The following is a 56002-nucleotide window of genomic DNA, read 5'->3' as shown; positions in this document are numbered from 1 at the left end:
TATGGCAGCCATGCACCGTAAACATCACCAAACCTGTTCGCTGTTAAGCGCTTTTTGAGCCTTCAAAAGGCGATTAACTGCGACCTACTTGGGTGCGTACGACGGCGGCACACTGCCCGCGCGGCTGGCTCACCCCGCGTGGCGGCTCACCTTCCTTGGCGGGAAACCCAGCGGACGGACAGTGTTGTGCAGACGCAAAAAGCCAGCACCGAACCAAGGATCACCAGCAAGGGAACAGTCCAGCCGCCGGAAGCGTCATGCACGTAGCCCACAATGGTCGGAGCCAGTGCCGCAAAGCAATACCCCACACCCTGCACCACGGCCGACATCTTCCCGGCAGCCGCCTGCGAGTGCGCGAACTTGATGACGGCGATGAAGATGACCGTGATGCCACCCCCCTGGGCAATGCCGCCCAGCGAGGACCACAGCCACCACCAGCCCGGGGCCAACAACAGGCCAACGGGAACCGTCAGCCATAACGCACTCAAAGTGACCGCGACCGTCGTCGTGCTGGAAAAGCGGGCCAGCAGCGGCACGCCCAGACCACCCACAATCGCGAAGATCTGGAACAGCGACGATCCCGCTCCGGCCTCGGCGGTTCCCATGGCGAGTTCGTCGGACAGGAAGCTCGGCAGCCACGCGGTGACCCCGTAGTAGGAGAACGCCTGGCCCGCGAACCCGATGGTCAATCCCGCCACCAGCCAGGCCACGCCGCGGGTCTTTCCGGGAGCCGCAGGCGCCGGAGGTGGAACGGGTGCCGGGACAAGCGCCCGGCGCGCTCCCACGGTGGGTATCCAGAACACGATTGCAGCCAGTGCCAGCAACGCGCTTGCAGCCAGAGACAACCGCCACCCCACCAGTTCGGCCAAGGGCGCCGTGGCTACCGATGTGAGGAAGGAACCGATGTTGAGCGCAGCCGTGTAGACACCCATGGCCGTGGCCTGCCGGCGCGGCGCAAAGTCGCGCCGGATGATCAGCGGGACGGCGATGTTGCCGATCGTGATGGCTACCCCGATCAGGACGGTGCCCACCATCACGGGAACACCACCGCCGCTGGACCGGATAACGACGCCGGCCAGCACACCCAGCAGCGTCAGCATCACGGCGAACTCGGCCCCGAAACGACGCCCGGCCAAGGATGCCAGCGGCGAGGCCAGCGAGAAGCACAGCACCGGGATGCCGGTCAGCAATCCCAGTTCCACGGGCGAAAAGCCAAGATCCCGCCGCAGGGACTCCACCACGGGCGCCACCGCCACGAACGGTCCGCGCATGTTGAGGGCAATAAGGCCGATGCAGGCAAGGATCAACCAGCTCCGCGGGACTTTGGCAAGGAATTGACTCATCGGGGAGGCAGGACTGGAGCAGGAAGCGTTTTCATCACCTTCATTGCTATCACGCCTGCGCACCTGGGAAGCGCCGGAGCCCGGTCTTATCCGGCGGCCTGCAGCGTGGCTTCGATCACGGCCGGTGACAACACATGCTGCGTGACCATCTGGCTCGCACCGAGGATCGCGGAACGATCGCCCGCCATGGAGATGCCGATCCGCAGGTGCGTGGTGGCCAGCGGCAGTGAACGCCGGTAGACCACCTCGCGGATCCCTGCCACCAGGTGTTCGCCGGCCTCCCCCACGCTGCCGCCGATGATGATCATGGAGGGATTCAGCAGGTTCACCACCGTGGCCAGGACATCGCCGACGTCCCGCCCCGCCTGGCGCAAAGCCTGGATGGCTTGCAGGTTTCCTTCGTCGACGAGCCGCAGGACGTCGGTGCCCGTGGCGGCTTCCAGCCCTTGTGCCTTGAGTTGACCGGCGACGGCGGGACCTGAGGCGAGCGCTTCAAGGCACCCGTAGTTGCCGCAGCGGCAGAGGACGTCGTCGCCGCGCGGGACACGGACGTGGCCGAGGTCGCCCGCGGTTCCATTGGCTCCGCGCTGCAGTTCGCCGTTGCTGATGATGCCCGCACCAATGCCCGTGGCCACTTTGACGAAGAGGAAGTTGCGGTGGTCCGGCCAGTAGGCGGTACGTTCACCAAGCGCCATGATGTTGACGTCGTTGTCCACCAGCACCGGAACGGGCAGTGAGCGCTGGACGTAAGGGACGACGTCGAACCCGTCCCACCCCGGCATGATGGGCGGCTTCACCGGACGCCCGGTGTCATGTTCCACCGGTCCGGGAAGTCCGATGCCGATCCCGGCGAGGTCGCCCGGGTGGCGGCCGGCCTCGGCCAGCAGTTCCTTGCCCGCAGAGATGACGCGGCCCAGGACTGCTTCCGGACCGTCTGAGACGTCCTGCTTCAGGCGGCGCTCAGCGAGGATGCTGCCGCCGAGGTCCGTCACAGCGACGATCACGTGGGTGGCCCCGACGTCGACGGCCAGGACCACGCGGGCTGCCGGGTTGAAGGCAAAGCGCGACGGCGGCCTGCCGCCGCTGGAGCTCGCCTCACCTGCGGGTCCCACCAGTCCGGAGCTGATGAGGGCATCAATGCGGGAGGCGACGGTGGAGCGGGCGAGGCCGGTGGTCAGCGCGAGTTCGGCGCGGGTGCGGGCCTGGCCGTCCCGAAGAAGTTGGAAGAGATCCCCGGCACGCGAGAGATTCGCGGCTTCCGGCGCGGCCGCATCTTTTCCGGCCTGGGTACCCGGGGCTGAGGTCATGGACTTAGTGAAGCACGATTGCTTATGAGTGTCATGCACCAAAAGTATGTCGATTAATTTTCACCTTTTGCTTGACGCTCGACAAAAGTCCCCATAGGTTGTGAGCAGCACCACATCACGCGCATCAATGCCGCGCATCACCCCTATGAATCACCCTCATTCCACAACGACGAGGAGAGACAGTGTCATATTCGATCCAGCTCTACACGGTCCGAAAGGCCCTTGAAGAGGATCTCGCTGGAACCATCCGCCGGCTGGCGGACATCGGCTTCACCATGGTTGAGCCCTACCGCTTTGTCGCCAAGGCCGCCGAGCTCAAGCAGGCGCTGGCGGCAAACAACCTCACCGCCCCGTCCGGCCATGCCCCTCTGCTCAGCGACGACCAGGACGCCATCTTCGCCGCTGCGCAGGATCTGGGAATCGGCACCGTCATCGATCCGCACGTGCCGATCGAGCGCTGGAACACGATCGAGGACATCAAGGAAACGGCCCGGCAGTTGAACGAAGCAGCCAGGAAGGGTGCCGGTTACGGCGTCCGGGTGGGCTACCACAACCACTGGTGGGAAGTTGAGTCGGTCATCGATGACAAAACCGCCCTGGAACACCTGGCGGACCACCTGGATCCGGACGTCATCCTGGAGCTCGACACTTACTGGGCCGCAGTCGGAGGGCAGGACCCTGCACAACTCCTGGCGCGGCTCGGAGGCAGGGTCAAGTTCATCCATATCAAGGACGGGCCCCTCACTCCGGACCCCTCCGCCCAACTCGCGGTAGGCGACGGAAAGATGGCCATCCAGGACGTCCTGGCCGCAGCCACCTCCCTGGAAGCAGGCGTTGTGGAACTGGACGACTTCCAGGGCGACATGTTCCAGGCCGTCCAGGACAGCTACAACTACCTCTCCGCCGGGAAGGTGTCCGCATGAGCCACGCAGCAGGTGCGGCATTGGAAGCCCAGGGAACGGGTCCCGTTGGCGTTGGCATCATCGGGGCAGGCGTCATCAGCAAGCAGTACCTCGACAACCTCACCAGCTTTCCCGATGTCAGGGTGGTGGCAATCGCCGACCTCTTCGAAGAGGCGGCGGCAAGCCGGGCTGCCGAGTACGGCATCCCCCACCACGGCGGCATTGAAGCGGTACTGGGGAACCCCGACGTCGAGATCGTCATCAACCTGACCATCCCGGCTGCCCACGTGGAGGTAGCCACCCAGGCCGTGAACGCCGGCAAGCACGTCTGGAGCGAAAAGCCCTTCTCCCTGGACCGCGAAAGCGGAATCGGCCTGCTGAAAGCGGCCGACGCCGCGGGCGTCCGGCTGGGCTGCGCGCCGGACACTTTCCTGGGAGCCGGCCTGCAGACAGCCCGCCGGATGATCGAACGCGGCGACATCGGCACCCCGCTGACCGCCCTGACCCTCATGCAGTCCCCGGGTCCCGAGTCCTGGCACCCGAACCCGGCCTTCCTGTTCCAGGACGGCGCGGGTCCGCTGTTCGACATTGGCCCCTACTACCTGACCACCCTGGTGCAGACGTTCGGCAGCATCCGCCGGGTAGCCGCTTTCGGTTCGAAGTCGCGCGAAACCCGCGTCATCGGCTCCGGCCCCAAGGCGGGGGAAGTCTTTGACGTCACCGTACCCACGCACGTCAGCTCCATCCTGCAGTTTGAGAACGGCGAATCGGCGCAGAGCATTTTCAGCTTCGACTCCCCCCTCAAGCGCGCCGGCTTCGTGGAAATCACCGGATCAGAGGCCACTATCGCCTTCCCGGACCCGAACAACTTCGACGGCGATGTCCGCATCTGCGCTTTGGGATCGGACGACTGGACGGTGGTCCCCTCGGTCGGATCCACGGCAAGCCGCGGTGCCGGTGTGCTGGAGATGGCCCGGGCCATCCGTGAAGGCCGCGAACACCGGGCCCAGGGAGAGCTGGCCTACCACATCCTCGACACCATGGCGTCCATCTCGGAGTCGATCGACAACCGCGCGTTCGTGGATGTGGAGAGTTCTGCATCCAAGGTCCCTGCCCTGCCCGAGGACTGGGACCCCTCCGCTTCAACACTGTCCTGACCCACCATCTGTGCCAGCTCGACGACGAGAAAACCGGAGCACCATGAAAAATCCCATGAAAGTACTCTCTGCCCTGGCTGCGACAACCGCCATGGCCCTCACGCTCAGTGCCTGTGGCGGCGGCAGCAGCCCGCAGGCAAGCAGCGACACCATCACCTACTGGGCATCGGACCAGGGCAACAGCCTTGACGACACCGCCGCCAAGTTGAAGCCGTCGCTGGACCGCTTCACCGAGAAGACCGGCGTCAAGGTCCAGCTGGAAGTGATCAGCTGGACGGACCTCTACAACCGCATCCTCACCGCGGTGACCAGCGGCGATGGCCCGGACGTCCTCAACATCGGCAACACCTGGGCCGTGACGCTGCAGGAGACCGGAGCCTTTGAGCCGGTGGAAGGGGAACTGCTGGAAGCCGTGGGAGGCAAGGACCGCTTCCTGAAGACCAGCTGGTCCACCGGTGGCGCCGAGGGCAAGACCCCCACGTCGGTCCCGCTCTACGGCCTGGCCTACAACATGTACTACAACACGAAGATGTTCAAGGAAGCCGGCATCGAGAAGGCCCCCGCCACCTGGGACGAATTCGTCGAGACTGCCAAGAAGCTGACCAAGGACACCAACGGCGATGGCAAGCCGGACCAGTGGGGCTTCACCGCGGCGGGCGCTTCGGTGTCCGCCAACTCGCACCAGGCCTTCGTCCGTGGCCTGCAGAACGGCGGCACCCTGTTCGATTCCGAAGGCAAGCCGACCTTTGACAGCGACCCCCAGGTTGAAGGCGTCAAGCAGTTCGTGGACCTGATGGCCACGCACAAGGTGATGTCGCCGTCGGACGCTGAACTTAGCCAGGGCAGCCAAAAGGTGGACAACCTCATCAACGGCAAGGCCGCCATGATGTTCGACCAAAGCCCGTTGAAGAACTTCGCTGCACGCGATTTCAAGGACTGGGGCGTAGCTCCGGTCCCGATGATGACCGCCGACGCCACCGGCGACCGGGCCACGCAGAGCCACGTAGCCGGAATCAACCTCAGCGTCTTCAAGAACAGCGACAACACGGCGAACGCCATCAAGCTGGCCGGCTTCCTTACCAGCGACGAAGAGCAGGTAGCCCTCAACAAGGCCTACTCCTCCCTCCCGGTGGTGACGGCTGCGTCCACAGACGCCGCTTTCCAGACCGACGAAGTCAAGGCCAAGAACGACGCGCTGGCCAACCACTCCCTGCCCATGCCCCTCATTGCCAAAGAGGGACAGATGGAAACCCTGACCGGCACGGCCATCAAGAACCTCTTTGCCAAGGCCGCTACCGGAACTGTTTCCGAGGACGACATCCGGGCGGCCCTCAAGGACGCCAACAACCAGATGGCCGCGGCCCAGTAACCAGGCCCAGCGTGCGGGGGTGCCACCGGAACACGGCACCCCCGCTCCGGCCAAGGAGTTTCCATGTCACATTCAGCATTGGACAGCGGACCAGCCGCTGCAGGCAGCCCGGCTGCGCACGATCCTGAGCCCGGCCCGTCCAAGGCGGCCGGCACACCGGTGGTCCGCAAGCGCCGCCGTTCCTTCCTCCCCTACGGCCTGATCGTCCCCGCGGCGGTCCTCGAACTTCTGATCCACATCGGACCGATGCTCCTGGGCATCTGGATCGCCTTCATTTCCCTGACCCAGCTCAACCTGACCAACTGGCTCAACGCCCCCTTCGTAGGGCTGCAGAACTTCATCAACGGACTGAATCCGGACAGCACCATCGGCCAGGCATTCTTCGGCACGGTAGGCCGCACGCTGGGCTACACCGTGCTGGTGGTCGGCTGCTCGTGGGTGCTCGGCATGGCCGGCGCGGTCTTCCTTTCCTCCAACTTCAAGGGCCGCGGACTGCTGCGGACCTTCTTCCTGGTCCCGTACGCACTTCCGGCCTATGTGGGAACCATTGCCTGGGCCTTCATGTTCAACCAGCGCGACGGCGCAGTGAACCAGATCCTGGTGGACACCTTCCGCCTGTTCGGCGACGAACGCCCGTTCTGGCTGCTGGGCGAGAACTCCTTCGGCGCCATGGTGGTGGTGAACGTGTGGCAGCTCTGGCCCTTCGCGTTCCTGATGCTGATGGCTGCCCTGCAAAACGTCCCCAACGACGTCTACGAGGCCGCGGCGATCGACGGCGCCAGCCTGTGGCAGCAGTTCAAGAGCATCACCTTGCCCATGGTCCGCCCGGCCAACGGCGTGCTGCTCATGGTGATGTCCCTGTGGACGTTCAACCAGTTCAACATCCCCTTTGTCCTGTTCGGCGCATCATCACCCAAGGAAGCCACGCTGATCTCGCCGCTGATCTACCAGAACTCCTTTGGAAGCTGGAACTTCGGCCTGGGCGGCGCCATGAGCGTCCTGCTGCTGATTGCCCTGTTCATCGCATCCGCCTTCTACATCCGCATGGTCCTGCCCAAGGGAGCCGACAATGATTGAGACCCGCAAATTCCGGATCCTGCGCAATATCGTCCTGACCATCCTCTCCCTCTGGGTGGCAATCCCCCTCTATGTAGTGGTGTCCACCTCGATCAAGCCGCTCAAGGACGTCGCCGGGCTCTTCCAGTGGATTCCGCGCGAGATCACCCTGGCCCCGTATCTGGATATCTGGACCACGGTTCCCCTGGCGAAGTACTTCCAGAACAGCCTCATCATCACGATCTGCGCCACCGCCTGTTCCGTGACCGTCGCCGTCCTGGCCGCCTACGCGATCGCCCGCCTGCCGTTCAAGGGCAAGCGTGTCTTCAGCTTGACGGTCCTCTCCACGCAGATGTTCCCCGGTATCCTGTTCCTCCTGCCGCTGTACCTGATTTTCACGCAGATCCGGAACATGACCGGCCTCCAGCTGCAGGGCTCCTACCTGGGGCTCATCATCACCTACATGACGTTCACGCTGCCTTTCGCGATCTGGATGCTGAGCGGATATTTCGCCTCCATTCCCAAGGAACTGGAAGAGGCGTCGATGATTGACGGCACCGGCCGGATGGGTGCACTGTTCCGGGTCATCCTGCCGGTAGCCAAACCCGGCATCATCGCCGTGGCCGTGTACTCGTTCATCTCGGCGTGGGGCGAAGTGCTGTTCGCCTCGGTCCTGACGAACGAAGCCACCAAGACACTGTCCTTGGGGCTCAAGGCCTATGCCAGCGAGTCGGACGTTTTCTGGAACCAGCTCATGGCTGCCTCCGTGGTGGTCAGCCTTCCCGTGCTGATTGGTTTCATCCTGGTCCAAAAACATTTGGTGGCAGGCCTGTCCTCCGGGGCAGTGAAGTAGGTTGACTGTTAAGTGACGAACCACAGCAACCTGACCAGTCCAGCATCACTGTCAACGATGCGCTACGTGGAAGGAATCCCATGTCCTACTCACTCCAGCTCTACACCCTGAGGGATGCGATTGCCGAAGACCTGCCCGGCACCATCCGGCGGGTCGCAGACATCGGTTATACCCAGGTTGAGCCGTACAACTTCGTGGCCCTCGCGCCGGAGCTGGGTGCGGCCCTGAAGGAGAACGGCATCACCGCCCCTTCCGGCCACGCGCCGCTGCTCAGCCAGGACCAGGATGAGATCTTCGCGGCCGCCAAGGAGCTGGGCATCACCACGGTGATCGATCCCTTCCTTCCGGCAGAGCACTGGCAGGACGCCGAAGACATCCAGTCCACCGCGGCCACGCTCAACGCCGCCGCAAAGAAGGGCGCCGAATGCGGCATCCGCGTGGGGTACCACAACCACGCCTGGGAGCTGGAGTCAACCATCGAGGGACAAACCGCCCTGGAGTACTTCGAAACCCTCCTGGACCCCGAAGTGGTCCTGGAAGTGGATACCTATTGGGTAGCCGTCGGCGGGCAGGACCCCGTTGAACTGTTGACCCGCCTGGGTGACCGGGTGCGGCTCATCCATATCAAGGACGGACCCGCCACCACGGATACCAAGGCCCAGCAGCCGGCCGGAAAGGGAACCATCCCCGTGCTGGATGTGATCGCTGCGGCCACCTCCCTGGAAGTGGGAGTTGTTGAGTTCGACGACTACTCGGGGGATGTCTTTGAAGGCATCGCCGAGAGCCTCAGGTTCCTGACGGCCGCAGCCAGCGTACAGGCCGCGGAAGGAACCGCTTCCGGGGAGGCACGGGCATGACCACCACACCATCCACACGCAGGGGCCCGGTGGGCGTTGCCGTCATCGGCGCGGGCAATATCTCCAAGCAGTACCTGGACAACCTCACCACGTTCCCGGACCTGACGGTCCATGTCATCGCCGACCTGTTCGTTGAGGCCGCCGAGGCGCGGGCCAAGGAATACGGCATCGCGGAGTTCGGCGCCCCGGAGCTGGCGCTGAACCATCCCGATGTCGAAATCATCGTCAACCTGACCATCCCGGCGGCGCACGTGGAGGTCGCGACGGCCGCAGTCAAAGCCGGCAAGCATGTCTGGACGGAGAAGCCGATCTCCCTGGACCGCGAATCCGGCCTGGGGCTGCTCAAGGCCGCGGACGCCGCAGGTATCCGCCTGGGTACGGCGCCGGATACGTTCCTGGGCGCGGGCTTGCAGACCGCACGCCGGATCATCGAACGTGGTGACATCGGCGCGCCGCTGACCGGGATGACCACGTTCCAGACCCCCGGGCCGGAAAGCTGGCATCCGAATCCGGCGTTCCTGTTCCAGCACGGCGCGGGTCCGTTGTTCGACATGGGGCCGTACTATTTGACCGCCCTGGTGCAGACCTTCGGATCGGTGCGGAAGGTGGCCGCGGTCGGGTCAGCGGCCAAGGCCACCCGCGTCATCGGTTCCGGGCCCAAGGCAGGTGAGGAGTTCGCCGTCGAGGTGCCCACGCATGTGTCCGCGATGGCGCAGTTCGAAGGCGGGCAGTCCAGCCACAGCGTCTTCTCCTTCGAGTCCCCGCGCCAGCGGATGGGATTCGTGGAAATCACCGGTTCGGAGGCGACCCTTTCCCTGCCGGATCCGAACTACTTCGACGGCGACCTCAAGCTCTGGCGCCCCGGAGCAGAAGAACCGGAAATCATCCCGGCCACCGGCCCGGCCAACGGCCGCGGCATGGGTGTGCTGGACATGGCCCGTTCCCTCCGCTCCGGAGAACCTCACCGTGCCACCGGTGAGCTCGCATACCACGTGCTGGACACCATGGTCTCGATTGCCGAGTCCGTGGAGTCGGGCACCTTTGTGGAAGTCGCCAGCAACGCCCCCTCCTCGGCAACACTTCCCGAGGACTGGAACCCCACAACAGCCACGCTTTAACGACCCCTGAAGAATCAGCGAGGACCCAGACCATGACCACCCCCACCCACTCGTCCCGACAGCCGGCCGCCCCTTTGCGGGTGGCAGCGATCGGCTACGCCTTCATGGGGAAGGCCCACTCGAATGCGTGGCGGAACGTGGCCAGTTTCTTCGACGTCCCGGCGGTGGAACAGGCAGTGCTCGTGGGCCGCGACCCCGTCCAGGTGGCCGAAGCGGCCGCCAAGTACGGCTGGGCCGAGTCCGCCACGGACTGGCGCGATGTCATCGACCGGGAAGACATCGACATCATCGATATCTGCGCACCGGGCTGGATGCACGCAGAAATCGCCATCGCAGCGCTGGAAGCCGGCAAGCACGTGCTGGTGGAGAAACCACTGGCCAACACCCTCGCCGAGGCCGAAGCCATGACTGCTGCCGCAGCCAAGGCACGCAAGCGCGGCGTCCAGTCCATGATCGGTTTCAACTACCGCCGCGTCCCCGCGCTCGCCCTCGCCAAGGAGCTCATCGCCGAGGGCCGGCTCGGCACCGTCCGCCACGTCCGGGCCGCGTACCTGCAGGACTGGCTCTCAGACGCCCGGTCCCCCATGACCTGGCGGCTCCGGAAGGAAACCGCCGGCTCCGGTGCCCTCGGCGACATCGCCTCCCACGCCATCGACCAGGTCCTCTTCCTCCTGGGCGAGGACGTCACCGAGGTCACCGGCCGCCTGCACACCTTCGTGGACCACCGCCCCGGGGCGGACGGCCCGGAACAAGTAACGGTCGACGACGCCGCCTGGGCCACGTTGACCCTCACCTCCGGAGCAATCGCCTCGGTGGAAGTCTCCCGCGTAGCCACGGGGCAGAAGAACTCCCTCAAGCTCGAAATCTACGGCGACAAGGGCACGATCCTGTTCGACCTGGAAGCGCTGAACGAGCTCGGCTTCCTGGACGCCACCGTCCCGGTCCGGGAACAGGGTTTCCGCAGGATCCTGGTCAACGAACCCGAGCACCCGTACCTTGAAGCGTGGTGGCCGCAGGGTCACATCATCGGCTGGGAACACACCTTCACCCACCAGATCCGGGACTTCCTGCAGGCCATCAGCGAGGGCAGCGAGCCATCGCCATCCTTCGAGGAAGGCCTCAACGTCCAGCACATCCTGGCCGCCATCGAAGAGTCCGCGGCCGCCAAAAGCTCACTGATTCAACTGTCCAACACCAACGAATCCGCACACGCAACCGAAGGAGCCTGACATGCCCCGCCCGTACACCCTGTTCACCGGCCAGTGGGCCGACCTCCCCCTCGAGGAAGTCGCCAAGCTCGCCTCGGGCTGGGGCTACGACGGCCTGGAAATCGCCGTCTCCGGAGACCACCTCGACGCCTGGCGTTGGGACGAACCCGGCTACGTCGAGTCCAAACTCGAACTCCTGGACAAGTACAACCTCAAAGTCTGGGCCATCTCCAACCACCTCAAAGGCCAGGCCGTCTGCGATGACCCCATCGACTTCCGCCACGAAGCCATCGTCGGCTCCAAAGTGTGGGGCGACGGGGAACCCGAAGGCGTCCGCCAACGCGCCGCCGAAGAAATGAAACACACCGCCCGCCTCGCCAAAGCCCTCGGCGTGGACACCGTGGTCGGCTTCACCGGCTCCTCCATCTGGCAATACGTCGCCATGTTCCCACCCGTCCCCGAGAAGGTCATCGACGCCGGCTACCAGGACTTCGCCGACCGGTGGAACCCCATCCTGGACGTCTTCGACGAAAACGGCATCCGCTTCGCCCACGAAGTCCACCCCTCCGAGATCGCCTACGACTACTGGACCACCGTCCGCACGCTGAAGGCGATCGGCCACCGCGAAGCGTTCGGCCTGAACTGGGACCCCTCCCACATGATGTGGCAAGGAATCGACCCCGTCTCCTTCATCTGGGACTTCAAGGACCGGATCTATCATGTGGACTGCAAGGACACCAAGGTCCGCCAAACCGGCCGCAACACCGTCCTCGGCTCCCACCTTGCCTGGGGCGACCCGCGCCGCGGCTGGGACTTCGTCTCCGCCGGACGCGGTGACGTGCCCTGGGAAGCCTCATTCCGCGCCCTGTCCGCGATCGGCTACAACGGACCCATCTCCGTCGAATGGGAAGACGCCGGCATGGACCGCCTCCACGGCGCCCCCGAAGCCCTCGCAGCCCTCAAGAAGTTCGACTTCCCCGCCTCCCAAACCAGCTTCGACGCCGCCTTCAGCAGCAAAGACTAGGAGCCGTCCGACGTGATCCGCACCCTGCAATCCGGTCAACAGTGCCAGGTGCGGATCGCGTCAGTGACCGGCGAATCCACGCTGCTTTACAGCACCCACCGCATCCTCCTGGAAGCCCCCAACTGGACCCTGGATGGCCGGTCCCTGATCCTCAACGGGGACGGGAAACTTTGGCGGTTGGACATAACTTCCGGCACCCTGATCGAAATCCCCCTCGGCGGTATCCCTGACCTGAACAACGATCACGTCCTCGCGCCCGACGGCGAAAGCATCTTCCTCTCCGCCAACGACGGCCACATCTACAGGGCTCCGCTCACCGGCGGCCATGCCCAGCGCATCACCCCGGATGACGGTTCCTTCCATTTCCTCCACGGTGTCAGCCCGGACGGGGCGGAGTTGGCGTACGTGGGAATCGGGGGCGGGGACTTCAGGCAGCCGGGCCGCCTCATGACCATAGCGTCCGACGGCGGTGCTCCCGCCCGCGTCAACGTTGGAGAGGGCCACTGCGACGGGCCGGAATACTCGCCCGACGGGAAGTGGCTGTACCTGAACACGGAATCCTTCAGCACCGAGCCCGGCCATGCCCAACTCGCCCGCATCCGGGTGGACGGGACCGGCTTCGAGCAACTCCTCGAATCCAAAACGGTGGACTGGTTCCCCCATCTTTCCCCGGACGGGCAGTATGCCTCCTACATCCGGTTCCCCAGCGGAACGCAGGGCCACCCCGCAGACCTGCCTGTCGCCGTCGTACTCGTCTCCACAGGTGACTGGAAAACTCCGCTGCACACATGGCCGCTGTTCGGCGGCCAAGGTACGCTCAACGTCAACAGTTGGTCGCCGGACTCGGAGCATTTCGCGTACGTGGCGTACCCGCCGGCTACCCAAACGGAGGACTGAACACGTGTCACTTTCTGATGGAACCATTCGCTGGGGAATCCTTGGAACGGGGTTCATTGCGGACCTGCAGACCCGGGACCTCCGTGAGAACGGGTTTACCGTCCAGGCCGTCGGCTCACGGTCGCTGGACTCGTCCAAGGCCTTCGCTGAACACCACGGCATCGCGACCGCCCACGGCAGCTACGAGGACCTCGCGGCTGATCCCGATGTGGACGTCATCTACATCGCCACCCCGCACCCCATGCACCACGCAAATGCTCTCCTGGCTTTGAATGCGGGCAAGCACGTGCTGGTGGAGAAGTCGTTCACCATGAACGCCAGGGAGGCGCGGGAGGTGACCGAGGCGGCCGCTGGCAAGGGGCTCGTGGCGCTGGAAGCCATGTGGACGCGGTTCCTGCCCCACATGGTCCGCATCCGCGAAATCATCGCGGCCGGGACCATCGGCGAGGTCCGCAAAGTCATTGCCAGCCACAATCAAAGCCTGCCCAAGGACCCCGCGCACCGGCTCAACGACCCCGCCCTCGGTGGCGGCGCACTGCTGGACCTTGGCATCTACCCCATCTCCTTCGCGTTCGACATCCTCGGTGCTCCTTCGTCCATCCGGGCGAGCGCGTCGATGACGGCCACCGGCGTGGACCGGCAGACTGCCGCTATTTTCGACTACGACGACGGCGCCCAGGCCGTGGTGGATTGCGAACTGGATGCGGCGAGCGCCAACCGGGCCCTGGTGATCGGCAGCGAGGGGTGGATCGATATCGAACATACCTGGTACAATCCCGTCCCGTTCACTGTGTTTGCCACGGATGGCACGGTCCTGGAGCGTTTCGATGAACCCGTCGGCAGCCGGGGCATGCAGTTCCAGGCCGCCGAGGTGGAGCGCCTGGTGAAGTCCGGCGAAACCATGGGAACCATCCTTCCGCCGTCCGAGAGCGTTGCCATCATGGCCGCCATGGATGAGATCCGCCGGCAGATCGGGCTGGGCTACGGGGCTGATCGAGCATGAGCGATTCACCACCCCTGCAGGAGTTGCGGCAGCAGGAGGAAGAACTGGTTTTCGCTTCGTTCGATCACCGTGACGCCTGGCGGCTGGGGTCGTTGATCGCCAACCACGCGATCGCCGAGGGCTTTGGGGTGGCAGTAGACATCCGCCGCCACAACATCGTCCTCTTCCGCTGCGTGCTTCCCGGCGCCACGTCCGATCAGGAGGAATGGATCCGGCGAAAGTCCAACTCGGTACTCAGGTTTGAGCACAGCACCGCGTTCCTGTCCGAGCAGTTCTCCGCTCTCGGCCACAATCCGCTCGGCGGTGGCTGGCTCAACCATGACGACTACACGCTCGCCGGGGGCTCTTTCCCTCTCCGGGTCCGGGGCGCCGGGGTGGTCGGCGCGATCACCGCTTCCGGCCTGGCCTCCGACGAGGACCACCGGTTGGTAGTGGACGGCATCAGGAACTACCTGAAGACGGTTGGAGCGTAACCCCCCACAAGAACGGGTCCTAGGCCATCATCCACGCCGCCCCCAGGCCAAGGGCCGCGATCAACGCCCAAGCACACAAGGCCATCACGAGCGACCGTGGTCCGGCGTGCAGGAGTTCACGTACCCGGACCGCGGAGCCCAGGCCGAACAAGGCTGCACCCAGGGCGATCTCCTGCGCCAAGCCGCCAAGGTCCAGGACAGGGGGCGGAGCCCAACCCAGGGTGCGGAGCACGATCATGGCCAGGAAACCCACCACGAACAAGGGAACAATGGGCGGGAACGTCCCCGGACCCCCTGATCCGCGGACGCGCTGAAACCGTTGCCACAGCCCTGCCGAGGCAACGATCGGCGCCAGGAGGACCACCCGAGTGAGCTTGATGACCACGGCAGCGCCGAGGGCCACGGTTCCGGCAGTCTGGGCTGCGGCCACCACTTGCCCCACATCATGGACCGATGCTCCCACCCATCGCCCGAACGTCACCGTGTCCAGGCCCAGCGGATGCATGAGCAGGGGCAAGGTGCCGATGGCCAAGGTTCCGCAGAGCGTTACGAGGGCAACCGGCAGGACGGTGTCCTGGTGCTTTGTTCCCCGGACAGCCGCCATGGCCCCGATGGCCGAGGCACCACAAATCGAAAACCCCGTGGCGATGAGCAGCGGAGCATCGCCCGGGAGCTTGAACAGCTTGCCCAAGGCATACGTGCCGGCGAAAGCGAGCAGCACTACCGCCACGATGAGCCCCAAGGCCTGCCAGCCCAAGGCGGCGATGTCCCCCAGGCTTAGCTTGAGCCCCAGCAGGACGATGCCGGCCCGCATCAGGTGCTTACCGGCAAAGCGGAGACCCGGCTGCCAGGCACCGCCAACCCAAGCTGCAGTTCCGGGCACGTTGGCGGCGGCAATCCCCAGGACCACGGCAAGGGTCATGGCCGGAAGCGACGGCAACAGGGCGTGAATGCCGAAAGCCGACGCCACCGCCACCGCACAGGCGGCTAGCCCGGGTGCCAGGGCGCGGAGGCGGTCACGACGCCGGATGGCAGCAGACAGCCCCGGTTCGGCTTGGGCGGTTGCCCTGGTTGTGGTCATACTTCCACGATCCCCCGAATCCGCGGCCCCCGGTAGCCGTCGTTTCAGCCTGAACCCATGCCTAATTGACATGAGCTGTCACGGAGGCATATCGTCCACGCATGAGCAGCCGACCAGACCTCACCGCCTTGGAAATCCTGGTCCTGGTGGCAGAAACGGGGTCGGTCGGCGCTGCCGCCCGCCGTGTGGGCATGGCACAACCCAACGCCAGCCGCGCATTGGCACGGCTTGAGCGGCAACTGGGCCTGACCCTGGTGGTCCGTACTCCTGCCGGTTCCCGTGTCACCAATGAGGGCGAGGTTGTCACGGCGTGGGCCCGCGAGGCACTCGGCGCAATGGACCGGATGATCCTGGGAGCCCGCTCGCTTGCCGAGGAACGGGCGGCCCACCTGACGGTTGCGGCCAGCCTGACCATTGCGGAATACCTGGCCCCACGTTGGCTGGCCCGTTTCCGCCGGACACACACGGACCTGCATGTCAGCCTCGCGGTGGGAAACTCCGGCGAGGTCCTGGAGCAGGTGGCCGCCGGGAAAGTTCCCCTGGGCTTCGTCGAGACTCCGGCGTTGCCGCGGACTGTTGCTTCAACCACCGTGGCCCGCGACGAACTGGTTGTGGTGGTGGGGACAACGCACCCTTGGGCACGGCGGCGGGTCCCCGTCCAGCCGGACGAATTGATCGCCTCCGACCTTGCCCTTCGGGAAGTCGGCTCGGGAACCCGCGACACCTTGGTCAGGGCCCTTGAGCGTTCGGGCGCCCCGCTGCATGAGGCACGGATGGAACTGGCCAGCACCGTTGCCGTCAAAGCGGCCGCCATTGAAGGTGCTGCCGTGGCGGTGCTGAGCGAGCTTGCCGTGACCGCAGAACTGGCCACCGGCCAACTCATCGCCGTACCCGTCCAGGGCCTGGACCTCACGAGGTCGCTTCGCGCCGTCTGGCTCCCCGCGTGGAGGCCTGAAGGAAGCGCCGCCGAATTGATCCGGATCGCCAAGGCGGGCGAGCGGCTTCACCGCGGCTTGAGCACATAGCGCCTTTCAGGACGCCCGACGCCGTACTTCAACTTCACGTCCACGGCACCTTCGTCGTGGAGGTACTCAAGGTATCGGCGGGCACTCACCCGTGACGTGCCCAGATGTTCGGCGACTTCCGCGGCCGAGAGGTCGCCGCTGGCGGAACGGAGCGTTGCCTGGACCCGCTCGAGGGTCTCCACGCTGCAGCCCTTGGGCAGGGAACGCCCGGTGCTGCCCAGCCCGAACACCCGATTCACATCCGTTTGCTCAGCTACGTCCTTGGAAGCGTCCAGGCCCTGATAGGCGCTGAGATAGTGGTTCAGCCGTTCCTGGAGGTCTGCCTGGGAGAACGGCTTGATCAGGTAGTGCACGATCCCGCCGCGCAGGGCCTTGCGGACTGTCTCCACCTCCCGCGCGGCGCTGATCACCAGGACATCCAGTTCCGGTGCCACCTCCCGCAAGCGGTGCATCAGGTCAAGCCCGTTAATGTCCGGCAGGTGGATGTCCAGCAGCACCAGGTCCGGCTGCAGGCGCCGGGTCTCTTCCAGCGCCTGCGCTCCCGTGTGGGCCACCCCCACAACGCCGAACCCTTCCGTGCGCTGAATGAAACCGGCGTGCACTTTGGCCACCATGAAGTCGTCATCGACAATCAGGACCTTGATCACGGTTTATCTGCCCCTTTGCTGAACGTCGCTGTAAATACTGCCCCCTGGTCATTGGCCACCGTGAGGTCGCCTCCGGAGCGCCGGCAAATGACGCGGGACAGGGCCAGGCCGAAACCACGGGCATCCCCTGGTGCGCGCTCCTTGGTGGAGAACCCCTGCCGGAAAATCTCCTCGACGTCGGTGTCCGGGACCCCCGGTCCGTTGTCCCGGACACTGACGGTTACCTCGTTGTCTCCATCAGCCACCACCACGCTGACCGTTGCCCCCGGAAGGCCGGTGACGGCGTCGAACGCGTTGTCCACGAGGTTCCCCACCACGGTGGTGAGGTCGCGGGAAAGTTCCTCCTGAACGCGCGGCAGCGCAGCAATCGGATCCAGCTGCAGCTCAACGCCGCGTTCGGCGGCGAGGCTGGCTTTGGCGATGAGGAGGGCGGCGAGCGCCGGGTCTTCGATACGCCTGGTGACGTCGTCGTTGAGGCGCGTACGGTCCACCGTGACGCCGTTGACGAACTGGACCACGGAATCATAATCCTCAAGCTGGATCAGGCCGGAAATCACGTGCAACTGGTTGGCGAACTCGTGGGCCTGGGCTCGGAGGGTGTCCGTGACGGTGCGGGTGGCGCCGAGTTCACGTTCCAGGGATGAGAGCTCGGTGCGGTCCCTCAGCGTGGTGACGGAGCCAATGTCACGGTCATGGGAGCGGAGCGCCACCCGGTTCATGACCACCAGCCGGTCCCCCACCAGCACCAACTGGTCCGGGGTGTCCTGGTCGCGGGTGAGTACGGTCTTAAGCGCCGGGTCTACGTGCAGGGACCGGATCTTCCGCCCCACGCAATCCTCCGGAAGGCCCAACAACTGCCGGGCGCTGTGGTTGGCTACGGTGATGCGTTCGTGGGGATCCAAGGCAACCACGCCTTCCTTCAGCCCCTGCAGCATGGCTTCGCGGTTCTCCACCAAACCGGTGATTTCGTGCGGTTCCATGCCCAGTGTTTGGCGCTTTACCCGGCGGGACAGCAGGAATGCCCCTGCAACTCCCAGAACGCTTGCCACCCCCAGATAGGTCAGGAGGTTGGGAACAGCGTCACCCAGGCGTTCGATGGTGGATGGGTAGTTCCGGCTGATGGCGGCGATGCCGATCATGGTCCCGGAGTCGTCCAGCACGGGCACGTGGGCTGAGAGCACAGCGGCTCCGCCACTGCCGACGACTCCCGTCCAGGCCCGCCCCTCGCCCACGCGGCTGTCGCCAAGGGGCAGGGGCTTGCCCAGAATTCCGGGATCAGAGGCGGCGACCACGGTGCCGTCCAGCTTGGCGAGCGCAACATGCGACGACCCGGAGACGGTCCTGACCGATTCAGCCACGGCAGGGAGGGCTGAACCGGCGCGGGGCTCGGCGGCGGGCAGGAGCGCGCGCACTGTGGGGTTGCTGGCCAGGGCTTCGGCGGCGGACAAGGCCCTGCGGCCTTCGGTCCGCTCGAACGTTGCCGCTGACTGCGCCAGCGAGATGGCGACGACTGCCACAAGAACGGCCAGGACGATCAGCAACTGCAGGACAAGGTACTGCCCCGCCAGGGACATCCCTCTTCGTCGAGTCACGGCATGGATCCTTTTTGGGTGGCTCCCGGGCCTGGACAGGGGCTGGGTGTTGTCCGGCAGGAGTACCGGAACTATACCCCAGGCGTCACCATTCGCTGCCTGCTGGTGAACGCAATGAACTTAACGATCACTGCGAACACAAGAGTGATCCCTGTCACCTGCGGACCTAGCATCGATTCACGGGGCACACCGATGTCCGCCCTGCACCTAATTTTCATCGTTGAGAAGAGGAACACCATGCGCCAGATCCGCGCATTGCGCCTTGCCGCCGTCGCCGCCGGCATCGCCCTGATGGCCACCGGCTGCGGTGCCACCGGCAAGAACTCCACCGGTTCCGAAAGCACCGGCGCAGCCGGCCCGGTCACCGGCCTCCAGATCATGGTCCCCAACACGCCCGGTGGCGGGTACGACACCACGGCGCGTGCCGCGGCCAAGGTCCTCGATGACGAGAAGATCTCCACCAACACCGAGGTCTTCAACCTTGCCGGAGCCGGCGGCACTGTTGGACTGGCGCGCGTTGTCAATGAAAAGGGCAACGGCGACCTCACCATGCTAATGGGCCTTGGCGTGGTGGGGGCCAGCTACACCAACAAGTCCGAATCCAAGCTGACCGAGACCACCCCGCTGGCACGGCTCATCGAAGAACCCGGCGCCATCATGGTCAGCAAGGACTCCCCCTACAAGACCATCGATGACCTGGTGAAGGCGTGGAAGGCCGACCCCGCGTCCATCTCCGTGGGCGGCGGTTCCTCCCCGGGCGGCCCGGACCACCTCCTGCCCATGCAGCTTGCAGGTGCCGTGGGCATCGATGCCACCAAAGTGAACTTCGTTTCCTACGACGGCGGTGGGGACCTGCTCCCGGCCATCCTCGGCAACAAACTCGGCTTCGCAGCTTCGGGCGCCGGTGAATACCTGCAGCAGATCAAGTCCGGTGAAGTCCGTGTGCTGGCCACCAGCGGCGAGAACCGGCTGGAAGGCGTGGATGCCCCCACGCTGAAGGAATCCAACATCGACCTCGTGTTCACCAACTGGCGCGGAATCGTGGCCCCTCCGGGAATCAGCGACGAGGACAAGAAGTCCCTGATCGCGGCCCTGGAGAAGATGCACGAATCCGCCGGTTGGAAGGAAGCCCTGAAGACCCACAGCTGGACCGATGCCTTCATCACCGGTGACGAATTCCAGACCTTCCTGACCGAGCAGGACAAGCGGGTGGCGGACGTGCTCACCAAGCTTGGGTTGGCGTGAGCACTGCAGCAACAGGCCTGAAAGGCCGCGCCGAGCTGGGGGTTTCCCTCCTGCTCGGCGCGGCCGGCGTCCTTGTCTTCCTTGACGCCAACGGCCTGGTTACCCCGTATTCGAAGTCGGACCCTGTAGGTCCAAAGACCGTTCCCTTCATCGTTGCCGGCCTCTTGATCGTGTGCGCAGTCCTGCTGGCCATCAACGTCCTCCGCGGCGGCAAGGGGGAAGCCGAAGGCGGCGAGGACGTGGACCTGGCACACCCCGCGGACTGGAAGACCGTCCTGCCCCTGGCCGGCGCGTTCATCCTCAACATCCTGCTGATCGATTGGGCCGGGTGGGTCATTTCCGGAACGGTCCTGTTCTGGGGCAGCGTGCTCGCCCTGGGCAGCCGCCGCTACATCCGTGACGGGCTCATCTCGATTGCCCTCTCCTTGCTGACCTTCTACGGCTTCTACCTCGGCCTGGGCATCGCCCTGCCGGCCGGGCTCCTGGAAGGAATCCTCTAATGGACGTCTGGTCCTCACTGATGGACGGGTTCGCCACCGCCCTCACCCCCATGAACCTCATGTTCGCCGTCATTGGCGTGCTCCTTGGCACAGCCGTGGGCGTTCTGCCCGGACTGGGCCCGGCCATGACCGTGGCCCTGCTGCTGCCGGTCACCTACGCCCTGGAGCCCACCAGTGCGTTCATCATGTTCGCCGGCATCTACTACGGCGGCATGTTCGGCGGTTCCACCACGTCGATTCTGCTCAACACACCCGGTGAATCGTCGTCAGTGGTGACGGCGATCGAAGGCAACAAGATGGCCAAGGCCGGGCGTGCAGCCCAGGCGCTCGCGACGGCGGCCATCGGTTCGTTCGTAGCCGGCACCATAGGCACTGCCCTCCTGGCTGTTTTCGCGCCCGTGGTGGTGGAGTTCGCCGTCAGCCTGGGCGCGCCCAGCTACTTCGCGATCATGGTCCTTGCCTTGCTCGCTGTCACGGCCGTACTTGGCTCCTCGCGCCTGCGTGGCTTCGCCTCCTTGGCGCTCGGCCTGGCCATCGGACTGGTGGGCATCGACTCCGTCACCGGGCAACGCCGGCTGACTTTCGGGCAACCGCTCCTGGCAGACGGCCTGGACATTGTGGTGGTCGCCGTGGCGATCTTCGCCGTGGGTGAAGCACTCTGGGTCGCGGCGCATCTTCGCCGGACCCCGCTCCACGTCATCCCCGTCGGCCGCCCCTGGATGGGCCGCAAGGACTGGGGGCGCTCGTGGAAGCCATGGCTCCGCGGCACAGCCTTCGGGTTCCCGTTCGGTGCCCTTCCCGCCGGCGGGGCCGAGATTCCCACGTTCCTCTCCTACGTCACGGAGAAGCGTCTCTCCAAGCACCCGGAGGAGTTCGGCAAGGGGGCCATCGAGGGTGTCGCCGGGCCGGAAGCTGCCAACAACGCCGCAGCGGCGGGGACCCTGACCCCCATGCTGGCCCTCGGCCTGCCCACCAACGCAACGGCCGCCGTCATGCTCGCAGCGTTCACCACCTACGGCATCCAGCCCGGACCGCAGCTGTTCTCCAGCGAGGGCCCCCTGGTATGGGCACTGATCGCAAGCCTGTTCATCGGCAACCTGCTGCTGCTCCTGATCAACCTGCCGCTGGCTCCCGTATGGGCCAAGCTGCTCCAGCTCCCCAGGCCCTACCTTTATGCGGGCATCCTCTTCTTTGCCACCCTGGGCGCCTACTCGGTCAACCTGCAGGCCTTCGACCTGGTGATCCTCCTGGTTCTGGGCGCACTGGGCTTCATGATGCGGCGGTTCGGCCTTCCCGTCCTGCCACTCATCCTCGGCGTGATCCTCGGCCCGCGCATCGAGGGCCAACTCCGGAAGACCCTGCAGCTGAGCGCGGGCGACCCCGCCGGGCTCTTCAGCGAGCCGATCGCCGTCGTGGTTTACATCATCGTGGCCCTCGTCCTGGCGTGGCCGCTGGTCTTCAAGATGATCCGGCGCAACCGTCCCGCCCTCCACACCCCGAACAACCATCCCGAGCCCCAGAAACAGGAGAACCCATGACCATAGTGGTGGGATACGTCCCAACCCCGGAAGGCGAGGCGGCACTCACCCAGGCCATCGCCGAGGCCAAGAAGAACAATGCCACCCTCTTGGTCATCAACTCGTCCAAAGGCGACGCCCTGGTGGACAACCGGTACGCCCAGGAACCGGACATCCAGAACATCGAAGAGCGCCTGGCAAACCACGGCATCCAGCACATCATCAAACAGCCGGTCCGTGGCCACGACGCCGCCGCCGAAGTCCTTGATGCGGCAGACGAACACCATGCCGAGCTCATCGTGATCGGCCTCCGCCGCCGCAGCCCGGTGGGCAAGCTCATCATGGGCAGCGTTTCGCAAAGAATCCTGCTTGAAGCGGACTGCCCGGTCCTGGCGGTCAAGGCCGACTAAGGACTCCCCGCACGGAAAATGCCCTTAAGATGCGTTCTTGAGGGCATTTTCCGTTTCAACCCCAGGGGGACCCACATGACCGAAACCATCCGCACGGCAAGAGCGGACGACGCCGGAAAGCTGGCGGAGCTGGCCGCCGTCACGTTCCCCTTGGCCTGCCCTCCCGGCGCCTCGCCGGACGACATCCAGGCCCATCTCGAAAAGAACCTCAGCGAGGCCAGCTTTGCCGGTTACCTCACCGACGCGAATATCACCATCCTGGTGCTCGACGACGGCGGGCAGCTCAACGGCTACACCATGCTGATCGCCAAACCGGCAGGCGACCCGGACGTCGCCGCGGTCCTTTCGGCCCTGCCATCAACCGAACTCAGCAAGTGCTACGTGCACCCCGACCACCATGGCCAGGGTGCAGCGTCACGGCTGATGAGGGCCTCCCTGGCCGACGCGGCGGACAAGGGTGCGGCCGGCGTCTGGCTTGGCGTGAACAGCGAGAACGCGAAGGCCATCAGGTTCTACGAGAAGTCTGGCTTCCAGCGGGTGGGCACCAAGTCCTTCAAGCTCGGCGATTCCGTGGAGCACGACTTTGTGATGGAGTACGCACTCTGACTAGCCGAACATGTCTCCCGTCAACGGCGGCCGCGGGTCGCTCCGCAACTGGAGCCCCTCGGGCAGGTTGGTCACCGTCCCCGAGGAACCCGACGCCTGCACCGTGATCCGCGACTTGCCCAGCAGCACGTTCTCCGCTTGGAACTTCCCCAGTGAATCCGGCAGGATCGGCGCGAGATGCAGGACGTTCCGGGTGAAATCGGGATCGAACCTCAGCAGGATCCTGGCGAGCTGGATCGGCGCCGCAGCCGCCCACGCCTGCGGGGAACACGCCGTCGGATACGGTACCGGCGCCGAAAAGTCGTCACGGTCAAAGCCGCAGAACAGCTCCGGGAGTTGGCCGCCGAAGTGCTCGGCGGCGTCGAACAATCCGCGCGCTACCCGGCTGGCTTCCTTGACGAAGCCGTACCGCATGAGTCCCGTGGCGGCGAGCGCCGTATCGTGCGGCCAGACGGAACCGTTGTGGTAACTGACGGGGTTATAGGCTCCCATGTCCGAACCAAGCGTCCGGATCCCCCACCCTGTGAACATCTCGGGCGACATCAGCCGTTCGGCCACCAGTCCTGCCTTGTCCTCGTCAACGATGCCTACCCACAGGCAGTGCCCCATGTTGGATGTACAGGAATCCACGGGCCGTTTGTCCTTGTCCAGCGCCAGGGCGAAGTAACCCTTGTCCGGAAGCCAGAAGCTTTTGTTGAAAGCCTCCTTGAGCGCCTCGGCCCGGTCGGCGCAACGGCGTTCGACGGCGGAATCACCTGCCGCGCGTGCCAGCAGGGAGCGTGCTACGTAAGCCGCGTAGGAGTAGGCCTGGACTTCGCACAGGGCGATCGGTGTCCCGGCCATGGTGCCGTCAGCGAAGTTGATGCCGTCCCACGAGTCCTTCCACCCCTGGTTGACCAGTCCGTGGGTGTTGGGCCGCTGGTATTCCACAAAACCGTCTCCGTCGCGGTCACCGAACTCTTCGATCCAGGCCAGGGCGCGATCGGCGTGGGGAAGCAGGGATTCAATGATGTCCGAGCCCAGGCCCCATCGGCTGAGCTCGCCCAGCAGGGAGACGAAAAGCGGTGTCGCGTCGGCGGTTCCGTAATACGCGGTGCCGCCGAGGGATAGCCCGGCTGTGACTCCCAGGCGGACTTCGTGCGGCATCCGGCCGGGTTCCTCTTCAGAGTCAACGTCCACGGTGGTGCCCTGCAGTGCCGCGAGCGTCTGCAGCGTTCCGGCCGCGAGCCCGGGGTCCACCATGAGGGACATGTAGGAGGCCAGGATGGAATCCCGCCCGAACAGGGCCATGAACCACGGCGCACCGGCAGCCACGGCTGCCCGCCCGGGGTGGTTCGGGTCGAAGATCCGAAGGGAACCGAGGTCGCTTTGGCTCCGTTCCAGGGTCTGGTCCACGTTGCGGTCCGTAACCTCGATCCTGGGCACGTGTTCGGTCCAGGCGATGTGCCTCCGGGCACCGGTGGTGTGGTGCAGGGGCGTGGTTTCAGTGAATGGCTCGTCCGGTCGTTTGCCGTTGACCAGGGGAACAGCCACAACACTGGTACTCCACTGGCTGCGGGGTGGGATGGTGATGTGGAAGGTGAGCCCTTTTTCCGTGGCCCTGGCACCCGATGCCCGGAACGCCACCCCGCGCCGTTCGCCGTTGGGGTGGATGGCCTCGAGATGGAGCTCGCGTTTATGTGCTGTCCTGGTCACTGCACCCGCACGGCCGGACCGTCCGCCCTTGACGTCGAAGAGGTCTGCCAGGTCCGCATCCACCAGCAGTTCGATCTCGCAGGGTGCAGGCTGGCCGGAGTAGTTCCTGATGGTCAGGTCGTCCCGGAGTCCGGCGCCCACATGCCTCTGGTGCCTGACCACCAAGGGACTATCGAAGCGCCCGTCCGAGGAGCACGCCCGGCCCACGTACTCGGCCTGGAAAGCCGTGGGATTCCTGGCGACCAATGGTTCCCTCAGTGCACCGTTAACGCGCAGGACCCACATGGAGACGATCCGGGTGTCCTGGTAATAAGCCCCTTGGGAGCCGCCACCGTGGACGTCACCCGAGTGGGAGGAGATACAAAAGGAAGAGCCTTCGACGACGGTTACGGCACCCAGTTCCGAGGCACCGGCTTCGGTGTCGGCGTTCCAAGCTGTCATGGCCGTCAGGCCTCCTCCATGGGATCCCGGGATGGTCCGGCCGTCTGCGCTAGAGGGCCTGGCTTCGATTCTCTTGCACCGGCGCGCTCCCCGATACCCCTTTACCTTTGAATTGTTGGATCACACGGGCGTAGAGGTCCAGGTGTTCGGCAGCCATCCGCCCGGCACTGAAGTAGTCGTCCACAGAGCGCCTGCAGTCTGCGCGGCTCAGGCGTGCTGCCGCATCCACGAAGCCGGCCAACCCGTCCACTCCGGCAAGGTAGCCGGTCTGCCCATGCCGGATGATCTCCGGCGCTGCTCCCATGGGTGTGGCCAGGACCGGAGTACCCGTGGCCAGGGATTCGATCATGACCAGGCCGAAGGGCTCGTGCCATTGGATGGGATTGATGAGCGCCAGAGCACCGCCCATGAGTTCATACTTTTCCGGGTCGGACAGTTCACCCAGGAACTCCTCATCGGGACCCAGCGCCGGCTTCACAACCTCGCGGTAGAAGAGCTGTTCATCCTTGGCGTGCATTTTCGCGGCGATCCGCAGGGGAACCCCGGCTTTCCGGGCAATGGACACTGCCTCCATGAGCCCTTTGTCCGGGCACATGCGCCCGACGAAACAGGCGTAGCCCCCGTCTCCTGGACCGACTGACACCGTGGAGAGGTCCAGTCCGTGATGGATGACGGCTGACACATTAAGGTCCGGGACCAGGCCGCGTTGGTCGTGGGAGATGGCGACGATGGCCGTGTCCCCCTCCATCGCCCGGTACAGGCCGGTCGACTGATGATTCAGGGGACCGTGGATGGTGGTGACCACCGGGATTCCCGGCGGCCGGTGGGCGTAGAGCGGGCCGGCCAAAGTGTGGTCGTGGATGATGTCCACCCCGTCCATCGCACCGTAGGCCTTGATCACATGGGCCAGTTCGCTCAAGGAAAACCCCAGCTCGTCCGGCTCGCTGGGCCCGAGGTCCGGTACCTGCGGCACGGGACAGGTGCTGTCCGATGTCGCCGCCAGCAATACGTCGTGGCCGGCGTCGGCGAGCGCCCGGGCCAAGGCATCCACTACTCTTTCGGTTCCGCCGTAGCGTTCGGGCGGCACGGTAAACCATGGTCCAACTATGAGTCCGATGCGCATTCCGGGGTCCTTCGCGCACACCCCCAAACCACGGGCTGACTTCATAACCCGCTTCAAGGCTATTAGCCCCGTGAGGAAAGTAACAGGTCAGCGCCGGAATGCTCCCGCAGCCTTCACGGTTGGCAAAACCATGAAGATTGAGATTTGGTCGGACGTTGCCTGCCCGTGGTGCTACATCGGCAAGCGCCGTTTTGAGACTGCCTTGGCACAGTTTGCACACCGCGATTCGGTGCAGGTCCAGTGGAAGAGCTACCAGCTGGACCCCTCCGTGCCCGGGCACTACGACGGTACGGAACTGGATTACCTGAGCAAGCGCAAGGGCATGGCTCCGGAGCAGGTCAAGCAGATGTTCGCCCACGTCACGGAGACCGCGAAGGGCGAGGGCCTGGATTACCGCTTCGACCAGGTGGTGGTGGCCAACAGTTTCACCGCGCACCGGCTGATCCACCTCGCGGCCACCCACGGCAAGCAGGATGCCGCCAAGGAACGCCTGCTGAGCGACCACTTTGAGCACGGCAAGGACATCGGCAACCAGGAATACCTGAAAGACCTTGGAGCTGCCCTCGAACTGCCCACCGCCGAAGTCGCTGAACTCTTCACTTCAGAGAAGTACACGGAGGAAGTGAACCAGGACATCAACGAGGCCCGTGCCATCGGCGTGACCGGAGTCCCGTTCTTCGTCATCGACCGCAAGTACGGGATCTCGGGCGCGCAGCCCGCCAAGCTCTTCAGCCAGGCACTCAACCAAGCCTGGCAGGAAGCCAATCCGCTCATTCCCGTCGGCGCCTCCGATGCCGAGGCCTGCGGCCCCGACGGCTGCGCCGTTTAACCCGGCCACCCGCCGTCGTCCGTTAGCCCGACTGGGTCGCATTTGTGCGCGTTTTGAGCGCTCAAAACGCGCTTAACTGCGACCCAGTTGGGTGCCGGGCTAGGCTTTGGCGACCTCAAGCTCGACGACGGCCCAGGACAGGGCGGGCAGCGTCAGCCGAAGCTCCGAGCCACTTGCCTTGACGTTCTCCAAAGGCTTCAAACCCACCCGGTCCGGCTGGGACTGGCTGTTGATCGTGAACCGGTCGCCGCCGTCGGGAATCTCCAAGACCTCCGCCCGCACTACCTGCCGTGCGTCGAAGCCACGCAGGGCGGTCTCAATGTCAGCCGCCTCCTCCAGGCCGCGGTTGGCGAAGAACAGCGCAACGCGTCCGGTCTCCTCGTTCCAGGTTGCGCTGACATCCACCAGGTCCGTGTCCCCAAAGCGGGCATTGGAGTACTTGTCCGAGTCCACGCCCAGCTGAAGGATCTGCCCCTTGGCGAGCTCGGCCATGCGCGCGAACGGGTGGAAGATGGTCTGCTTCCACGCCGGCCCGTTCTCTTCGGACAGGATCGGCGCGATCACGTTGACCAGCTGCGCCTGGTTGGCGATCTTGACCCGGTCGCCGTGCCGGAGCAGCGAGTTGAGCAACGTGCCCACCACGACGGCGTCCGTGACGTTGTACTTGTCCTCGATGACGCGCGGATGTTCACGCCACGGTCCCTTGACGATGTTGCGCAACTGGTCCTCGGTGTCCCGGCCGCGCTGGTACCAAACGTTCCACTCGTCGAAGGACAGGTTGATGTGCTTCTTGTGCTTGCCCTTGGCCCGGACTGCGTCGGCGGTGGCAATGACCGACTCAATGAAGAAATCGGTGTCGACGGCGGATGCCAGGAAGCTGCCGACGTCGCCTTCCTCTTCGAAGTAGTAGGCATGGAGGGAAACGTAGTCCACCTCGTCATAAGTGTGCGTGAGGACAGTCTGCTCCCACTCGCCGAACGTGGGCATCGCGGATTTTGAGCTGCCGCACGCTACGAGTTCAATGGACGGATCCACGTAACGCATGGCCTTGGCGGCCTCCTGTGCCAAGCGGCCGTACTCATCGGCCGTCTTGTGTCCGATCTGCCACGGCCCGTCCATCTCGTTGCCGAGGCACCAGAGTTTGATGTCGAACGGGTCCTTGTGGCCGTTCTTGGCGCGCAGATCCGACCAGTACGTGCCTCCCGGGTGGTTGGAGTACTCGACGATCGCGCGGGCTTCTTCCACTCCCTTGGTGCCCAGGTTGATGGCTTCCATGATTTCGGTGCCGGCCTGCCTGGACCAGTCCACGAATTCGTGCAGACCAAAGGCGTTGGTCTCTACCGTGTGCCAGGCACCGTCCAAGCGGCGGGGCCTGTTTTCGCGCGGGCCGATTCCGTCTTCCCAGTTGTAGCCCGAGACGAAGTTGCCGCCCGGATAACGGATCACCGTGGCGCCGAGTTCCTTGACGAGTTTCAGGACGTCCTGCCGGAATCCGTGCTCGTCTGCTTCAGGGTGCCCGGGTTCGTAAATTCCGGTGTAGACGCAGCGGCCCATGTGCTCCACGAAGGAGCCGAACAGGCGGCGGGGTACTTCTCCGACCGTGAAGTCGCGGTCGAGGGTGATGCGTGCGCGGGACATGGATCTCCTTAAGTTTTGTGATGGCTGGAAAGCTGGCCGGTCAGGTGCCGGCAAGTCCGGTGGTGGAAATGCCCTTGATGATCTGGCGCTGGAAGAACAGGAAGACGATGATCAGCGGCAGTGCGGCCAACAAAGCTGACGCCATGTTCTGCGCGTACTGCACGCCATAGGCGCTCTTGATGGTCTGCAGGCCCACGGGGAGCGTCAGCAGGGAGTCGTCATTGGTGGAGATGAACGGCCAGAGGAAGTTGTTCCACGCGCCGATGAACGTGAAGATGGCGACCGCAGCCAGGATGGGCCGGGACAGCGGCAGGATGATCTGCAGGAAGATGCGGAGCCGGCTGGCCCCATCCATCACGGCGGCTTCTTCAAGTTCACGCGGGATCTGGTCAAAGAACTTCTTGAGCACGAACACCATGGCCGGGTGGATCACCTGCGGAAGGATGATGGCCCATGGCGTATCGATCATTTTGAACGCGAGCATTTGGTAAAAGAGCGGAATCATGAGCACCGGTGGCGGCACGATGATGCTGGCGATGATGGCCGCCATCAGGATCTTCTTGCCCTTGAACTCGATCCTGGACAGCGCGTAGGCGATGAGGGCGGAGATCACCAGCGTGATGAGCGTGATGGCTGCGGAGGTGTAGAGCGAGTTCCACGTCCACAACGGGATGTTGCCGGCCTGGAACACGCTGGCGAATGCGTCGACAGTAAAGCCCGACGGCGGGATCCAGCTGACCTTCGACGCCGAGGCATCCGCTTCGGTCTTGAAAGCGGTAACTGCCGCCCAGGCGAAGGGGATCAGCCAAAGGACGGCGAGGACGGCTGCGACGGCGATCGCGATGATCTTTCCGACGGTCGGTTTCCGGCGTGGTTGCCGGATGACCTGGCGGTCTGTGGCTGGCGCAACGGTACGGGAGAGGGTGGTGGTTGCCATGGCTATGCACTCCTGCGGCGGGTGACGAAGAACTGCATGACGGACACCATCACGATCAGTCCGAAGAAGATGTAGGAGATGGCTGCGGAATATCCCAGCCGGTACCCGGTGAACCCGGTTTCGAAGATGTACTGGACCACGGGCCTGGTGGAGCCACCCGGACCGCCCGCTGTCATCTGGTAGATCTGGTCGAAGATCTTGAGGGATGCAAGGATCTGCAGCAGCACGATCATCACGGTGGTGGGCGTCAGTTGGGGCAGGGTGATGGAGAAGAACTGCCGCCAGGCGCCGGCTCCGTCCAGCGATGCCGCTTCATAGTGCTGGACCGGGATGTTCTGCATTGCGGCCAGGTAAAGAAGGAAGTTGAATCCCACGGTCCACCACAGCGTTGCGATCACAATCGACCACATGGCCACATTCGGATCGTTGAGCCACCCGACTTTCGGGATGCCGAACTTGGACAGGAAATCGTTGATCAGGCCAAGCTGCGGGTTGTACATCCACACGAAAAACATGGACACCACGGTGGAGGCCAGGAGGTACGGTGCAAAGTAGCTCAGCCGCCACAACCACTGGGCCGGGAGGCCAATGTTCAGCAGCGCCGCCATGGCCAACGCAACCAACACCAGCGGAACCGTGCTGATCACCGTGAAGTACAGGGTGTTGCCCAGGGAACGCCACATTCCGGCATCGGCGAAGGCCTCGGAATAGTTGGCGAACCCGATGAGGGCGTCATTGGCCCCTGTGAGGGACTTGCCGGTCAGGCTCATGTAGAAGCCGTACAGGATGGGCCATATAAGGAATACCAGGAAGAATGCGATGAACGGGGCCGAGAACGCCCAGCCGCTCACGTTGTCCCTGCTTCTGCGCAGGGAGGGGCCGGCCTTGCTGCCGGGTGCCGGTGTTGTCCGTAGTTGGCGGGTCTGCCGGGACACTGTAGAGGAACTCATGAAGGACTCCTTTGTCGCTCGGTGTGCTGATGCCGGTCAGACCGGGTTGGGCCGGAACAGGAGGTCGTTGGTGCGGTCCACGAAGCCGTCCCACCCGTCCTGCGCCTTGCTGCGTCCCAGAAGCACGTTCTGGATGAACTCGGCAAAGTAGTTCTGCCAGTCCGAGCCTGACCCGCTGAACCAGGCCTCGGGATCGTAAGAGATGATGTCCGCCGCGTTGGCGTAGTGGACCTGCGGGGTGAGCTCTTTGTACGCCTGCGATTGCACCACGGGCTGGTACGCGGGAATGTGGCCTGCCTCTGCCCACGACAACGAACCCTTGAGGATGTCGCTGACGAACTTGTAGGCGTCCTTGCGCTTGTCCTGGTCAGCCACGAGTTGCCGCGGAAGGACGAACGAATGCGAATCGGCGTAGGCAGCCGGCGTCCCGTAGAGGGTGGGAATGGTGAGCGCATCAACGGGCAGCTTTGCCTTCTTCATGGTGGGCAGTTCCCAGCCGCCGCTGAACAGCATTCCGGAGTCGCCCCGGACGAACTCGGCGATGCCGGTGTTGATGTCGTTGCCTTTGGCCGCGATGGTGTCGTCAAAGAGCGAGGCCATGAACTCCAGCGATTCCACGGCGGCGTCCCGGTCGGCCTGCATGGGCTGGCCGGGTGTCAGCACAATGTCAGCTCCGTGCTGCTTGTAGAGCGTGTAGAACAGACGCCACATCTGGGAGCCGAGGTTCAGGTAACCAAAAGAGAGGCCGTGGGCTTTGGTGACCTTTTGCATCTCCAGGGCCATGGCTTTGAACCCTTCCGGCGACGTCACCTCCTGCAACAGGCCATTGCTTTCCAGAAGCCCTGCTTTGGCAGCGATGTCCGTGTTGTAGAACATGATGAACGGGTGGGAGTCCAGGGCGAGCGAGAACACCTTTCCGTCCTGCCGGCTCTTTTCCCAGATGCGCGGCGCGAAGTTCTCCGGCGTGATGCCGTTCTCCGCCAACAGGTCCAGGTCCCAGGGCTCAATGAGGCCACCCGGGGCGTAGCCGGGAACCCGGCTGGCATGCATGATGGCGACTTCCGGCGGCCGTCCGCCAGCGGACGCCATGGCGAGCTTGGTGTAGTACGGCGGGCCCCAGGCCAGCACCGTTGGGTGCACTTTGAAGCCGGCGTTGAGGCTGTTGGCGTTGGCAATCATGGCCTGCATCTTGGTGCCGTCCCCTCCGGAGAGGAGATGCCAGAAGTTGATGGTCTCCTTGGGGGCGGCTCCGGCAGTCCCGCCGCACCCCGAGAGGCCCGTGGCCAAGAGCCCACCGCCAAGCAGCGCTGAGCCGGCCAATAACTGTCGCCGGGACAAACTTCTCCCGGCCAAAGATTCAAACTGCTTCACCCATCACTCCTTTGGAAGGGTCCGCTGAAAGGACACACACTGCTGCACTAAAGTCCGGATCCGTAGCGTCTCCTCGTGTGGGTAAATGGTGGCCCCGGGGTGACGCAGGTCTCACATTACATCGTTGTAAAAATAAGAACAAGAGAAAATTGTTAGCGCACACAATTCTGCGGCAAAGTCCCTTTCACCGACCGCTGCTGGCCCGTTCCACGATCGAGTAGTCCACCTCCACCACCCGCTGCTCCCGGTGCCTGTCTCCCATGCGTTCCATCAACAGGCGCAACGCCTCCGAAGCAATGGCCCGCTTGTCGAAGGAGACCGTGGTCAACGGCGGGACCGCAAACCGCCCGTCGGCAATATCGTCAAACCCTGCCACGGCAATGTCATCCGGCACCCGGATCCCCCGCTTCCACAACGCATTGAGTGCACCCAGCGCCAATGAGTCCGTAAAGCAGAAAAGGGCCTCCGGGAGGGGATGGGATTCCAGGTATTCATCCAGGGCCTGCGCCGCCGACTCCGAGGTCCACCGTTCACAGCGGATCAACAGCTCATCGTCGGGCGTGATGCCCAACGATTCCAAGGCGGCCTCATACCCCGCGGCCCGGTGGATCGCGGTGGACGAGTGCCGGCCCTGGTTGATGCCCAGCACGGCGATCCGGCGGCGCCCAGGCTTGGCAAGTGCAAGAGTCAGGTCGCGCGCAGCACCAAAACTGTCCACGTACACCCGGTCCGCCAAGTGCTGGGTGACCTCCCCGAGCAGGACAACGGGAGGCAGGGACACCCCCACTTTTACCGCGCTCTCCTGCAGTACCACCGGATTGAGGATCAACCCGTCGATCAGGTTGGAGCGCGCCCTGGTCATCAGTTCCTGCTCGCGCTGGGGATCCAGGCCCGTTTCCTCGATCTGGATGCTCCAGCCCAACTCATGGGCCACGTCCACAACGTGGTGGGCTATCTCAGCGGAGAAAGGGGTTGCGAGGTCCGGCAACGCCAGGCCGATCACTCCCGAACGGCCGTTGCGGAGGCCGCGCGCGGACAGGTTGGGGACGTAGTCGAGTTCGGCCATGGCCTGCTCCACCCGCAGCCGCGTGGGAGCGCTGACCGGCACGACCCCGTTCATGACGTTCGATACGGTTTTGGGCGATACCCCTGCTCGGCGCGCCACATCCTTGACCGTTGCGCGCAACAGTCCCCCTTGTTGAGTTTTTGTCCGGTCCCCTGATGGTACGCGAGTTTGTGAGCGCAAACCTGCCACTCTTAGTGACAGATCACTGTAAAGTGTCTATATGCCAAGGATCACGGCCCCTACCAATGCTGCCCAACGAGCCGCGACGCAGCGCCGGATCCTGACTGCTTTCGGCGAGCTCCTCTTCACCCACGGACTTCCGGGGCTCACCATGACAGACGTCGCCCGCCATGCAGGAGTGGGCCGGACCGCCGTCTACAACTACTACGCGGACATGGAACAACTGTTGATCGCGTACGCCCTGGACGAGACCGAACGCTTCATCGGCGACCTCCGCGACTCGCTCGCCGCCCTGGAGAACCCCGTGGACCGGCTTGCGCTCTACGTGCGCGCCCAAGTGGAGGACCTGAGCCGCCGGCACCTGCCACCCGGGCCGGCCATGGCCGCCGTCCTCTCCCCGGGCTCCTTCGCCAAACTGGCGGACCACGTGGGTGAGCTGAACGTCCTGCTTGAGGACATCCTCAACGACGGCGTACGGCAGGGCTACCTACCGGACATCGACGTCGCCCAGCTTGCGCGGCTTATCCACGGCACCCTGTCCGCCAGCGCCGCACGACGCAACCGAACGCCCGACGGCGACACTCCCCCGCCGTCGCCGGCCTCCGACGTCGACATCCAGACAGCGCAAACGGTGCGGTTCGTCCAGTTGGGTGCCGGCGCCCAGTTCGACGAGGCCAACCGGCCCGTCCGCTTGTACGGACAAGCTCCGGTGGGCACTGCGCTACTGGTTGGCCGGGAGGGTGGGAACGATCGGCCACTTTGAGTTATCGGCGATCCGCAGGTTCTCCCGCGGGCACGCCAGCATGCCCGGGCTCTTGTCCACCTTGTCAGCATCAACCAGGCCCTGGTAGCCGGACGTCAGGATGACATCCACGGACTCGTCCTCGCGGTTGTCCTGGAAGTAGTCGGTCCCGGCCAGGTTGCGCTGGACGTTGAAAGCTGCGGCCTGCCCCTTGACGCCGGACACCACCACGCCCACGCCCGTATAGGCGGTGTCGCTGTTGTCCACCCCGGCCACCTTGTAGCCGCGGGCCGTGAACTGTTCGGCCACGGTCCCGGCCAACCCGCCCCGCGATGTGGCATTGAAGACGTTGAGCGTTACGGACTCGTTGGGCAGGTAGTCGAAGGTAGTGGTGGGGCAAAGGCTGGTGGGCGCCTTGCTGGAGGCCGCCGTGGGAACCTTGATGACCCCGCTCATGACCGCCCAGGCCCCTACTGCGCCGGCGGCGATCACGCCAACCAGCAGGACAAGCACCACCGCATGCAGCACCCGGCGGGCGAAGTGACCGCGGGGCGGCTGGGTACCCTCGGTGAAGGTGGCCCGGAGCTCCGGACCCGTCACCACGTGGTGGCCATGCAGCTGCGTCACATCCTTGGGACGCCGCCGTTGCCTAGCCATCGATCACCAGCACGCGTGCGTGGATGGCCGTCCTTTGATGCAGCGCCGTCCTGACCGCCCTGTGCAGTCCGTCCTCCAGGTACATGACCCCCTGGTACTGCACGACATGGGGGAAGAGATCACCAAAGAACGTGGAATCCTCGGCCAGCAGGGCCTCCAGGTCGAGCGTCCGCTTGGTGGTCACCAGCTCGTCCAGGCGTACGGGGCGGGGAGGCAGGGCAGCCCAGTCACGCGGCGCCGAATATCCATGGTCAGGGTACGGGCGTCCCTCGCCCACAGCTTTGAAGATCACCCTGCAAGCCTATGGAAGATGCCGCCGCAACGGAACTTGTGACCGGCGGCACACGCAGGTTGTAGCCAAATGGTGACTATCGACGTGGGGCGTCATAGCTGGGATGCACGGCCCGGGGGCTGACAGAATAGGGGCATGACCCAACCGCTGCAAGGTACCCGCCGGACCACTGCCCGCACCGCACCCGCCCTCGCGCTGCTGCTGGACGTGGACGGCCCCATCGCCAGCCCTGTGACGCGCGACGTCAAACCGGACATCATTGCCGACCTCGTGGCACTGGCCTCTGCGGGCATTCCCGTGATCTTCAATACCGGACGCTCGGACGCCTTCATCAGCGAGCAGGTGATGGCACCCATGATCGCCGCCGGCATGCCCGCCGGGACCGTCATCCATGCGATCTGCGAGAAGGGCGCTGTCTGGTTCAGCTACACGGCCGAGGGCCCCGGCCCGATCCACGTGGACCGCGAGCTGTCAGTGCCCAAGGCCTACGGCGATGACATCCGCCGGCTGGTGGCGGAGGACTACGCCGGGCATATGTTCTTCGACGAGACCAAGCGCGCCATGGTATCCGTGGAGCAGCACGTGGAGGTGGCCAGCGAGGACTACCTTGCCGAACAGAAGCTCTTCGACGCAGATGCCCTGGACATCATGAACCGGCACGGACTCAATGCCGCAATCCTTGACCACCATGCGCCCGGCTCGGATGACACCGCAGACTACCGCCTCGACCCCACCATCATCTCCACCGACATCGAATCGGTGCGGCTGGGCAAGGACCTCGGTGCCAGCCGCGCCGTGGAACTGCTGGCTGCCCAGGGCATTACCCCGTTGTCGTGGCGGACCGTGGGAGACTCGCGCACCGACTACGCCATGGCAGACTGGCTGCACCACAACGATCACGAGGTCAAGCACGTAGACGTCCGGCCGGCGGACGGAGTTCCGGTGAAGCCCTACCCGATCCTTACCGCCGCCGACCTCGAACTGGCGGACGACGTGATCCACGACGACGCCGGCGGAGCCTTCCTCCGCAGCTGGCGTGAGGCCCTCGCCATCTAGCCAGCCACCCACCCCGCATCCACCCGCAAAGACTACGGAGAAACAGCCATCACGCAAGCACAGGTCGATCCCATTTACCACGGCAGCCCCACCGTAGAAGAGGATGCGGTCGCCGAGGCGGTCTCGCCTGCCGTTGTTGCCCACCTTAAGCACAGGCCCGACGTCGTCCGTCACCGCGGGCGCTACGCCCTGCTGAACGCCGACCTCACCCCGCAACAGGCGATGATCGAGGACCTCCTGGCGGTCCGTGCCGCCCTCGATGCCCAGGGCGTTGACTTTATCCTGGTCCGCGGAAACGACGAGCGGCCGGTCATCGCCGTCGACTGGGAGTCCCGCAAGCAGGTCCGCGAAGCCCTGGTGGCCGCCTTCCGCAACGAACCCTTCTACTCCATGACCGTCGACGCCAAGAAGAAGGCTTCCGTATTGGTGGCCGACGGGGAACTCTCGGCCAACCGCAAGGCCAGGATTTTCCGCCTGTACCGACCCCGCGTTGAGCCCACGGGTGGCCTGTCCTACGGCCCGGGCCTGGGTGTCCAGCTGGAACTGTGGCGGTTTGAAGGCAACCACCTGGAGCTGCCGGTGGAGAATTCCCTGACCCGGCGGACGCTGATGCGCCAGGACGCCGTCCGCGGCACCGTGAACCGGCATGGCCTGGAATGGCCCACGATCGAGAACATGTTCGCCGACCACGCCAGTGACATCGACTTCGACATCGACATCGTCTTCTCCTGGGTGGACGGCACGGATCCCGCCTACATCGCGGCCCGGCGCAAGCAGCAGGCCAACGCCGTGCTGGGCGAAGGGGACGACCACGAAGCCCGCTACCGGCAGATCAACGAACTCAAGTACGCCCTGCGTTCCGTGCACATGTTCGCGCCCTGGATCCGGCGGATCTTCATCGCCACCGACTCACCCGCTCCGTCCTGGCTGGCCGACCACCCCAAGGTCACCATCGTGCGCAGCGAGGAATTCTTCACCGATCCGACCGTCCTGCCTACCCACAACTCGCAGGCCGTGGAGTGCCAGCTCCACCACATCGAGGGCCTGTCCGAGCACTTCCTCTACTCGAATGACGACATGTTCTTCGGCCGCCCGGTGGGACCGGACATGTTCTTCACTCCCGGCGGCATCACCAAGTTCATCGAAGCCGACACCCGGATCGGCCTGGGCGAGAACGACGCGGAGCGCAGTGGTTTCGAGAACGCCGCCCGAGTCAACCGGAAACTGCTGTGGGAACGGTTCGGCCGCATCACCACCCGGCACCTTGAGCACACGGCGGCTCCCCTGCGGCGCAGCGTCGTGGAGCAGATGGAACGCGAATTCCCCAACGAGTTCACCAAGACCGCGGCAAGCCGCTTCCGGGCGGCCGACAACATCTCGGTCACCAACTCGTTCTACCACTACTACGCGCTTCTGACCGGCCGGGCCGTGACCCAGACCAAAGCACGGGTCAAGTACGTGGACACCACGTTGTGGTCCGGGCTGCACTATCTTCCGAAGCTCCTCGCCAAGCGCCACATGGACCTGTTCTGCCTCAACGATGGCAGCTTCCCCGAGGTCCACGCCGACGAACGTGCGGCCATGGTGACGGACTTCCTGGAAAAATTCTTCCCCGTGAAGGCTCCTTGGGAGAAGTAGGCGTCAGCCTCGGCTGCCGGCGGGCGACACAAGTTCCTGCGGCTGCCGTGCCTGCTTCCGGCTGGAGCCCTCCGGAATCCGGATTCCGGCTTCTGCCAGCCGCCGCTGCACCTCGGCCGCGTCAACGGGTTCGCCCACGGTGACCCCGCCGGACATGGGCACCACCGAATGGACGATCGTGTGTTCGTACACATGCACCATGTTGTAGGACTGCGCACCGTCGCGGCCCCGTTGGCCGCCGGCGCTTACGGCCAGGTCCTGGGTGTAGCACGTCGCCGAGGCGACCGACACCGGGATGCCGGCGAAGCCCGCCGTCGTGGAGTAGTGCAGATGCCCGCCCAGAATGGTGCGGACGTCCGTATTGCGCACGACGTCGGCCAGCGCGGCCTGGCCGCGCAGCTCCACCAGCACCGCGAGGTCCTGGACGCAAGGGACGGGCGGGTGGTGCAGGGCCAGGATGGTGCCGTCCGGAGCGGGCGTAGCGAGTTCGGCGGCGAGCCATTCGAGCTGCGCCTCGGACAGTTCACCGTAATGGTGGCCGGGCACCGTGGTGTCCAGGGTGATGATCCGCAGCCCGTTGACGAAGTAGCTCCGGTCCACCGGGTCTTCCGGCTTGCTCTTCTCCGAGGCGTCCAGGAACGCTGAACGGAAGTTGGCACGGTTGTCGTGGTTGCCCATGGCCCAGATCGCCTTTGCGCCGACAGTCTCGCAGACGGGTTCGATCATCTCGCGGAGGCGGCTGTAGGCCTCGAACTCGCCCTTGTCAGCGAGGTCTCCGGTAAAAATGATGGCCTCGGGACGGATCCTGGACGCGATGATCTGGTCGCAGATTTCCTGGAGGCGGGCAGAGCTGTCCACCGAGCCGTGGAGCGTGGCGGCACCACCTACCAAGTGAAGATCGCTCAAGTGCAACAGCACATGACCTGGTTTGGGGTACTCGGCCTCGATGAGCTCCATGACTGCCCTAGCGTTTGGTGGGAGACGGCGCCTCCCGCTTCCTTCCAGTACGACCAATCCAACCAGACAGCAACCCAACATCAGGCTAATTTCCGGCGGAATGTTGGAAAATTACCTGTTTCCCTTCTGCGTCCGGCTGATCAGGCCAGCGCCTTGTCCACTGCTTTTAACAGGTCTTCGGAGTCAGGCCCAACTGCGGATGGGACCCAATCCCATGGTGTTCATCCAACCGCCCTGGGCCCGCGGCGGGGCCGTGGTTCACCCGGGGAATGGAGCAGCTACGGCGCCGGCGTGATGAAGGCGGACAACGGAATGGTTGTCCCATCAGGTCCCTGGACCAACCCTGGAGCCACCACAATGTATCCAGGCGGCAGGATCACCGTGGGCAGGGTCGCAACGGTGGTTACGGGCGCGGGCGCGGGAGCGGGGGCCACAGGCACGGTGGCCGCCTGCGTGGTTGTCACCGGGACCGGCGCGGGAGCCGGAGCGACGACCACCGGAGCGGGGGCCGGTGCAGCTGGAGCGGGGGCTGCCGGCGCAGGTTCAATCGGTGCCGGCGCCACTGGAGCAACGACGGCGGCATCCGGGCTGGGTGCCGTCTGCGTCGTCAGTTGGGGTGCCACAGTTGTGGTGGCCGGCGTCGAGCCGGTCGTGGTACCCGTGGCAGGAGAAGTCGTCACCGGGGCCGGCGCAGTTGTCTGGGTTGGCGTCGGTGTGGCGGTCTGCGTTGGCGTCGGCGTAGCGGTCTGGGTTGGCGTCGGCGTAGCAGTCTGCGTCGGTGTCGGCGTGGCAGTCTGCGTCGGTGTCGGTGTGGCAGTCTGCGTCGGCGTCGGTGTCTGTGTCGGAGTAGCGGTCTGCGTCGGTGCCGGTGTCTGTGCCGGTGTCTGCGTGCCGGGCGGGGTGGACGTGGTCGGAGTTCCGGCAGGACCGGATGGTCCGGGAACCACCGTGGCGGGAACTTCGTCGTGCTCGTGTTCGCCGCCGATGACCGCGCGGGTGGTGCCGTCCGAGACCGGAACTGCCCACTGCGGCGCAGCCGAAGTCCCGGTGCCGGCACCCGGCTGGTAGTTGACCATGGTGATTCCCTGCAAAGGATCCACTTGGCGGATCGGCAGGAGCGTCCAGTTGGCCGGGTTTGTGTGCAGTCCGTTGACGATGGTTTCGAAGTGGAGGTGGCAGCCAGTGGACCAGCCGGTGGTCCCGACTTCCGCGATGACCTCGCCCACCCGGACGGATTGCCCCTGCGTGACCCCAATGGCCTGCAGGTGGTTGTACGTGGTGACCAGTCCGTTGCCGTGCTCGATCTCCACGCGGTTGCCGCCGCCCCAGATGTGCCAGCCAACAGCCCTGACCACGCCGGCGTCAGCCGCGTAGACCCGGGTTCCACACGCCGCAGCATAGTCCTGGCCCCAGTGGAATTCGCCCGGGAGGCCGGTCAGCGGGCTGAGCCTGTAGCCGTAGGAAGAGCTCGGGTTCAGCACTTCGAGCGGAGCGTAGAGACTGCCTGCGGGAGGCCGTGACAATCCGGCGGAAGCAACGGTGAGTCCCGTGGAACCGTCCTTGCCGACCGTCCTGACCAAGGCCCGGTCAAAGTACACCATGGGGGTGCCGGCGGTCTGTTCGGGAGGCTCCGGGAGAGGGTCGATCACCGTCGTTTCGGCCTCCGGAGGCACCAACTGACCCAAAGCCGCTGGTCCCACCACGCCCTGGGCGAGGGAACCATTGACCGATCCGGTCGAGGCGGACGTGAGGGGTTGGAATCCAAAAGCGAAGAACGCCAGCACTGCGAGACTGCCCGCGACGAACACGCGGCGGAACCCCTCGGTGCGTACCAGATCCACTACCCGGTCTGATTCATGATGCTTGCCCACAAACACTCCCCAAAAGCCAGCGTCACCAAACCCCAGCCTGGCGTGCAAGCTCCATTCTTGCCCCAATCATGGGGAAAATAAACCCTTTCGGGCCGCCCGGGAGTGCAAGGTTGGCTCAGTTTTTGCTCAAGGCACCCTTGAGGAAACCTGCGGTTTACCTAGCCGAGGTTTTCCTTCAGGAGGGCGCGGTGCTCCACCGCCGCGCTGGCATGGAGTTGGCGGCCGGCCTCGGTAAGTTCCAGGAACAGTGAGCGGCGGTCATCAGAGCACGTCTGGCGGGACACCAGTCCGGCCTTTTCCAGCCGGTCCACCACCTTGGATACAGCACTTTGGGTCATGGGCGTCCGCTCCCCCAACTGCTTCATCCGGCAGGCTGCGTCGGTGCTTTCAGCCACAAGGTCCAGGATCTCGAACTCGTTCAGGCCGATGTCGAACTTGGCTTCCAAGGCGCGGTCTATGGCTCCGGCGGTCCGGAAGTAGGAGTCCTGGATGCTGCGCCACTGCTCTACAAGCTGACGGTCACGCGTTGATGCCATGCCCCGATTCTAGTTCATCCGGCATTTGAAATCCACGTCATAAGATGACGCATCATATTCCTTGTCATTGAATGACGCGTCATATAGATTGATCGCATGACTTCACCCACCACCCTCAAAACACCTGCCGGCGCCGTGGTTTCAGCGGTCAAGTGGACCCGTTCCCAATGGCTGCTGCTCATGGTGGTCTGCACTGTCCTGGCCCTGGATGGGCTGGATGTTTCCATGGTCGGGGTGGCCTTGCCATCGATCGGCCAGGAACTGAACCTCGGCACGGATACCCTGCAATGGATCGTGTCGGCCTACGTCCTCGGCTACGGAAGCCTGCTGCTCCTTGGCGGGCGGCTCGCTGACCTGTTGGGCCGCCGTCGTATCTTCCTCATCGCGTTGGCAGTATTTGCCGCAGCCTCGCTGGTAGGCGGCCTGGTGGATGATCCTGCGGTCCTCATCGCCACCAGGTTCATCAAGGGGCTGGCCGCCGCCTTCACCGCACCTACCGGATTCTCCATCATCACCACCAACTTCGCCGAGGGCCGCGAGCGCAACAAGGCCCTGTCCATCTTCACCACCTTCGGCGCCAGCGGCTTCTCGCTCGGCCTGGTGGTGGGCGGGCTCATGACCAGCCTGAGCTGGCGGTGGACCTTCCTGGTCTCCGTACCGATCGCCGTGGCCGTGGTCCTGTTGGGCATCAGGTTCATCCCCAAGGACAAGCCGTCGGCGGAAAACAGCGGCCACGATATCTGGGGCGCCGTCACCCTTGCACTGGGCATGCTCGGGCTCGTTTACACCCTGGTCTCGGCACCGGAAGCGGGGTGGGGATCTGTGGCAACAATCGCCGGATTCGCCGTCTCCGCAGCTGTGCTGGCGGCCTTCGCAGTGATCGAGAGCAAGGTCAAGCACCCGTTGATCCGCTTCGGCATCCTGAAGGAAGGCTGGGTGGCCCGGGCCAATCTCAGCGCCGTCGGGTTGTTTGGTTCGTACCTGAGCTTCCAGTTCATCGTGACCATGTTCCTGCAGTCTGTCCTGGGCTGGACGCCATTGGGGATGGCGCTGGCCTTGCTGCCCGCCGGCTTGCTCGTCGCCACGAGCGCTCCGTTCGCTGACCGGCTGATCGAGAAGTTCGGCGCCACGCAGCTTATCCTCACCGGCCTCACTGCCTTGGGCCTCGGCTATGTCCTGTTCCTTCGGGTGGGCACCACCCCCAACTACGCCTTGGACATCCTGCCGTCCGTGATACTGCTCGGCATCGGGTTCGCTTTGGCCTTCCCGTCCATCAACGTCCAGGCCACCACCGGCATCAAGGACTCCGAGCAAGGGTTGGCAGCAGGCCTCATTCAGACCAGTACCCAGGTTGGGGCAGCCCTGGTGCTGGCAGTAACCACGGCCCTGGTCAGCAGCCACGGTCAGCCAACCGGATCCGTCAGCCCCCAGGCCATGCTGGAACAGTACCGTCCGGGCCTGATCCTGAGTGCCGCCGTCGCCATTGCTGCCTTGTTGGTGGCAGCAGCCCCGGCACGGCGCCGCCAAGCCCCGGCAGGCAGCGGCAGGTAGGGTCAGCCCGCGGTACAGGTCCCCCCACCCGGGCGGGACCTGTACACGCTCCCCGAACCGGGGTCGAATGGAATGCATGAGGAACTACCTCACCGAATACCGGCACGCACTCCAGCACACGTTCACCGGGACCTCCGGCACCCCGCCCGAGTGGGTACCGCGCCTGGCCGAAGGCGACGACACCGGATACCACCTCCCCGGTTCGGCGGTCTGGACCGTGCACGGATCCATGACCCCGATCGTTGCCGGGATCCGCGTCCTGCTCATGCAGTCGCTGCACCCCGGAGCCTTGGCGGGAGTCTATGAGCACTCTGGTTTCAAGGAAGATCCGCTGGGACGCCTGGCCGGAACCATTCGCTGGATCTTCACCGTCACGTACGGTTCCCGGGAAGCTGCGCAGGCCGCCACTGACCGGATCAGGAAACTCCACCACCATGTCCGGGGAAGCTACGTGGACGGCACGGGGGCCCACCGCGACTATGTGGCCAGCGACCCCGAACTCCTCCGCTGGGTCCATGTCACCTACGCTGAATCGTTCGTCACGGCGCACCGTATCTGGGGCGGGCCCATACCCGGCGGCCCTGACCAATATGTGCGTGAGTGGGCTCAGGCGGGCACGCTCATGGGTGTGGAGAATCCTCCCTCAACGGAGGCAGAAGTCCACCGGGAGTTGGACGACTGGTACGCCTCCGGAGTCCTGCGTTCCGACGAGCGCCTGACGGAAACTGTGGCCTTCATCCGCCATCCGCCGCTCAACCCGCTGCTGCGGCCCGGTTACAGCGTCCTCTTCGCAGCCGCCGTGGCAAGCCTTGAACCGAAGTACCGGGAGCTCCTTGGGCTCCGGACGGCCCACTTGGGACCCGTTCCCCTGCCCGCCATCCCGGCAGCCCGGGTGGTGCTGGCCGTTGTCCGCCTGGCACTCGGGCGGCATGGCCCCAGCGAACTCGCCGCCCGTCGGCGGCTTGAGCGGCTTGGCTGGCCCGACTGAACCACTTCCACGTGCCGCCACCACCTACTTTGACGGCAAGGGCCCCGGGGCGGGCCCGAATCCTCGGCGTGTCGGGCGCGATGGCGGCCAAAGTTGGTGGTGGAGGTACGGGCCCCCGCCGCGGGAAACCAAAAAGCCGGGCAGGTCGGAGTGAATCCGTCCTGCCCGGCTTTGCGGGAGGTGCCTTAGATCAGGTGGTCGGAGAGGTGGTTCGGGGTGCCGAAACGGTGGGCCGTGATGGACACAGCCTGTTCGCGGAGGAACGGCAGCATCTCGATCCGGCCGGCCTGGGTCACGGCACCGTGGTACACAGCGACATCCGGACGGCCACCCATCGCCGCGCTCAGCGCGGTGAAGTCGCCACCGATCAGGCGGATGCGGCCGCCGTCGAACGTTGCAGCGCGGGCCAGCCATGCGGCGTCGTCCTCAACGCGGACGCTGACGCCCAGGTTCGCGAACACACTCACCACAGCATCCGGAAGTACGACGGCGGAGCTCACCTTCAGGGCCGAACCCGCCACGGCACCGGCTGCTGCAACGCGCAGCAGCTCGGCGAGCCGCTCGCCTTCGGAAAGGCGGATGGTCACCGGGATGGGGCGGTAGCGGAAGACGTTCCGCTCGGCGGTCAGGCCGGAGACGTCCTTGCGGGTGCCGAACTCGGAGTCCCAGGCTGCGGCGTCACTGAAGAGGGACTGTTGCAAGGTCTGCAGTTCCTCCGGCGTCACGTCAACAGACTTGGCTGCGGACAGGATCTGCGCGGCAGCGCCCTGGAGGACCGTGCCGCGCGTGGCCGTGGCCTCGGCCGGAAGCCAGCTGCCCAGGCCGATCAGGTAGTTCGGTCCGCCGGCCTTGGTTCCGGCACCCACAGCGGACTTCTTCCAGCCGCCGAAGGGCTGGCGCTGGACAATCGCGCCGGTGATGCCACGGTTGACATAGAGGTTGCCGGCCTGGATCGTGTCCAGCCACGTGCCGATCTCAGCGGAATCGAGGGAGTGGAGACCGGCGGTCAGGCCGTACTCGATCTCGTTCTGGATGGCGATCGCTTCTTCCAGGGTTTCAGCGGTCATGACGCCGAGGACCGGGCCGAAGAACTCGGTCAGGTGGAAGTAGGAGCCACGCTTGACGCCCGAACGGATGCCCGGGGACCACAAGCGGCCTGAGTCATCGAGGCGTTCGGGCTTGACGGCCCAGGTTTCGCCGTCGCCCAGGGTGGTGAGGGCGTTGAGGAGCTTGCCGTTGGCGGGCTCAATGATCGGGCCCATCTGCGTGGTGGCGTTGTCCGGGTAGCCTACGGTCAGGGAGCGGGCGGCATCGATGAGCTGGTTGTGGAACCGCTTGGACTTTCCGACCGAACCCACCAGGATCACCAGGGACGCGGCGGAGCACTTCTGGCCGGCGTGGCCGAACGCGGAGTACACCACATCCTTGGCGGCAAGGTCCAGGTCGGCACTCGGCGTGACAATAATGGCGTTCTTGCCGGAGGTCTCTGCCAGCAGGGGCAGGTCCTGGCGGAAGGAACGGAAGAGTTCAGCGGTCTCGTAGCCACCGGTGAGGATGACGCGGTCGACGCTCGGGTGCGAGACCAGCTGCGTGCCGAGGTCGCGCTCTTCGAGCTGCACGAGCGCCAGAACCTCGCGCGGCACGCCGGCCTCCCACAGGGCGTCCACCATCACGGAACCGGAGCGGCGGGCCTGCTTTGCAGGCTTGATCACGACGGCGGAGCCTGAGGCGAGTGCCGCGAGCGTCGAGCCGGCGGGAATCGCCACCGGGAAGTTCCACGGCGGAGTGACGACGGTGAGGTTGGCTGGGACGAACGTGGCGCCGTCGACCGTTTCCAGGTCCTTGGCCCGCTCTGCGTAGTAGTGGGCAAAGTCGATCGCTTCGCTGACTTCCGGGTCACCCTGGTCGATGGTCTTGCCGGTCTCGGACGCCATGACCTCCAGGAGCTCGGCGCGGCGGGCTTCCAGGACCTCGCCGGCGCGGTGGAGGATGGCTGCACGCTCCGCGGCGGGGCGGGCGCCCCAGGCCTTGCCGGCATCCACGGCTGTGGTGATGATGCGCTCAAGCTCGGCGGCCTCGGAGACCTTGGTGGACTCCACGATCTTGTTCCCTGCCGTTGACCCCGGAACTCGCTTCAGGATGTCGCGGCCCCAGGCGCGGTTGGCGGGAAGGGCGGGGTCCGTATCCGGGGTGTTGCGGAAGCCCTCGGTCGGCGCGGGCTCGGCGGGCAGGCGGCGGTCCTGCTTGCGGTTCGGTTCCGGGACCTCATCCGTGAGTTGCGCGAGGGAGTTGAGGAAGCGCTGCTTTTCGCGCTCGAAGAGTCCCTCGTTTTCGCTGAGTTCGAAGACAGCGGACATGAAGTTTTCCTGGCTGGCGCCTTCTTCAAGGCGGCGGATCAGGTAGGCGATGGCCACATCGAACTCACCCGGGTGGACCACCGGGGTGTAAAGGAGCAGGCTGCCCACGTCCTTGCGGACCGCGGTGGCCTGACCGGTCGCCATGCCGAGGAGCATCTCGAACTCGATGCCTTCAGTGACGCCACGCTGCTTGGCAAGGAGCCAGGCAAAGGCGACGTCGAAGAGATTGTGCCCGGCAACGCCGATGCGCACCGCGTCCACATGCTCCGGGGTGAGCGCGTAGTTGATGACGCTCTTGTAGCTGGTGTCTGAGTCCTGCTTGGTGCCCCACGTAGCCAGCGGCCAATCGTGGAGGGAGGCTTCCACCTGCTCCATGGGAAGGTTGGCGCCCTTCACCACGCGGACCTTGATGGGAGCCCCACCGTTTGCGCGCCGGGCGGTGGCCCATTCCTGCAGTTCCTGCATGGCGCCGAGGGCGTCCGGGAGGTAGGCCTGGAGGACGATACCGGCCTCGAGGTTCTTGAACTCAGGCATGTCCAGGATCCGCTTGAACACTGCGATCGTCATGCTGAGGTCTTTGTATTCCTCCATGTCCAAGTTGATGAACTTGGGCTTGGGGAACGACGCAGCCAGGCGGTAGAGCGGGGTGAGCTTCTCCACCACGTGGTCCACTGCCTCGTCGAAAGCCCACGGGGAATGCGGGGCCACGGTAGAGGATTCCTTGATGGAGACATAGTCGACGTCCTCGCGGGCAAGGAGCTTAAGCGTGCCGTCCAGCCGGCGCTGGGCTTCATGCTCGCCCAGGACAGCTTCACCGAGGAGGTTCACGTTGAGGTGGACGCCGTCCTGGCGGATCTTTTCAATGGCAGGGCCGAGCTTGGCGTCCGTTGCATCAACAATCAGGTGACCCACCATCTCGCGGAGAACGCGGCGGGCGATCGGGATAACCACCTGGGGCATGATCGGGGCCATGACGCCACCCACGCGGACCGCGCTGCGCATGTACCACGGCAGGAACGCCGGCACCTTCGGGGCAAGCTCGGCGAGCTTCCGGGCGGCGACGGACAGATCCTCAGGGCGGATGACGCCGTCGACGAATCCAACCGTGAAGTCCAGTCCGTTCGGGTCCTTGAGGACGCCGGCGAGACGCTGGGCGGAGACGTCCACTGGAATCTTGCCGGCCTCTGTCAGCCAGTGACGGACCAAGGCGATGGCCTCTTGGGCCAGTGCGTCGAACTGCCCGGATTCCTGGGTGCGCGGAGAGGTCGCATCCGGGAGGGTGCTGGTCATGGGGGCTCCTTCTGGGACGGAGAAGTTTGTTTGTTTCCATCAGTATGGATCTACAATCCCATTAGGAAAAGCGATCTTTTCTGACGAATATTCATTACTCATCCCGATGCTTTGGAGGCCACCGTGCTGGACGTCCGCAGACTGCGTTTGCTGCACGAGTTGAAGATCCGGGGAACGCTTGCCGAGGTGGCCGATGCCATGCAGTACAGCCCCTCCTCGGTGTCCCAGCAGCTCACGCTTTTGGAAAAGGAAGCAGGCGTGGAGCTGCTCCGGAAAGCCGGCCGCCGCGTGCAGCTGACTCCGCAGGCGGAGATCCTCGTGGCGCATACAGCTGCGCTGCTGGAGACGCTGGAACGGGCCGAAACCGAGCTGGCCGCTTCCCTGTCCACGGTAACGGGAACCGTTCGACTGGCCGTGTTCCAGTCGGCAGCCTTGGCACTGCTGGCCGACTTCCTCACGATCATGCGGCAGGAGTTCCCGGAGGTGCGGGTGGAGATGACCCAGCGCGAACCTGAAACTGCGTTGTACGAGACCTGGGCGCGCGACTTCGACATTGTTGTGGCAGAGCAATACCCCGGCCACGCCGCTCCGCACCATCCGGGACTGGACCGCGCGACCCTCACCAGCGACGCCATCAGGCTGGCCACTCCCCCGGTGGGCATGGGCGGGGAGAGTATCGCCTCGATCGCTGATACCGCGTCCATGCCCTGGGTCATGGAGCCACGAGGTGCGGCCTCACGGCACTGGGCCGAGCAAGCATGCAGGTCGGCGGGCTTCGAGCCGGACGTGAGGTATGAGACAGCCGACCTCCAGGCACAGATCCGCCTGATCGAGTCCGGGAACGCCGTAGCCCTGATGCCGGACCTTGTGTGGACCGGGATGGAACGCCCCGTCCAACTGATCGACCTCCCGGGCCTTCCGGCCAGGACCATCTTCACGTCCACGCGCACCGCCGGACGCATCCATCCCGCGATCCTTGCATGCCGCGAGGTGCTGGAGCGTGTGGCAGCAGCCCAGCGGTAGGGGTTTCCAGCCAACGCAAAAGGCCCCGGTCCGAAGACCGGGGCCAACCGCGGAGAATGGGGGATTTGAACCCCCGAGGGCGTTAACCCAACACGCGTTCCAGGCGTGCGCCATAGGCCGCTAGGCGAATTCTCCCTGCTTCCGATTCGAAAGCAGATACTACTGTACCTGAGAATTTCGGCATCGCCCAATCGAGGGTTAACCCTTGACCCAGGAGCCGCGCCTTAACGAAAAAATGGACGCCCCCAACGCGCCCATTCTTGCGGTATCACCGTTGAGCTGCCGGGTCCGGCCCCTCTTGCCCAGGCCCCGCAGCTCACAACCTGGAGATTGCCCCAATCGGTGTACATACTTATGGTCCGCTGTGGATGGCGGATATGCAATGGTCCTGCCCGCTTTTCGGACTCTTTAGTGACAGGATGTGCCCATGACAGAGCTCCACGCCCTGGTGGTCTACGTGCCGGTCGACCACGTCGAAGTGGTTCTGCGCGCCATCGGGGACGCCGGCGCAGGGCGGATCGGAGACTACTCGCATTGCGCCTTTACCTCGCCGGGAACCGGACGGTTCACTCCGCTCCCAGGCGCCCGGCCCTTCATCGGTGAAGTGGGGGCGGTGGAACAGGTGCCCGAAGTCCGGGTTGAGTGCGTGGTTGCTTCAGACGTGCTCGACGGCGTGGTGCTGGCTTTGCGGGCAGCGCACCCTTACGAGGAACCGGCTTTCATGACCTGGCCGGTGAACGGATGGAGGTGAGGGGCTGGCACACGGGGCCGACCCAGCGCCGCGTCCGTTTCCGCCCGTCGCACCCATAACTACGGGTGCGCCAGGCGGAAAGGGTTGCGCAGCCCACGCAGAACGGTTGCGAATGGCGGAGAGGACCGCGAAAACCTTTCGCCGTCGGGAGTTTTTCACACCGGTCACGGCCGATTCGAACCCCGAAGTAAGTTCGGGTAAGCTTGTCGACGGCCCCTCATGTGGCGTCATCCTGTTGAACTCCCCCAGGACCGGAAGGTAGCAAGGGTAGATGGGCTCTGGCGGGTGCATGAGGGGTCTCTTATTTAAAATGTCAGTCCCTATAGGTAGGTTTTCCCTGTGACTGTTACAACTGCCCTGTACCGGAGATACCGCCCGGATTCTTTCGCGGACGTTATCGGGCAGGAACACGTCACCGAGCCGCTCATGACGGCGCTGCGGAAGAACCGCGTCAACCACGCCTACCTTTTCTCCGGTCCGCGCGGCTGCGGTAAAACCACGTCCGCCCGCATCCTGGCCCGCTGCCTCAACTGTGCGCAAGGCCCCACGGACACCCCCTGCGGACAGTGCCCCAGCTGCGTTGAGCTCGCCCGCGGGGGTTCGGGTTCCCTGGACGTCATCGAGATCGACGCTGCCAGCCATGGCGGCGTGGACGACGCCCGCGATCTCCGGGAGCGGGCCACCTTCGCTCCTGTCCGGGACCGCTACAAGATCTTCATCATCGACGAGGCCCACATGGTCACGTCTGCCGGCTTCAATGCACTGCTCAAGATCGTTGAGGAGCCGCCGGAACACATCAAGTTCATCTTCGCCACTACGGAACCGGACAAGGTCATCGGCACCATCCGTTCCCGCACCCACCACTACCCGTTCCGCCTGGTGCCGCCCGAGCCGCTCATGAACTACCTTGAGCTGCTGTGCCGTCAGGAAAACGTGCCGGTGGCTCCCGGTGTGTTGTCCCTGGTCATCCGCGCCGGAGGGGGCTCGGTCCGTGACACCCTCTCCGTGCTGGACCAGCTCATGGCCGGAGCCGGACCCTCGGGCCTGGACTACGAGCTCGCCGTCGCACTGCTGGGCTACACGCATGCTTCCCTGCTGGACGACGTCGTGGATGCCGTGGCTGCGGCAGATGCCGCCACAGTGTTCCGGGCCGTTGACCGCGTCATCCAAACGGGTCACGATCCCCGGCGTTTCGTGGAGGACCTCCTGGAGCGCTTCCGCGACCTCATCATCGTTCAGGCCATGCCGGAGAGCGCCCAGGCCATCCTGCGCGGGATGCCCGAGGACCAGATCGCCCGCATGCGGAACCAGGCCACCAACCTTGGTGCGGCCGAGCTGTCCCGCGCCGCAGACGTCACCAACACCGCGCTCACCGAGATGACCGGCGCCACCTCTCCGCGCCTGCACCTGGAACTTCTGTGCGCCCGGATCCTGCTGCCCGGTTCCGAGCAGACGGAGCGGGGAATCGCCGCACGGATCGACCGCGTGGAGCGCCGCCTTAATTACGCGGGCGACGCCGGGTCCCCGGCACCTGCTGCTGTCCCGCCATCAGCAGGTGGTACTGCCCCGGGCGCCGGTCCGGTCCCTGCCGCACCTGCCCCTGCAGCGGCGGCTCCCGCTGAATCTGCAGCGGCCGCGCCTGCCGCGACGGCAGCAGCTGCCCCTGCGGCGGCTCCCGCAGCCGCCGCTCCCGCTGAACCTGTCGCGACTGTTCCCGCCCCCGCCGGGTTCCCTGCGTCCCCGCAACAGGCACCCGGGCAACCCATGGAGCGGCCCGCCCGTGACGGAATCACGGCTCCGCGTGTGTCCACCAACGACTGGCCCGTCGAGAACCGCCAAGGTCCGTCCGGGGTCGACGCTCCTGGCGCCGCACAGCACGCCGAAGCGCAGCCGCCAACAGCCCAGCCTGCTCCCGCTGCGCAGCAGGCCCCCGCAGTACAACAGGCCCCCGCAGTACAGCAAGCACCACCGGTGGCGGCATCCGCTCCTGCAGCCCCGGGGGGCGGGGATGTCGAGGTACTTCGCCGTGCCTGGCCCGATGTTCTGCAAACCCTGGCCAAGATCAAGCGCAGCACCTGGGCTCTGGTGGAGCCCAATGCGCAGGTTGCACAATTCGACGGTCAGTTGTTGACGCTCTCCTTCACCACGTCCGGACTCGCCGGGGCTTTTGGCCGGGCGGACCACTCAGAGAACCTGCGCCAGGCAATCCACAAAACCATCGGCATCGACTGCCAGATCGTGGCTTCGGCGGGCGGCAACAGCTCAGCGAGCTCTGAGCCAAACCCAAAAGCACCTACTAGCCGGGCAACCCCGGCATCGGATGGCAGTGCTGGGCCGGCGGGCCGCTCCGTAGCTTCTGCAGCCCAGGGAGAGGCGAAAGCTCCAGCAACGCCTGCGGGCCCGGCAGTTCCTTCGGCACAGGCTGTTTCGGCCGTCGACTCCGCGTGGGGACTGGCCCCGGCACAACCGTCCCCCGCGGCCACGGCCAAGACCGCTCCGGAATCCGGCGCGCCCACCGGCTCGTCGTCCGTTGGCGCATCATCCGTCGGCCCGCAGCCAGGCAGCACGCCCGCAGCAGCTACGCAGCCCGGCAGCACACCCGCCCAAGCCACGCAGCCCGCGAGCACGCCTCCGTCAGCTGATGCCGCTACCGGGGGCTCCGGAGCTTCTCCTGTCACAGCTTCCGGCGCCACGGCAGGAACCAACCCCTCGCCGGGTGACTACTCCTACCCCGACGACGACTGGGGTGCTCCCCGCGACGAGGACGTTCCCCCGCTGGAGGAAGAGCCGCCCTACGACTGGGAGCCGTCCTCCAACGCCGGGCAACCTGACAGGCACCGCGCGCCGTCCCCTGCACCTTCCGCTCCTGCCGCTCCGGCTGTCCCTGCCACCAACGAAAGCGACCAAACCGGATCTGCCCGGGAGGATTCAGGCAGCCCGGCCCGCCCGGTAGCTGATGACCCGTGGTCGCGGGCCGTTGAGCACGCTCCGGGCACGTGGGTAGTGGGAACGGAGTCGAATGTCGGCACAACGGCAGTCCGTCCGCAGCAGGAGACTCCGGCATCCTCCGGCACGCCGGATTATGAACCCGCCGCGGCGCAGGTCCCGGCAGAGCCAAGCTATGGCCACCCCACCAGCGGCGATCAAAACGGCTCCTCCGGCTGGAACGTCGCAACGCCGTCGGGCTGGCCTGGAACCGCAACCCGCGCGGCGGCGAACCCTGCCCAGGCCGCCGGCGTAGCACTGCCTTCAGGTTCCGTAGCCACGCTCGAGGGGGACGCGCCGTCGTCCGGTCCTGCAGGGCGGCAAAGCCTGTACCAGCGCCTGACCAACAGCCCGGAAGCGCAGATGGGGCGGGTCCAGGCGCCGACCCGTACCCAGCCCCAGCCCCAGGAAGTGGCTGACGACATCCCCAGCCCGGAGGACGAAACCATTGAGGAATCCCGGGTCTTTGGGCGTGCCGCGGTGGAGCGTATTCTGGGCGGGAAGCTCATTGAAGAGCGGTCGCTGGACGGTTCTCCGCTGCCGGGCCGTTAACGGCCGGCGTCCTGGTCGGACCATCGTCACCCATCACAACCCACGGCTGGATCCCAGCCGGACCACCACCGAGCAAACGAGGACATTGTGTACGAAGGCGCAGTTCAGGAGCTGATCGACGAGCTCGGCCGGCTTCCGGGCGTGGGCCCCAAGTCGGCGCAGCGCCTGGCGTTCCACATCCTTGAGGCTGATCCTGAGGATATGAAGCGGCTGGTCGCTGCCATCACTACGGTGAAGGAACGGGTGAAGTTCTGCTCAACGTGCTACAACGTCACCGAGCAGGAAACATGCAACATCTGCCGTGACCCTCGTCGGGATCCATCGGTCATCTGCGTCGTGGAGGAATCCAAGGATGTCCTGGCCGTGGAGCGCACCCGCACGTTCCGGGGCAGGTACCACGTGCTGGGCGGGGCCATCAATCCGATCGCGGGCATCGGTCCCGAACAGTTGCGCGTCCGGGAGCTCCTGACACGCCTGAACGACGGCGCCATCCAGGAAATCATCATCGCCACGGACCCCAACCTTGAGGGCGAGGCCACGGCAACATACCTGGCGCGCATGCTGAAGACCATCGGGATCACCGTCACCCGACTGGCTTCCGGGCTGCCGGTGGGCGGGGACCTCGAATACGCGGATGAGGTCACCCTTGGCCGGGCCTTCGAGGGCAGGCGGAACGCGTTGGCCTAAGTCCGGCGCCTGCGGGCTCCCAGCCTCCGTCCGGGCACCACCACCATGGCAGCAACAAGCACCTGGACCGCAAGGCCTGTCACGGCGACGGGCACAGACGGCGGAAGGCCTTCGCTGGACTGACCGTCCAGGCAGGGAACATCCCGGGCCGGGCCATCGGCAGCCCACTGCAGCCCCGCCAGCACCCAGGCAAGGTCGTGGTCCCGGGGAACCATTCCCCCGGCGAGGCTCCCCAGAAGCAGCGCGGGGTGCGACGCAGCCATCCACGCCACCCGCTCCGTGTACGCCACGTCCACTGGCCGGGGGCGTCCAACACATTCGTACGAGGTGATGCGGCCTGCGTCGTCACGCTCCACATTGACGGGCACGGACGCCTGGGCTGTCCCTTGGGTGCTTGGCAGGAGCGCCACCGTGGCCACCACGTTGGCGAGGCACAGAACCACCAGCACAACCGTCGCAAGGGCAGACCCCGCAGCGCGCGAACGGAAGCATTGACGCGCTCCGTGGCCGATGAGCCCAAACAGCGCACCTTCCACGACGGTGACAACGACGGCGGCACCGGCCACCCCTATCGGCACGCCGCTGCCGGCGCCCACCGCAGCCAGAAGCACGCCGGCGGGCAAGGCAAGACCCGCGGAGCGCAGCGCACCCGCGGTCAGGACCGCGAGGACGTTGCCTGAGGACGCGAAGCCCCAAACGGTGCCCAGGACCGCGGAGAGAACGGCCAGCCATGCTGCAGCCAGCAGGTTGGAGGCACTGGGAACACTCGACTCGAACCATCCGTTGGCCTGGCCGAAGCTTACTGTGGCCGCGGCCAGCGCCCAGGACAGGCCGAGCGCAGCACTGCAGGCCAGCCAATAGGACCATGACCTCCAGGACGACCACGCCTGGGAGCCGCCGTTCCGCACGGCGTTCACCAAGGCACGGCGGGCATCCTCCTGCGGATGGACGGCGTGTTCCGGCGTTGCCCTGCGCACGGGAAACCGGTCGTCGATCTCACCGCCGCCGATCACCTCGTATCCCTGGTTCGAATCCGGGGCACCACGGGGCAAGCCGGGGTCAGGCCCGGGCAACGCTCCGGGCGGCTGGTCAGGCGCCTTGGCCACGGCCCCACCCACGTGTCATGGAGGCATAGTACCCAGCCGTTGACACGCGAAACAGGGACTGTGGAAAGACCGGAAACCACGCTCCTTTCCGCAGTGGTCCTGCCGGTGGCCGCGATGTGGTCACAATTCCTGCCCGGGCAGGTGACGGCGATAAACTTGCCAAATAAGCTACGCAGGCGTGCTCCAATTGGATTGCAGTGTGCCGCGTTCGAACCCTATTGATGCAGTGAGGGTGCGCGCATGACTATGCCCACTACCGAAGTGAAGATCGAAGAGCTCGCCGACGGGGCTGCCAAGACCAAGCAGCTGATCGTCCAGAAGTTCGGCGGTTCCTCGGTTGCTGATGCTGATGGCGTCAAGCGGGTGGCCCAGCGCGTTGTGGATGCGCAGAAGGCCGGCAACGAGGTCGTGGTTGTCGTTTCCGCCATGGGAGACACCACCGACGAACTCCTGGACCTTGCCGCCCAGGTAACCGATGCCGCTCCGGCCCGTGAGATGGACATGCTGTTGTCCGCCGGTGAGCGAATTTCCATGGCACTGCTGGCCATGGCGATCAACGAGTTCGGTGCCTCGGCGCAGTCCTTCACCGGTTCGCAGGCGGGCATGATTACCGACGGCATCCACGGCAAGGCCAGGATTATCGACGTCGATCCGCACCGCATCCGCACGGCACTGGACAAGGGCCATATCGCGATCGTGGCCGGTTTCCAGGGCATGAGCCGCAGCACCAACGAGATCACTACTCTTGGCCGCGGCGGTTCGGACACCACGGCTGTGGCGTTGGCTGCCGCACTGGAGGCCGATGTCTGCGAGATTTACACGGACGTCGACGGTATCTTCACCGCGGACCCGCGCGTGGTGTCCTCGGCCCAGAAGATCGACCGCATTTCCAGTGAGGAGATGCTGGAACTGGCTGCTTCCGGCGCCAAGATCCTGCACTTGCGCTGTGTGGAGTACGCACGCCGCTTCGGTGTGCCGCTGCACGTCCGTTCCTCATTCAGCCAGCATGAAGGCACCTGGGTCATCCCCGGCGCTGACGAAAAGTTCACGATTCAAGAGGGAGTTGCCTTGGAGCAGCCAATCATCTCCGGCGTTGCACACGACCGGTCCGAAGCCAAGGTCACCGTGGTGGGCGTCCCGGACATCCCGGGCAAGGCTGCCGCCATTTTCCAGGTGATCGCCGATGCCCACTCGAACATCGACATGATCGTCCAGAACGTATCCACCCACGGCACCGGCCGGACGGACATCTCCTTCACCCTGCCGATCGTCGAAGGCGCCGACGCCCTCGCTGCCCTGCGGGCCGCCGAAGCACAGATCGGTTTTGAGAGCATCGAGTACAACGAACACGTTGGCAAGCTCTCCCTCATCGGTGCAGGCATGCGCTCCCACCCGGGCGTCTCGGCAACCTTCTTCAAGGCCCTCTCCGATGCCGGCATCAACATCGACATGATCTCCACGTCGGAAATCCGCATCTCGGTGGTCACCAGCGCGGACGCTTTGGATGACGCTGTCCGCGCCATCCACAACGCTTTCGAGCTCG

General features: G+C 65.1%; 48 protein-coding genes, 1 tRNA gene and 1 other RNA gene. 30 read left to right on the top strand and 20 right to left on the bottom strand.

Features of this window, described 5'->3' with window-relative positions:
- Window positions 1-146: 146 nt before the first annotated feature.
- Together ACSVIE_RS19425 and ACSVIE_RS19420 are read right to left on the bottom strand one after the other, a co-directional pair.
- Window positions 147-1343: an MFS transporter gene (locus ACSVIE_RS19425; protein WP_442424903.1), complete on the bottom strand. Its 1197-nt coding sequence runs from the start codon at window positions 1341-1343 to the stop codon at window positions 147-149.
- An 86-nt stretch (window positions 1344-1429) separates the two neighbouring features.
- Window positions 1430-2650, bottom strand: a complete 1221-nt coding sequence (locus ACSVIE_RS19420) for an ROK family transcriptional regulator (protein ID WP_442424902.1) — start codon at window positions 2648-2650, stop codon at window positions 1430-1432.
- 182 nt (window positions 2651-2832) lie between these two features.
- On the opposite strand from ACSVIE_RS19420, the gene ACSVIE_RS19415 reads away from it, so the two are divergent.
- From ACSVIE_RS19415 to ACSVIE_RS19360, 12 genes are all read left to right on the top strand, one after another.
- Window positions 2833-3573, top strand: coding sequence for a sugar phosphate isomerase/epimerase family protein (locus ACSVIE_RS19415; RefSeq protein WP_442424901.1), 741 nt, complete (start codon window positions 2833-2835; stop codon window positions 3571-3573).
- On the top strand, window positions 3570-4709 hold the full coding sequence (locus ACSVIE_RS19410) for a Gfo/Idh/MocA family protein (RefSeq protein WP_442424900.1): 1140 nt from the start codon (window positions 3570-3572) through the stop codon (window positions 4707-4709). Before ACSVIE_RS19415 ends, ACSVIE_RS19410 begins: the two co-directional genes overlap by 4 nt.
- A 55-nt stretch (window positions 4710-4764) precedes the next feature.
- Complete coding sequence (locus tag ACSVIE_RS19405; protein WP_442424899.1) at window positions 4765-6078, top strand: ABC transporter substrate-binding protein; 1314 nt, start codon at window positions 4765-4767, stop codon at window positions 6076-6078.
- A gap of 63 nt (window positions 6079-6141) precedes the next feature.
- A complete protein-coding gene (locus tag ACSVIE_RS19400; RefSeq protein ID WP_442424898.1) occupies window positions 6142-7155 on the top strand; it encodes a carbohydrate ABC transporter permease in 1014 nt (337 codons plus the stop codon).
- Entirely contained in the window at window positions 7148-7987 is an 840-nt protein-coding gene (locus ACSVIE_RS19395; RefSeq protein ID WP_442424897.1) for a carbohydrate ABC transporter permease, read from the top strand. The genes ACSVIE_RS19400 and ACSVIE_RS19395 overlap by 8 nt, the downstream gene beginning before the upstream one ends.
- A gap of 80 nt (window positions 7988-8067) precedes the next feature.
- Window positions 8068-8844, top strand: coding sequence for a sugar phosphate isomerase/epimerase family protein (locus tag ACSVIE_RS19390; protein ID WP_442424896.1), 777 nt, complete (start codon window positions 8068-8070; stop codon window positions 8842-8844).
- Entirely contained in the window at window positions 8841-9962 is a 1122-nt protein-coding gene (locus tag ACSVIE_RS19385) for a Gfo/Idh/MocA family protein (protein ID WP_442424895.1), read from the top strand. The genes ACSVIE_RS19390 and ACSVIE_RS19385 overlap by 4 nt, the downstream gene beginning before the upstream one ends.
- A gap of 32 nt (window positions 9963-9994) precedes the next feature.
- Window positions 9995-11191 (top strand): Gfo/Idh/MocA family protein, encoded by a 1197-nt coding sequence (locus tag ACSVIE_RS19380; protein WP_442424894.1) that lies wholly within the window; start codon window positions 9995-9997, stop codon window positions 11189-11191.
- A 1-nt stretch (window position 11192) separates the two neighbouring features.
- Window positions 11193-12194 carry a sugar phosphate isomerase/epimerase family protein gene (locus tag ACSVIE_RS19375; protein ID WP_442424893.1) on the top strand — a complete coding sequence of 334 codons (1002 nt, stop codon included), beginning with the start codon at window positions 11193-11195 and terminating at the stop codon, window positions 12192-12194.
- Between the two features lie 12 nt (window positions 12195-12206).
- A complete protein-coding gene (locus tag ACSVIE_RS19370; RefSeq protein ID WP_442424892.1) occupies window positions 12207-13091 on the top strand; it encodes a TolB family protein in 885 nt (294 codons plus the stop codon).
- Between the two features lie 4 nt (window positions 13092-13095).
- Window positions 13096-14094, top strand: a complete 999-nt coding sequence (locus ACSVIE_RS19365; protein ID WP_442424891.1) for a Gfo/Idh/MocA family protein — start codon at window positions 13096-13098, stop codon at window positions 14092-14094.
- Window positions 14091-14567 (top strand): heme-degrading domain-containing protein, encoded by a 477-nt coding sequence (locus ACSVIE_RS19360; RefSeq protein ID WP_442424890.1) that lies wholly within the window; start codon window positions 14091-14093, stop codon window positions 14565-14567. The genes ACSVIE_RS19365 and ACSVIE_RS19360 overlap by 4 nt, the downstream gene beginning before the upstream one ends.
- A 19-nt stretch (window positions 14568-14586) precedes the next feature.
- Here the strand turns inward: ACSVIE_RS19360 and ACSVIE_RS19355 are convergent, their stop codons facing one another.
- Complete coding sequence (locus tag ACSVIE_RS19355; RefSeq protein ID WP_442424889.1) at window positions 14587-15648, bottom strand: YeiH family protein; 1062 nt, start codon at window positions 15646-15648, stop codon at window positions 14587-14589.
- A gap of 101 nt (window positions 15649-15749) precedes the next feature.
- Here ACSVIE_RS19355 and ACSVIE_RS19350 point away from each other — a divergent pair, with 101 nt between their 5' ends.
- Window positions 15750-16673 carry a LysR family transcriptional regulator gene (locus tag ACSVIE_RS19350; protein ID WP_442424888.1) on the top strand — a complete coding sequence of 308 codons (924 nt, stop codon included), beginning with the start codon at window positions 15750-15752 and terminating at the stop codon, window positions 16671-16673.
- Here ACSVIE_RS19350 and ACSVIE_RS19345 read toward each other — a convergent pair.
- On the bottom strand, window positions 16652-17320 hold the full coding sequence (locus tag ACSVIE_RS19345) for a response regulator (RefSeq protein ID WP_442424887.1): 669 nt from the start codon (window positions 17318-17320) through the stop codon (window positions 16652-16654). The genes ACSVIE_RS19350 and ACSVIE_RS19345 overlap by 22 nt on opposite strands.
- Window positions 17317-18894: an ATP-binding protein gene (locus ACSVIE_RS19340; RefSeq protein WP_442424905.1), complete on the bottom strand. Its 1578-nt coding sequence runs from the start codon at window positions 18892-18894 to the stop codon at window positions 17317-17319. Before ACSVIE_RS19340 ends, ACSVIE_RS19345 begins: the two co-directional genes overlap by 4 nt.
- A gap of 255 nt (window positions 18895-19149) precedes the next feature.
- Here ACSVIE_RS19340 and ACSVIE_RS19335 point away from each other — a divergent pair, with 255 nt between their 5' ends.
- The 5 genes from ACSVIE_RS19335 to ACSVIE_RS19315 all read left to right on the top strand — a co-directional run bounded on the left by ACSVIE_RS19335 (window position 19150) and on the right by ACSVIE_RS19315 (window position 23190).
- Window positions 19150-20157, top strand: a complete 1008-nt coding sequence (locus tag ACSVIE_RS19335) for a Bug family tripartite tricarboxylate transporter substrate binding protein (protein ID WP_426005888.1) — start codon at window positions 19150-19152, stop codon at window positions 20155-20157.
- On the top strand, window positions 20154-20657 hold the full coding sequence (locus tag ACSVIE_RS19330) for a tripartite tricarboxylate transporter TctB family protein (protein ID WP_426005887.1): 504 nt from the start codon (window positions 20154-20156) through the stop codon (window positions 20655-20657). Before ACSVIE_RS19335 ends, ACSVIE_RS19330 begins: the two co-directional genes overlap by 4 nt.
- On the top strand, window positions 20657-22195 hold the full coding sequence (locus tag ACSVIE_RS19325) for a tripartite tricarboxylate transporter permease (protein ID WP_426005886.1): 1539 nt from the start codon (window positions 20657-20659) through the stop codon (window positions 22193-22195). Before ACSVIE_RS19330 ends, ACSVIE_RS19325 begins: the two co-directional genes overlap by 1 nt.
- Window positions 22192-22584 carry a universal stress protein gene (locus tag ACSVIE_RS19320; RefSeq protein ID WP_426005885.1) on the top strand — a complete coding sequence of 131 codons (393 nt, stop codon included), beginning with the start codon at window positions 22192-22194 and terminating at the stop codon, window positions 22582-22584. Before ACSVIE_RS19325 ends, ACSVIE_RS19320 begins: the two co-directional genes overlap by 4 nt.
- Before the next feature lie 75 nt (window positions 22585-22659).
- Window positions 22660-23190, top strand: a complete 531-nt coding sequence (locus tag ACSVIE_RS19315; RefSeq protein WP_426005883.1) for a GNAT family N-acetyltransferase — start codon at window positions 22660-22662, stop codon at window positions 23188-23190.
- Here the strand turns inward: ACSVIE_RS19315 and ACSVIE_RS19310 are convergent, their stop codons facing one another.
- Window positions 23191-25326, bottom strand: coding sequence for a glycogen debranching N-terminal domain-containing protein (locus ACSVIE_RS19310; RefSeq protein WP_426005882.1), 2136 nt, complete (start codon window positions 25324-25326; stop codon window positions 23191-23193).
- A 49-nt stretch (window positions 25327-25375) separates the two neighbouring features.
- Window positions 25376-26449: a glycosyltransferase family 4 protein gene (locus ACSVIE_RS19305; RefSeq protein ID WP_426005880.1), complete on the bottom strand. Its 1074-nt coding sequence runs from the start codon at window positions 26447-26449 to the stop codon at window positions 25376-25378.
- 130 nt (window positions 26450-26579) lie between these two features.
- Between ACSVIE_RS19305 and ACSVIE_RS19300 the strand changes: the two genes are divergently transcribed.
- Window positions 26580-27278: a DsbA family oxidoreductase gene (locus ACSVIE_RS19300; protein ID WP_442424886.1), complete on the top strand. Its 699-nt coding sequence runs from the start codon at window positions 26580-26582 to the stop codon at window positions 27276-27278.
- A gap of 99 nt (window positions 27279-27377) precedes the next feature.
- Here ACSVIE_RS19300 and arfA read toward each other — a convergent pair whose 3' ends face one another.
- From arfA to ACSVIE_RS19275, 5 genes are all read right to left on the bottom strand, one after another.
- On the bottom strand, window positions 27378-28916 hold the full coding sequence (gene arfA / locus ACSVIE_RS19295) for an arabinosylfuranosidase ArfA (RefSeq protein WP_442424885.1): 1539 nt from the start codon (window positions 28914-28916) through the stop codon (window positions 27378-27380).
- Window positions 28917-28956: 40 nt separating this feature from the next.
- Entirely contained in the window at window positions 28957-29853 is an 897-nt protein-coding gene (locus ACSVIE_RS19290) for a carbohydrate ABC transporter permease (RefSeq protein WP_426005876.1), read from the bottom strand.
- 2 nt (window positions 29854-29855) lie between these two features.
- A complete protein-coding gene (locus ACSVIE_RS19285; RefSeq protein ID WP_426005875.1) occupies window positions 29856-30803 on the bottom strand; it encodes a carbohydrate ABC transporter permease in 948 nt (315 codons plus the stop codon).
- 36 nt (window positions 30804-30839) lie between these two features.
- Window positions 30840-32174 (bottom strand): extracellular solute-binding protein, encoded by a 1335-nt coding sequence (locus ACSVIE_RS19280; RefSeq protein ID WP_442424884.1) that lies wholly within the window; start codon window positions 32172-32174, stop codon window positions 30840-30842.
- 184 nt (window positions 32175-32358) lie between these two features.
- Complete coding sequence (locus tag ACSVIE_RS19275) at window positions 32359-33360, bottom strand: LacI family DNA-binding transcriptional regulator (RefSeq protein WP_442424883.1); 1002 nt, start codon at window positions 33358-33360, stop codon at window positions 32359-32361.
- A 100-nt stretch (window positions 33361-33460) separates the two neighbouring features.
- On the opposite strand from ACSVIE_RS19275, the gene ACSVIE_RS19270 reads away from it, so the two are divergent.
- Window positions 33461-34183: a TetR/AcrR family transcriptional regulator gene (locus ACSVIE_RS19270; protein ID WP_442424882.1), complete on the top strand. Its 723-nt coding sequence runs from the start codon at window positions 33461-33463 to the stop codon at window positions 34181-34183.
- On the opposite strand, the gene ACSVIE_RS19265 is transcribed toward ACSVIE_RS19270, so the two are convergent.
- Window positions 34142-34789 carry a LytR C-terminal domain-containing protein gene (locus ACSVIE_RS19265; RefSeq protein WP_426005868.1) on the bottom strand — a complete coding sequence of 216 codons (648 nt, stop codon included), beginning with the start codon at window positions 34787-34789 and terminating at the stop codon, window positions 34142-34144. The genes ACSVIE_RS19270 and ACSVIE_RS19265 overlap by 42 nt on opposite strands.
- 22 nt (window positions 34790-34811) lie before the next feature.
- Window positions 34812-35111 (bottom strand): type II toxin-antitoxin system VapB family antitoxin, encoded by a 300-nt coding sequence (locus ACSVIE_RS19260; protein ID WP_021471645.1) that lies wholly within the window; start codon window positions 35109-35111, stop codon window positions 34812-34814.
- A gap of 135 nt (window positions 35112-35246) precedes the next feature.
- On the opposite strand from ACSVIE_RS19260, the gene ACSVIE_RS19255 reads away from it, so the two are divergent.
- Window positions 35247-36167 (top strand): hypothetical protein, encoded by a 921-nt coding sequence (locus tag ACSVIE_RS19255; RefSeq protein WP_442424881.1) that lies wholly within the window; start codon window positions 35247-35249, stop codon window positions 36165-36167.
- Between the two features lie 48 nt (window positions 36168-36215).
- A complete protein-coding gene (locus ACSVIE_RS19250; protein WP_442424904.1) occupies window positions 36216-37805 on the top strand; it encodes a stealth family protein in 1590 nt (529 codons plus the stop codon).
- A 3-nt stretch (window positions 37806-37808) separates the two neighbouring features.
- On the opposite strand, the gene ACSVIE_RS19245 is transcribed toward ACSVIE_RS19250, so the two are convergent.
- From ACSVIE_RS19245 to ACSVIE_RS19235, 3 genes are all read right to left on the bottom strand, one after another.
- On the bottom strand, window positions 37809-38762 hold the full coding sequence (locus ACSVIE_RS19245; RefSeq protein WP_426005865.1) for a phosphodiesterase: 954 nt from the start codon (window positions 38760-38762) through the stop codon (window positions 37809-37811).
- A 278-nt stretch (window positions 38763-39040) separates the two neighbouring features.
- Window positions 39041-40633: a M23 family metallopeptidase gene (locus ACSVIE_RS19240; protein ID WP_442424880.1), complete on the bottom strand. Its 1593-nt coding sequence runs from the start codon at window positions 40631-40633 to the stop codon at window positions 39041-39043.
- Between the two features lie 158 nt (window positions 40634-40791).
- The gene (locus tag ACSVIE_RS19235) at window positions 40792-41169 is read right to left on the bottom strand and encodes a MarR family winged helix-turn-helix transcriptional regulator (protein ID WP_426005863.1); all 378 of its coding nucleotides are present in this window, start codon (window positions 41167-41169) and stop codon (window positions 40792-40794) included.
- 96 nt (window positions 41170-41265) lie between these two features.
- Here ACSVIE_RS19235 and ACSVIE_RS19230 point away from each other — a divergent pair, with 96 nt between their 5' ends.
- Window positions 41266-42720, top strand: a complete 1455-nt coding sequence (locus ACSVIE_RS19230; protein ID WP_442424879.1) for an MFS transporter — start codon at window positions 41266-41268, stop codon at window positions 42718-42720.
- A 76-nt stretch (window positions 42721-42796) separates the two neighbouring features.
- On the top strand, window positions 42797-43708 hold the full coding sequence (locus ACSVIE_RS19225) for an oxygenase MpaB family protein (RefSeq protein ID WP_442424878.1): 912 nt from the start codon (window positions 42797-42799) through the stop codon (window positions 43706-43708).
- A gap of 185 nt (window positions 43709-43893) precedes the next feature.
- Here the strand turns inward: ACSVIE_RS19225 and ACSVIE_RS19220 are convergent, their stop codons facing one another.
- Window positions 43894-47355: a proline dehydrogenase family protein gene (locus ACSVIE_RS19220; protein ID WP_442424877.1), complete on the bottom strand. Its 3462-nt coding sequence runs from the start codon at window positions 47353-47355 to the stop codon at window positions 43894-43896.
- Between the two features lie 123 nt (window positions 47356-47478).
- On the opposite strand from ACSVIE_RS19220, the gene ACSVIE_RS19215 reads away from it, so the two are divergent.
- Window positions 47479-48378, top strand: a complete 900-nt coding sequence (locus ACSVIE_RS19215) for a LysR family transcriptional regulator (RefSeq protein WP_442424876.1) — start codon at window positions 47479-47481, stop codon at window positions 48376-48378.
- A 50-nt stretch (window positions 48379-48428) separates the two neighbouring features.
- Here the strand turns inward: ACSVIE_RS19215 and ACSVIE_RS19210 are convergent.
- Window positions 48429-48513 (bottom strand) — tRNA-Ser (locus ACSVIE_RS19210).
- Window positions 48514-48805: 292 nt separating this feature from the next.
- On the opposite strand from ACSVIE_RS19210, the gene ACSVIE_RS19205 reads away from it, so the two are divergent.
- The 4 genes from ACSVIE_RS19205 (at window position 48806) to recR (ending at window position 53353) form a co-directional block, all read left to right on the top strand.
- Entirely contained in the window at window positions 48806-49129 is a 324-nt protein-coding gene (locus ACSVIE_RS19205; protein ID WP_426005857.1) for a hypothetical protein, read from the top strand.
- Window positions 49130-49337: 208 nt separating this feature from the next.
- Window positions 49338-49434: signal recognition particle sRNA small type (ffs, locus tag ACSVIE_RS19200), an RNA gene on the top strand.
- Between the two features lie 34 nt (window positions 49435-49468).
- Window positions 49469-52666, top strand: coding sequence for a DNA polymerase III subunit gamma and tau (locus tag ACSVIE_RS19195; protein ID WP_442424875.1), 3198 nt, complete (start codon window positions 49469-49471; stop codon window positions 52664-52666).
- Window positions 52667-52753: 87 nt separating this feature from the next.
- Window positions 52754-53353: a recombination mediator RecR gene (recR, locus tag ACSVIE_RS19190; RefSeq protein WP_426005855.1), complete on the top strand. Its 600-nt coding sequence runs from the start codon at window positions 52754-52756 to the stop codon at window positions 53351-53353.
- On the opposite strand, the gene ACSVIE_RS19185 is transcribed toward recR, so the two are convergent.
- Window positions 53350-54459 (bottom strand): hypothetical protein, encoded by a 1110-nt coding sequence (locus tag ACSVIE_RS19185; protein ID WP_442424874.1) that lies wholly within the window; start codon window positions 54457-54459, stop codon window positions 53350-53352. The genes recR and ACSVIE_RS19185 overlap by 4 nt on opposite strands.
- A gap of 240 nt (window positions 54460-54699) precedes the next feature.
- Here ACSVIE_RS19185 and ACSVIE_RS19180 point away from each other — a divergent pair.
- Window positions 54700-56002, top strand: a 1303-nt coding sequence (locus tag ACSVIE_RS19180) for an aspartate kinase (protein ID WP_442424873.1), incomplete at its 3' end; no start/stop codon positions are given.

This window comes from Paenarthrobacter sp. NCHU4564 (genome assembly GCF_052156435.1).
Taxonomy (GTDB): Bacteria; Actinomycetota; Actinomycetes; order Actinomycetales; family Micrococcaceae; genus Arthrobacter.
The sequence above is the reverse complement of the archived record's forward strand: the minus strand, read 5'-3'. Positions and strand labels throughout refer to the sequence as shown.

Coding starts and splice junctions, on each gene's coding strand:
- ACSVIE_RS19425 (WP_442424903.1), bottom strand. CDS start 1,343: ATGAGTCAATTCCTTGCCAAAGTCCCGCGGAGCTGGTTGATCCTTGCC.
- ACSVIE_RS19405 (WP_442424899.1), top strand. CDS start 4,765: ATGAAAGTACTCTCTGCCCTGGCTGCGACAACCGCCATGGCCCTCACG.
- ACSVIE_RS19230 (WP_442424879.1), top strand. CDS start 41,266: ATGACTTCACCCACCACCCTCAAAACACCTGCCGGCGCCGTGGTTTCA.
- ACSVIE_RS19255 (WP_442424881.1), top strand. CDS start 35,247: ATGACCCAACCGCTGCAAGGTACCCGCCGGACCACTGCCCGCACCGCA.
- ACSVIE_RS19235 (WP_426005863.1), bottom strand. CDS start 41,169: ATGGCATCAACGCGTGACCGTCAGCTTGTAGAGCAGTGGCGCAGCATC.
- ACSVIE_RS19395 (WP_442424897.1), top strand. CDS start 7,148: ATGATTGAGACCCGCAAATTCCGGATCCTGCGCAATATCGTCCTGACC.
- ACSVIE_RS19335 (WP_426005888.1), top strand. CDS start 19,150: ATGCGCCAGATCCGCGCATTGCGCCTTGCCGCCGTCGCCGCCGGCATC.
- ACSVIE_RS19385 (WP_442424895.1), top strand. CDS start 8,841: ATGACCACCACACCATCCACACGCAGGGGCCCGGTGGGCGTTGCCGTC.
- ACSVIE_RS19360 (WP_442424890.1), top strand. CDS start 14,091: ATGAGCGATTCACCACCCCTGCAGGAGTTGCGGCAGCAGGAGGAAGAA.
- ACSVIE_RS19245 (WP_426005865.1), bottom strand. CDS start 38,762: ATGGAGCTCATCGAGGCCGAGTACCCCAAACCAGGTCATGTGCTGTTG.
- arfA (WP_442424885.1), bottom strand. CDS start 28,916: ATGTCCCGCGCACGCATCACCCTCGACCGCGACTTCACGGTCGGAGAA.
- ACSVIE_RS19270 (WP_442424882.1), top strand. CDS start 33,461: ATGCCAAGGATCACGGCCCCTACCAATGCTGCCCAACGAGCCGCGACG.
- ACSVIE_RS19310 (WP_426005882.1), bottom strand. CDS start 25,326: ATGACAGCTTGGAACGCCGACACCGAAGCCGGTGCCTCGGAACTGGGT.
- ACSVIE_RS19325 (WP_426005886.1), top strand. CDS start 20,657: ATGGACGTCTGGTCCTCACTGATGGACGGGTTCGCCACCGCCCTCACC.
- ACSVIE_RS19300 (WP_442424886.1), top strand. CDS start 26,580: ATGAAGATTGAGATTTGGTCGGACGTTGCCTGCCCGTGGTGCTACATC.
- ACSVIE_RS19320 (WP_426005885.1), top strand. CDS start 22,192: ATGACCATAGTGGTGGGATACGTCCCAACCCCGGAAGGCGAGGCGGCA.
- ACSVIE_RS19355 (WP_442424889.1), bottom strand. CDS start 15,648: ATGACCACAACCAGGGCAACCGCCCAAGCCGAACCGGGGCTGTCTGCT.
- ACSVIE_RS19380 (WP_442424894.1), top strand. CDS start 9,995: ATGACCACCCCCACCCACTCGTCCCGACAGCCGGCCGCCCCTTTGCGG.
- ACSVIE_RS19305 (WP_426005880.1), bottom strand. CDS start 26,449: ATGCGCATCGGACTCATAGTTGGACCATGGTTTACCGTGCCGCCCGAA.
- ACSVIE_RS19375 (WP_442424893.1), top strand. CDS start 11,193: ATGCCCCGCCCGTACACCCTGTTCACCGGCCAGTGGGCCGACCTCCCC.
- ACSVIE_RS19350 (WP_442424888.1), top strand. CDS start 15,750: ATGAGCAGCCGACCAGACCTCACCGCCTTGGAAATCCTGGTCCTGGTG.
- ACSVIE_RS19315 (WP_426005883.1), top strand. CDS start 22,660: ATGACCGAAACCATCCGCACGGCAAGAGCGGACGACGCCGGAAAGCTG.
- ACSVIE_RS19225 (WP_442424878.1), top strand. CDS start 42,797: ATGAGGAACTACCTCACCGAATACCGGCACGCACTCCAGCACACGTTC.
- ACSVIE_RS19220 (WP_442424877.1), bottom strand. CDS start 47,355: ATGACCAGCACCCTCCCGGATGCGACCTCTCCGCGCACCCAGGAATCC.
- ACSVIE_RS19285 (WP_426005875.1), bottom strand. CDS start 30,803: ATGAGTTCCTCTACAGTGTCCCGGCAGACCCGCCAACTACGGACAACA.
- ACSVIE_RS19400 (WP_442424898.1), top strand. CDS start 6,142: ATGTCACATTCAGCATTGGACAGCGGACCAGCCGCTGCAGGCAGCCCG.
- ACSVIE_RS19410 (WP_442424900.1), top strand. CDS start 3,570: ATGAGCCACGCAGCAGGTGCGGCATTGGAAGCCCAGGGAACGGGTCCC.
- ACSVIE_RS19205 (WP_426005857.1), top strand. CDS start 48,806: ATGACAGAGCTCCACGCCCTGGTGGTCTACGTGCCGGTCGACCACGTC.
- ACSVIE_RS19340 (WP_442424905.1), bottom strand. CDS start 18,894: ATGTCCCTGGCGGGGCAGTACCTTGTCCTGCAGTTGCTGATCGTCCTG.
- ACSVIE_RS19420 (WP_442424902.1), bottom strand. CDS start 2,650: ATGACCTCAGCCCCGGGTACCCAGGCCGGAAAAGATGCGGCCGCGCCG.
- ACSVIE_RS19290 (WP_426005876.1), bottom strand. CDS start 29,853: ATGGCAACCACCACCCTCTCCCGTACCGTTGCGCCAGCCACAGACCGC.
- ACSVIE_RS19390 (WP_442424896.1), top strand. CDS start 8,068: ATGTCCTACTCACTCCAGCTCTACACCCTGAGGGATGCGATTGCCGAA.